Below are 57,671 nucleotides of genomic sequence, written 5' to 3'. Positions count from 1 at the left end.
ACAATTATTTCTTACAGCGCCCCATCCTGAAAAAGATGGCTGGGGTACCTGGATTCGAACCAGGGAATGCCGGTATCAAAAACCGGTGCCTTACCGCTTGGCGATACCCCACCTGCTGTATGCATGACAATGAAGGAAATGGTGCGGGAGGCGAGACTTGAACTCGCACACCTTGCGGCGCTAGAACCTAAATCTAGTGCGTCTACCAATTTCGCCACTCCCGCAAAATTTGGTGGCTACGACGGGATTCGAACCTGTGACCCCATCATTATGAGTGATGTGCTCTAACCAACTGAGCTACGTAGCCATCTTTTTTGCATAACCTTCATCGGCGTTGCGGGGCGCATTATGCGTATATGGCCGTTTTGCGTCAACAAGTTTTTTCCCGAAAAAGCGACTGAACGCTTCATTTGTCTGGGTTGTGAACATTGTGTCGATAAAATCATCAATTCATACGATTATTGGTGGAAAACATCGACAAAAAGGCGGACTTGAAGGCCCGCCGAATGTAAAAACGTTAAGGCTTATTTATAAGCTGGAGGTTGATGAAAAAGTCGCATTCTGACCCGAGATACTCGGGCCTAGCGCACCGAGGGGCGCTCCGACGGCTTACGCCGTTACGACCCCATCGGCACGCTCTCCCTAATAACGGGGTTTGTCAGCAGTCTGAGGCTTATTTATAAGCTGATTGATGCACACCTACGGCGCGGCCAGAAGGGTCGTCCATCTTTTTGAAGGATTCATCCCATTCTATGGCTTTTGCCGAAGAGCAGGCTACCGACGGGCCACCAGGGACACACTCGGCGGCGCTTGGCAATGGGAACAACTCTTCGAAAATCTCACGATACAGGTAGCCTTCTTTTGAGGTAGGCGTGTTGTACGGGAAGCGGAAACCCGCTGTTTCAAGCTGTTGATCGCTAATCTGCTGCGCGGCGACCTCTTTTAGTGTATCGATCCAACTGTAACCCACACCGTCAGAGAACTGTTCTTTCTGGCGCCAGGCCACACTTGCTGGCAGGTAAGATTCAAAACACTGACGGATAATGTGTTTTTCCATCTTGCCGTTACCGCACATTTTGTCTTTCGGGTTGATGCGCATCGCCACATCAAGGAAGTTTTTATCCAGGAAGGGGACGCGTGCTTCTACCCCCCAGGCCGACATGGCTTTGTTGGCGCGGGCACAGTCATACATATGCAGCGCGAGCAACTTACGCACGGTTTCTTCGTGGAACTCTTTGGCGTTTGGCGCTTTATGGAAGTAGAGGTATCCGCCGAATACTTCATCGGCACCCTCACCAGACAGCACCATTTTGATACCCATCGCTTTAATTTTGCGGGACATCAGGTACATCGGCGTTGAGGCACGGATGGTGGTAACGTCATAGGTTTCAATGTGATAGATCACATCGCGGATAGCATCCAGACCTTCTTGCACCGTGAAGTGGATCTCATGATGCACGGTGCCAAGGTGATTAGCCACCTCCTGCGCCGCCCGCAGATCCGGCGAGCCTTCAAGACCAACGGCGAAGGAGTGCAACTGTGGCCACCAGGCTTCGCTACGCTCATTATCTTCCACCCTGCGTGCAGCATATTTTTTGGTAATAGCGGAAATTACCGAGGAGTCCAATCCGCCAGAGAGCAATACGCCGTAGGGAACATCAGACATCAGGTGGCTTTTCACCGACTCTTCCAGCGCATTACGCAGGGCATTGGCATCGGTCACGTTATCCTTGACGTTGTCAAAATCGAACCAATCGCGCTGATAATATTGGCGGATTTCACCGTCCTGGCTCCACAGGTAGCTGCCGGCAGGGAATTCTTTGATGGTACGGCATACCGGAACCAAAGCCTTCATTTCGGAAGCGACAAACCGATTTCCGTGTTCGTCAAAGCCCATGTAGAGCGGGATGATACCGAGATGATCGCGGCCAATCAGGTAGGCATCTTTCTCTGCATCGTATAGCGCAAAGGCGAACATGCCCTGAAGATCGTCTAGGAAGTCCGGTCCCTTTTCCTGATAGAGCGCAAGGATCACTTCACAATCGGAACCTGTCTGAAATTCGTAACGATCTGCCAACTGTTGGCGTAATGCCTGGTGGTTATAAATTTCACCATTAACGGCTAAAACATGGGTGCGCGCGGCGTTGTACAGCGGTTGGGCACCGTTATTCACATCGACGATCGACAAACGCTCATGAACCAGAATGGCTTTATCGCTGGCGTAAACGCCGGACCAATCGGGGCCGCGATGGCGCATCAGGCGAGACAGTTCCAACGCTTTTTTGCGCAATTCAACCGGATCGGACTTAAGATCTAGCACACCGAAAATAGAACACATACAAACTCTCCTAACGACTTTTTGTGGCTGTAATGTTGATGTGCAACATGCCAGTTTTCCCAACGAAAGAGCGGCTTTGCTGCCTTGTGATTATGAAAATGCGGCAAAACATAAGGAGGATGCAAGCGATTTAGCGTTGTGCCGAAAAATAGTCAGTGCGAGAGGAGTGAAAATTAGCGAATGTTCATTTTTTTCGGTATTAAATTGTCAAATATTCATTTTTTGACAGATTGATTAGGGTGGCGAAGAAATTTTTCTGCAATCTATTGAGTATGTCACTCAATTTAAAGCGGCGGCTGATAACGCCGCCTGCGATATTAAAAAATCGTGATATCGGCTACAGAAGGGAAGATATGGCTAGGGCGGAACGGCATATTCTCAACATCGTCGAGCGTGGAAACGCCAGACAGCACCAGAATGGTTTCCAACCCGGCCTGGAAGCCCGCCAGAATATCGGTACGCAGGTTGTCACCGACAATCACGGTTTCCTCTGAGTGTGCCTGCATCTTGTTCAGCGCGGCACGGATAATCCACGGGCTCGGTTTACCGACGTAAAACGGCTGACGGCCAGTGATTTTTTCAATCGGGGCACAGAGCGCGCCACAGGCAGGCGTGAATCCGTGGCCATGGGTATCCGGGTTGGTGGCGATGAAGCGTGCGCCATGATTCACGAAATAGGCTGCTTTATGCATCATATCCCAGTTATAGGAGCGTGTTTCGCCGACGATAACGAAATCCGGGTTGATGTCGGTAATGGTAAAGCCGGCTTTGTACAACTCGTGTATGAGAGCACCCTCACCAACAACATAGGCTTTTTTACCTTCCTGACGACGCAGGAAGTCGGCAGTTGCCATAGCTGAAGTGTAAAATGCACTTTCCGGCACGTTCAACCCGGCAGCCAGAAAGCGGTTAGCCAGATCCTGCGCGGTCTGTGATGGATAGTTAGTCAATACCACCAACGGCATCCCTTGTTCCTGGATGCGTGCCAGGAACAGATCCGCACCGGGAATAGGGGTATTGTCATGCAGCAGGACACCATCGATGTCACATATCACGTTCTTAATAATCATTGTCGCGGTTTCTCATGATGAACGGCAGGGCAGTAAACCAGCAGGGATCCCCTACCAAAAAAGGAGTTTAGCTTTCCAGCAGCCGTTGTAGAAGCACACCGTTGAGCATTGCCCGTTTGACGAGGGCAAAAGCACCAATTGCCGAACGATGATCGAGTTCAGAGGTTACCACCGGCAGATTCTTACGGAAATCCTTCAGAACTTGAGTGTTGATGCAGCTCTGGATAGCGGGTAACAGTATCTTATCTGCTTCGGTGATTTCACCTGCAATAACCACTTTTTGCGGATTGAATAGATTGATGGCGATCGCAACCGCTTTCCCCAGATAGCGCCCAACATGTTCAATGACCTCACTGGCCAGCAGGTCACCCCGGTTGGCGGCTTTGCATATCGCAGCGATGCTACAGTCATCCAGCGTCATTTTACTGGGGTAGCCCTGAGTCAGCAGGTGACGCACGCGTTGCTCAATAGCGGCGTTTGCGGCCACAGTTTCCAGACAGCCAAAATTGCCGCAATGGCAACGCTCACCGAGCGGATCAATCTGGATGTGGCCAATCTCACCCACGTTGCCATTGTTGCCCAGAAAGATTTGGCCGTTAACGATGATCCCTGCACCGGTACCCCGGTGCAAACGAACCAGAATGGAGTCTTCACAGTTACGTGTGGCGCCGAAGTAATGCTCAGCCAATGCCAGGCTGCGGATATCGTGGCCGACAAAACTGGTGACGTGGAAACGTTGTTGCAGGCTATCGACCAGCGCCCAATTGCTGACGCCGATGTGCGGCATGTAGCGCACCACGCCTAAAGCCGGGTCCACCAATCCTGGCAGAATAACGGCAATGGCGATCAGCTCACGCAGTTTGCGCTGGTAGATTTCGATAAACTGCGCAATGGCGAGAAACAGGGCATTTTCGAGCGTCTCCTGGGTGCGTTCCGGTAAGGGATAATGCTCTTCACCCAGTGATTTACCGCTCATGTCATACAGAGTAATAGTGGCGTCGTGTCGACCAAGACGAACGGCGACAGTATGGAACTGACGCGTTTCTGTGACAATGGAGATGGCGCGGCGGCCACCGGTGGAGGCTTGCTGATCGACTTCTTTGATCAGCCCGCGCTCCAACAGCTGGCGAGTAATTTTGGTGACACTGGCGGGGGCAAGCTGACTGAGTTCGGCAATTTGAATGCGCGAGATAGGACCTTGCTGGTCGATCAGGCGATACACTGCTGCGCCATTAAGTTGTTTAACTAAGTCAATATTCCCTATTTGTGCTTGTCCGCAGGTACTCATCAATAATTTTGCTCGCTGTTTGTGATTTAAACCTCGTTGCCGTTAACGAAGGTTTTTGTGACTTGGTAATCGCGGGTAAATGCAGTCAGGTTAGCAACCTTACCGGCTTCAATGGTGCCCAAATGCTTATCGACACCAATAGCACGTGCAGGGTACAACGACGCCATACGTAGCGCTTCATCCAGTGCGATACCGACGTATTCCACGCTATTTTGTACCGCTTCGATCATGGTCAATGCGGAACCACTGAGGGTACCGTGCTCATCAACACATAGCCCATCGCGATAGTATATTGTTTTACCAGCGAAAATAAATTGGTCTATATCGGCACCTGCCGGTGCAGTTGCATCGGTAACCAGCACCAATTTATCACCTTTTAGCCGCTTGGCGTTACGGATACTCGCCCAGGAAACGTGGTGACCATCGGCAATGATACCGGTGTAGACGTCAGACGTATCGAAGATAGCCCCCACCAGGCCTGGTTCGCGGCCGGTAATATAAGGCATGGCGTTGTAAAGGTGAGTCGCGAAGCGGATCCCCGCAGCGAAGCCGACACGGGCCTGATCGTAAGTGGCATTCGAGTGGCCAGCAGAGACCAGAATACCGGCTTCGGTCAACTGTTTGATAAAGTGCGGTTCTACCATCTCCGGTGCCAATGTCACTTTGGTGATCACATCAGCATTGGCACATAGGTGATCGATCATCTCAGCGGTAGGTTTGCGAATAAATGCTGGATTGTGAGTGCCTTTTTTCACCGGGCTCAGATACGGCCCTTCCAGATGGAGACCCAGAGCCTGATTGGGATGCTTTTTCAGGTACGCACGCATCACATCGATGCCGTGCTTCATAAAATCGTCGCTGCAGGTGATCAGTGTAGGCAGATAGCTGGTACAGCCTGATTTCTCGTTGGCACTCTGCATGATTTCCAGCGTTTTTTCCGAGATAGCGTCCAGCGAGTCGTTGAACTGCACACCGCCACAGCCATTTAACTGCACGTCGATGAAACCGGGGGCTAGGATGGCGCCACCCAGTTCGCGCGTTTCGATGCCAGCAGGCAATTCAGCCAATGGGCAGACTCGATCAATCAGACCATCCGCAATCACAACTGCATGATCATCGAGCACGTCGTAGCCGGTGAAAATCCGGCATTGGGTTAAAGCGAACATGTAGCCCCCTGCTAAAAATTAAAGACTATTAACGCTTTCCGCTTCTAATTCGCGGAAATATTTAACGGTTTTGACCTTCAGTTCCATAGTGGATGGTTCATCACAAACAACCACGGATTTCGCGTGCAATTGCAGACAACTGATGGTCCACATGTGATTGATGCAACCTTCCACTGCGGCTTCCAGAGCTAGCGCTTTACCCCGCCCGGTAACCAGGATCATCACTTCTTCGGCATCCAGCAGAGTTCCGACGCCTACGGTCAGTGCGTATTTAGGTACCAGACTGACATCGCCACCGAAGAAACGGGAGTTGGCGATACGGGTTTCTTCCGTCAAAGTCTTGATACGGGTACGTGAAGCCAGCGACGATGCCGGTTCGTTGAAGGCAATGTGCCCATCAAAACCTACACCACCCATGAACAGGTGAACTTTGCCATAGGACTTGATTTTCTCTTCGTACTGGCGGCATTCCTCATGCACATCGGGCGCATTACCGTTGAGTAGATTGATATTTTCACTTGGAATATCAATGTGGTCAAAGAAGTTGCGGTACATGAATGTATGGTAGCTCTCAGGGTGTTCCTGCGGTAGGCCAACATATTCATCCATATTGAAGGTAACCACGTGCTTAAAGCTTACTTCACCCGCTTTATGCATGGCAATCAGATGCTTGTAGGCTTCCAGTGGCGTGCCGCCGGTCGGCAGGCCAAGAACGAACGGACGATCCGCCGTAGGTTTGAACGCGTTTATGCGCTGGACGATATGGCGTGCAGCCCATTTGCCAACTTGTGCAGTGTCTTTCAGTGGAATAAGTCTCATCGTACACCTCTTGGTAGAATAAACTGTGGCTATACTGTACGGGCATTAACGGGAACTTTAAGCGTAACTCAGCTTTGCTAAGCTTGCCTTGGGTTCGCTGCCCCATGATTTTTTTAATGATAAAATAAGTTTTGTGCGATGGCTAGCAATGTGGCAGCTTAAGACCGCCTTTTAGTGATTTAAATCACAAAATATGAGGTTTTAATTTGCGATACGAAATAATTTTTTTACACTCCGCATGAGTAATACGAGCAATGCGTTATTTCTAAAAGGTAGTGAGCTTTACAAATAAACTACTTACAGGGTCCGCGAGCGGACGAATAGGGGGAAAAGGTGAACATTCTTAGTTATTTACAAAAGGTGGGCCGAGCCTTAATGGTTCCGGTAGCCGTACTTCCGGCCGCCGCCATCTTGATGGGTATCGGATACTGGATTGACCCTATCAGTTGGGGGGGCGACAACGCCCTGGCTGCGCTGTTAATTAAATCTGGTGCTGCTATCATCGACAATATGGCTGTGCTGTTCGCCGTAGGTGTGGCTTACGGTATGTCAAAAGACAAAGACGGTGCTGCAGCATTGACCGGTTTTGTCGGTTTCCTGGTATTAACCACCCTGTGTTCACCTGCCGCCGTGGCAATGATCCAGAAAATCCCGGTTGATCAGGTTCCTGCTGCGTTCGGTAAAATCCAGAACCAGTTTGTCGGCATCATGGTTGGTATTATCTCTGCCGAAATATATAACCGTTACAGCGGTGTTGAACTGCCGAAAGCCTTGTCGTTCTTTAGCGGCCGTCGCCTGGTGCCAATCCTGATCTCCTTCCTGATGATCCTGGTGGCCTTCATTATGATGTACATCTGGCCGTTGGTCTTTAGCGGTCTGGTGAGCTTTGGTGAACACATCCAGAAACTGGGCTCCGTTGGTGCTGGTATCTACGCCTTCTTCAACCGTCTGTTAATCCCGGTTGGTCTGCACCACGCGCTGAACTCCGTATTCTGGTTTGACGTGGCAGGTATTAACGATATCCCTAACTTCCTGGGTGGCCAGCAGTCAATCGAATCCGGTAAAGCGGTTGTTGGTGTGACCGGTCGTTACCAGGCTGGTTTCTTCCCGATTATGATGTTTGGTCTGCCGGGTGCGGCATTAGCCATCTATCACTGCTCACGTCCAGAAAACAAAGCCAAAGTGCTAGGTATTATGCTGGCAGGGGCTTTTGCCGCCTTCTTTACTGGTATCACCGAACCGCTGGAGTTCTCCTTCATGTTCGTTGCCCCAGTGCTGTACGTGATCCACGCCTTGCTGACCGGTATCTCTGTGTTCATCGCCGCCAGTATGCAGTGGATTTCTGGTTTCGGCTTCAGTGCCGGGCTGGTGGACATGATGCTGTGGGTACGTAACCCATTAGCCACCCATTGGTACATGCTGATCCCACAAGGTCTGGTGTTCTTCGCTATCTACTACCTCGTGTTCCGTTTCACCATCACAAAGTTCAATCTGATGACTCCGGGCCGTGAACTGGCTGTTGCTGGTGACGAAACCGACGGTTATGACGTGAATACCAGTGCAGTTAAAGACGAGAGCGAAACTACGACGCTTGCACGTCATTATGTTTCAGCTATCGGTGGTTCTGAAAACCTGACCGGGATTGATGCCTGTATCACCCGCCTGCGTTTGAATGTGAAAGATTCCTCGCTGGTCAACGATGCGCTTGCTAAACGCCTGGGTGCATCCGGCGTAATCCGTCTCAACAAAGAAAGTGTACAGGTGATCGTTGGGACACGTGCCGAACTGATCGCCAGCGCTATGCGCAACGTTGTAGCCGCAGGCCCAGTTGCCGCTGCATCGGCTCCAGCAACTGCTGCGGCGGCAGTAAAGCCACAGGCAGTCGCTAATGCGCCTAAAGCCGTTTTCCAGACGCTGGTGGCACCGGTAACCGGTGACGTTATTGCTCTGGAGCAGGTTCCGGACGAAGCATTCGCCAGTAAAGCGGTCGGCGACGGTGTGGCAATTCGCCCAACCGAAAAAACCGTGGTAGCACCGGCCGATGGTACCGTAGTGAAGATCTTCAATACCAACCACGCCTTCTGCCTGGAAACAGACAAAGGTGCGGAAATTGTGGTGCATATGGGGATCGACACCGTTGCGCTGAATGGCCAGGGCTTTAAGCGTCTGGTTGAAGAGGGAGCAGAAGTTAAAGCAGGCCAACCGATCCTGGAAATGGATCTGGAATACCTGAATGCTAATGCGCGCTCAATGATCAGCCCTGTTGTTGTCAGCAATGCAGATGACTATGCCGGCCTGACGGCGTTAGCGACCGGAAAAGTGGTTGCAGGCCAGACCAAACTGTTCGATATCCAGAAGTAAGTCAGTCTTGGGTGTTAAACGATTAATGGCGTGATCCACCCAATGCAGGCGGGAAAAGAGCAATCTTTTCCCGCTTTTTTATTTTTGAATGGTAGTGCTGTGTTTTCGTGAAACTAACGGTTGTTTCCTGACGTGGCTTGTTGGAACATAGGCGGTTATGTGAAGCGCTTTGCATTTGAGGAATAGTGACATGAGTGAGGCCGAAGCCCGCCCAACCAATTTTATCCGTCAGATCATCGATGAAGATCTGGCATCAGGGAAACACACGTCGGTACAGACACGTTTCCCACCGGAGCCTAACGGTTACCTGCATATTGGCCATGCCAAATCCATTTGCCTGAACTTTGGTATTGCCAAAGATTATCAAGGCCAATGCAATCTGCGCTTCGATGATACCAACCCGGTAAAAGAAGATATCGAGTTCGTTGAATCTATCAAACACGACGTAGAGTGGCTGGGCTTTAAATGGAGCGGTGACGTTCGTTACTCTTCGGATTATTTTGATCAATTGCATCAGTACGCGGTTGAGCTGATTGGTAAAGGCCTGGCCTATGTCGATGAACTGACCGCCGATCAGATCCGTGAATATCGCGGCACGCTGACAGCGCCAGGTAAAGACAGCCCTTATCGTAACCGTCCCGTGGAAGAAAACCTGGCGCTGTTTGAAAAGATGCGCAATGGTGAGTTTGCCGAGGGTACGGCCTGCCTGCGTGCGAAAATCGATATGGCATCGCCGTTTATCGTCATGCGCGATCCAGTGATTTACCGCATCAAGTTTGCTGAACACCACCAAACCGGCAATAAGTGGTGCATCTATCCGATGTACGATTTTACCCACTGCATTTCCGATGCGTTGGAAGGGATCACCCACTCGCTGTGTACGCTAGAGTTTCAGGATAACCGCCGTTTGTACGACTGGGTGCTTGATAACATTACTATCGCATGCCACCCGCGTCAGTATGAGTTCTCTCGCCTCAATCTTGAATACGCCATTATGTCCAAGCGTAAGCTGAGCCAACTGGTGACAGAGAAGGTAGTGGAAGGTTGGGATGATCCGCGTATGCCGACCGTTTCAGGCCTGCGTCGCCGTGGTTATACGGCTGCCTCTATCCGTGAGTTCTGCCAGCGCATCGGTGTGACTAAGCAGGACAATAACGTCGAGATGATGGCGCTGGAGTCCTGCATTCGTGACGATCTCAATGAGCACGCTCCACGAGCCATGGCGGTATTGGATCCGGTGAAGGTGATCATCGAGAACATGTCGGATGAAGTGGAAATGGTGACCATGCCTAACCATCCGAACAAGCCGGAGATGGGTAGCCGCCAGGTGCCTTTCAGCCGTGAAGTGTATATTGATCGTGCAGACTTCCGTGAAGAAGCCAACAAGCAGTACAAACGTCTGGTACTAGGCAAAGAAGTTCGCCTGCGCAACGCCTATGTTATTAAGGCCGAGCGTGTAGAGAAAGACGATGCTGGTGAAATCACCACGATTTTCTGTAGCTATGATCCCGAAACGTTGAGCAAGGATCCTGCTGATGGTCGCAAGGTGAAGGGCGTGATCCACTGGGTATCTTCAGCCCATGCGTTACCTGCAGAAATTCGTTTATACGATCGTCTGTTCAGCGTGGCTAACCCTGGAGCGGCTGAGGACTTCCTCTCCACGATTAACCCTGAGTCACTGGTTATCAAGCAGGGTTTTGTGGAACCAAGCCTGGCTACTGCGCAACCGGAACAAGCTTATCAGTTTGAGCGCGAAGGCTATTTCTGTGCTGATAACCGTTATTCTTCGGCTGACCGTCTGGTATTCAACCGTACCGTTGGTTTGCGCGATACTTGGGCGAAGATCGGCGAGTAACGGCAATACAGTCCAGTTTCCCTTCATAGAGCGCAGCTTAGGCTGCGCTGAGGTTGATGACAAAGTCGCCTTCCGATCCGAGATACCCGGGCCTAGCGCATCGTGGGGCGCTCCGACGGCTTGCGCCGTTACGACCCCATCGGTACGCTCTCCCTAATAACGGGGTTTGTCAGCAGTCTGAGCGCAGCTTAGGCTGCGCTTTTTAGTTCCTGAACCTACCTCTGTTTTTCCGTTTCTGGCAGCCCGTCAGAGCAATGCATAACATCCCCGCAGTTTTTTGATAATCGACCCGATGCTTATAATTTCATCATGTTTTTTTATATATTCGCGATGCGAATTAATATCATTAATAGAGCGCTCTAATTTTATTCTCAACAACATGTTTTATTCGAGATGAATTTATTAAATTTTTGCGTAATTGCGCCTTATTCCATACTTAATGCTAATTTTGAATGTTTTTTTTATTAAAAAAAACGAAATTTCGGCCTGTAACAAAATATTATCAATATGTGCTTTCTGTCATACTTTGACAACTTTTTCTCATTTTTCATTTGATAATTCGCGTCGCGAAAAATAGTCTAGCTGCAATACAGCTGAATGATATTTTCTCTATTCAGCAAGAATTTACCCGTTTCGGGTTTCTGTTAGCGGCCGTGCATTGCGGTGGTGAACGCCGGCGGACGCACTTTTAAAATCAGTCAAAGAGGAAGTTTTCATATGGGTAAGCATGGTGTTCAGCACAAAATGCTAGCGATCGCTGTCGCGGGTGCGCTGCTAGGAACAGGATTTGTAATGGTTCCTGAAGTACAGGCAGAAGGTTTTATTGATGATTCCACACTAACTGGCGGCGTGTATTACTGGCAACGCCAGCGCGATCGCAAAGATCTCAATGAGACCAAAGAAGAAACGTTACCCGATGGCACCAAAGTTACGGTAAAAAACCCTAACTATGATTCCTTTACCACCAACCTTTCTCACGCTACCGCAAACCTGAGCCTAGACTTCACTTCTGGCTATGCCATGGATATGTTCGGCCTGGATGTGGGGGCATTTAGCGCCATTGAAATCGCCGAGTCCAAAGAGAGTGGGCACCCGAACGAAATCGCCTTCTCCAGCCGGAACCGTACCTATGACGAAGACTATTCAGGTGATAAGAGCGGTATCAGCCTGTATAAAGCGGCGGGTAAGTTCAAGTATGGTCCTGTGTGGGCGCGTGCGGGTTATATCCAACCTACCGGGCAGACGCTGTTGGCACCACACTGGAGCTTTATGCCAGGCACTTATCAGGGAGCGGAAGCCGGTGCCAATTTTGACTATGGCGATTCTGGTGCGCTGAGCTTTTCCTACATGTGGGCCAACAAATACAAAGCGCCTTGGCATATAGAGATGGATGATTTCCGTCAGAATGACCGTAAAACCAGTGTGTCCTACCTGCACTCACTGGGTGCCAAATATGATTTCAAAAACAATCTGGTACTGGAAGCCGCATTTGGTCAGTCCCAGGGCTATGTGAATCAGTACTTCACCAAAGCTTCTTATAAGTTCGATGTGGCGGGTAACCCGCTTTCAACTAGCTACCAGTTCTACGGTGCTGAAGATCGTATCAGCGATAACACCGATCCTAACAGCATTTATGATGGTCTTGCCTGGCTGCAAGCACTGACCTTTGGTTATACCACCGGGCCGCTCAACTGGCGTCTGGAAGGAACTGTGGTCAAAGCCGAAGGTAACCAAGGCTTCTTCCTGCAACGTATGACCCCGACTTATGCTTCTTCCAATGGTCGTCTGGATATCTGGTGGGATAACCGTTCCGACTTTAACGCCAATGGCGAAAAAGCGATTTTCGGCGGCGTGATGTATGACTTGAGCAACTGGAACCTCCCCGGCATGGCTGTTGGAGCCTCTTATGTCTACGCCTGGGATGCTAAACCGAGCACCAACCCGGCTTATGATCAGAGCCAGCGTTTGAGAGAAAGCGCTTACAGCCTGGATGCGGCATACACCATTCAGGAAGGTCGGGCCAAAGGTGCCATGTTCAAGCTGCACTTCACACAGTATGACAACCATTCTGATTTGCCTAGCTGGAGCGGTGGTTACGGCAACATCTTCCAGGATGAAAGAGACGTTAAATTCATCGTTACCGCCCCATTCACTGTCTTCTGATTTTGAAAAAATCGTGCTGACAACAACTGAATACGCAAAAGGTTAAAGAAGATGAACAAGTTTAAGATGAGTACTCTTGCCGCTCTGACGGCAACCGTTGGGTTCTTGGGAAGTATGGGGCCGGCGATGGCCAACCAGCAGGTGGTCGATCAACTCAGCCAGCTGAAAGTAAACCTCAAGTTGCAGGACAACCGCGCTGGTGAACATGGTGTGGATTGCGCTAAGCTGGGTGCCGACTGGGCGTCCTGCCATAACGTGCTGATTACCTTGAGTAACGATGGCGAGGAAATTAAAGGTAAAGACTGGGCGATCTATTTCCATAGCCCACGTCAGACGCTGAAAGTGGATAACGAACAATTCAAAGTTACCCACCTGACTGGCGATCTATACAAACTGGAACCTACCGATAAATTCACTCATTTCCCGGCGAATCAAGCGGTTGAAATCCCGATTATCGCTGAATACTGGCAACTGTTCCGCAATGACTTTATCCCTCGCTGGTACGCAACCTCGGGCGATGCTAAACCGAAGATCCTGGCGAATACCGACACGGAAGATTTGGATCAGTTTGTATCCCCGTTTACCGGTGACCAGTGGAAACGCACCAAGGATGACAATAATATCCTGATGCAGCCGGAAAGCCGTTTTACCAAAAACCAGGATTTGCAAGTATTGCCAATGACGGCATTGCGTGGCCAGATCATACCGACCCCGATGGAGATCAAGGTCCATCAACATGATGTTGATCTGGGCAAAGGCGTTGCTTTGGAACTAAGTGCGTTAACCAAACCAGCCGCCGATGCAGCCAAGGAGCGCTTTGAACTACTGGGGGTCACCAACAACGCCGCTGGTTATCCGATCAAAACCGACATTAAGCCAGCTGCTTTCAAAGGTGAATTGGCAGTACCGGGAGCTTATCAGCTCAATGTTGGTCAGAAAGGGGCCATGGTTACCGGTTTCGATCAGGCTGGGGTGTTTTATGGCCTGCAGTCCATCCTGTCTTTACTTCCATCTGATGGCAGCAAGAAGATTGCTACGCTAGACGCTAAAGACGCCCCACGCTTCCAGTATCGCGGTATTTTCCTCGACGTTGCGCGTAACTTCCATCACAAAGAGGCAGTATTGCGTTTGTTGGATCAGATGGCTGCTTACAAGCTGAATAAATTCCATTTCCATCTGACGGATGATGAAGGCTGGCGTATTGAGATCCCAGGTCTGCCTGAGTTGACCGAAGTGGGGGGGCAGCGTTGCCATGATTTAAGCGAAACGACCTGCCTGCTGCCACAGTATGGTTCCGGCCCAGAGCCGCACGGTGGTTTCTTCTCCCGCCAAGAGTATATCGATATCGTTAAATATGCTCAGGCGCGCCAGATTGAAGTGATCCCTGAGATTGATATGCCAGCGCATGCCCGTGCAGCGATAGTCTCAATGGAAGCACGCTATAAGAAACTGTATGCCGAGGGCAAAGAGAAAGAAGCGAATGAGTTTCGTCTGGTGGATCCGACCGATACCTCAAACACCACTTCTGTGCAGTATTTTAACCGCCAGAGCTACCTGAACCCATGTCTGGATTCATCGAAGAACTTTGTCAACAAAGTGATCGGTGAAATTGCCCAGATGCACAAGGAAGCTGGGCAACCGCTAAAAACCTGGCACTTTGGCGGTGATGAAGCGAAAAACATCCGTCTGGGCGCTGGCTATACCGATGTTAACAACCCGGAAGCTGGTAAAGGCATTCTGGATCTGAGTAAGGAAGACAAACCTTGGGCTAAATCTCAGGTATGTCAGCAGATGATCAAAAATGGCAAAGTGGCCGACATGGAACACTTGCCGAGTTACTTTGGGCTTGAAGTCAGCCAACTGGTGAAAGCACAGGGTATCGACAGAATGCAGGCGTGGCAGGATGGGCTAAAGGATGCTAAAGATTCGCAGGCATTTGCCACCAAGCACGTTGCGGTGAACTTCTGGGATACCCTGTATTGGGGCGGCTTTGACTCGGCTAATGATTGGGCGAACAAAGGTTATGACGTGGTTATCTCCAACCCTGATTATGTCTATCTGGACTTCCCGTATGAAGTAAACCCGAACGAACGTGGTTATTACTGGGGAACCCGTTTCAGCGATGAGCAGAAAATCTTCAGCTTCGCGCCGAACAACTTACCGCAGAATGCCGAAACCTCGCTTGACCGTGACGGTAATCACTTTGCTGCCAAGAGTGACAAACCATGGCCTGGAGCCTACGGTCTTTCCGCCCAACTGTGGAGCGAAACCCAGCGCACCGATCAGGAAATGGAGTACATGATTTTCCCACGCGCCTTGTCTGTTGCAGAACGAGCCTGGCACCGTGCAAGCTGGGAGCAAGACTATAAAGCAGGCCGTGAATATAAAGGTGGCGAAACCCATCAGGTGGATACCCGGACGCTGGAAAAAGATTGGCTGCACTTTGCCAACCTGATCGGGCAACGTGAACTGGCCAAGCTGGATAAAGGCGGTGTGGGCTATCGCTTGCCAGTACCAGGGGCTCGCATCATCGGTGGCAAACTGGAGGCGAATATTTCTCTGCCAGGCTTGGGTATTGAATACTCAACCGACGGGGGTAAACAGTGGCAGCGGTATGATGATAAGTCGCGTCCGGCTGTGGCGGGGGAGGTGATGATCCGTGCGGTTAGCCCAGATGGCCAACGCTTCAGCCGTGCTGAGCCCGTTAAAGCATAACCTCAACACCTAGCCCATCCGCGCGTCAGCGGTTGGGCTAGGCCACGATCGAAAGCAGTATTCCATGAGTGTGCTATTACCTTGTTAGGCTTTCGTCCTTGATTTTCCCCGGCCTGTCCGGGTTTTTTTGTGACCCGCAGCAACAAAAAAACCGCCGTGTGATGCAGGCGGTTTTCTCAATGCGGTTAGCTGGTTTTATCTTTTATCGTGCAGTGACTCATCTGTACGACATTCGCCTACTTCACAGTGGCCATAAAGATACAGGCTATGATTGGTCAGTTTAATGCCGTGTTGCTTGGCGATATCACGCTGACGCACTTCGATTGACTCATCGCTGAATTCAATCACCTTGCCGCAATCCAGGCAAATGAGGTGATCGTGGTGATGCTGTTGGGTCAGTTCGAATACCGACTTGCCGCCTTCAAAATTGTGACGGGTGACAATACCTGCGTCATCAAATTGGTTCAATACGCGGTAGACGGTTGCCAAGCCGATCTCTTCACCCATGTCTATCAGCTTCTTGTACAGATCTTCCGCACTGACATGATGGCATTTCGGATCCTGCAATACTTCCAGGATTTTGAGTCGCGGAAGCGTGACTTTTAAGCCGGCCTTCTTCAATGCGTTGTTGTTGTCAGTCATGCGGGTTCAGTCCTGTTACTATGCAAATCAAGTTAAGGCGTTATCGCCTGTAGCAATCGGTCGGCACAAAGAGTTAATTGCGTCTCATTATAGAACCGGTTGCTGTAAATAGTAACCGTTAGTCATTAACAAAGCTATCTTTGCACTGAGGCATGCTGTGCTTGATGGGCTTTTAGGCTGTGCCCCTTAACTGACCGATGGCAGTGCAGTGGTGCAATTAAGGGGACACGGTACCATTTCGCTCAAGCCGCGTGTTTACCCGACGATATCGGCCAGGCTCAGTTCTTCACTGATTTGTTTGACCCAAGCCTCGACGCGCTCATTGGTCAATTCTGGTTGACGATCTTCGTCAATGGCAAGACCGACAAAATGATGATCATCAGCCAGCCCCTTGGACGCTTCGAAATGGTAGCCCTTAGTCGGCCAGTGGCCCACAATCGCTGCTCCACGTGGTTCAATGATGTCGCGGATGGTGCCCATGGCATCACAGAAGTATTCTGCATAGTCTTCCTGATCGCCACAGCCGAACAGCGCAACCAGCTTACCGTTGAAGTCGATGTCTTCCAGCGTTGGGAAGAAATCATCCCAGTCACACTGTGCTTCACCGTAGTACCAGGTTGGAATACCAAGCAGCAAAATATCAAATGCTTCCAGATCTTCTTTGCTGCTTTTGGCGATGTCGTGAATTTCAGCAACATCATTGCCGTATTTTTGGTGAAGAGTCTTCTGGATCATCTTGGCAATGTTTTCGGTATTGCCAGTATCGCTGCCAAAGAAAATGCCTACATGAGCCATATTACAGATAACCTTTTAATTCAATGGATTGTATTGCGTAAACGCGGTATGAGAACAGGCTTGGGCCCTGTTTCTCATCCGTAAATGCGTATCATGCCAGAAGTTTGCCCCAAGGTTTTATCATGTTTATGCGATGCCTTGGGTTATCTATAAGTGCTGAGTCGTTCTGGCGTCATCCTTGACACCATGCCGCCAACAGGATCATTGTTCAGGCTGTTCTTCTGCCAACTTAGCTAACAGCATCTGTTCAATTAACTCGCTGCGGCTGATATTGCGCTGATCTGCCAGCTTATTAAGGGCATCTACTGCGTCTGCGTTAATTTTCAGCTCCACACGCCTTAATCCACGCACTTTGTCACGCCGTAGCTGATTGCGCTTATTGATTCTTAGCTGTTCATCACGGGAAAGCGGGTTGGTTTTCGGGCGCCCCGGACGGCGTTCATCTGCGAACAGATCCAGCGTCGTGCGATCCGTTTGTTCTTTTGCCATAGGTAGCGGTACTGCAAGGGAGTCTGCATCCAAAGCAACGTTATGCCCTGGCTCTTCAAGTTGCAGATTGATAACAACTTAAAAGCCGGGGTTTAGCGCGTTTCTCTACAGCTCGGTTAACACAATTCGGGCCACAAAACCCTAACCCAAATTCACCCCCAGCCCGCGCTGATTCACACGTTGGGCATGGTGGCAAAATTATAGCGCGCCATCTTACCCTAGCGGGGGGCGCGCCGACAATGCCAAACTTGGTTGCAGACACGCTAAGCCATTATCTTTAGCGCGTTTTTTCACCACTCAACGTTTACGCACCATCAAGGAAGCGATGGATAACCCGCAACACGGCCTCTGGTTTCTCTGCGTGAACCCAATGGCCAGTACCGGCAACAACATGGGCACGTGCCTGCGGGAACTGGCGAGCAATGTCATCGCGATAGCTATCCTGCACATAAGGAGAAAGCCCACCGCGGATAAACAGCGTTGGATACGGCCAGGAAGGGATCTCCTGCCAGCCGAGAATATTTTCGTATTGCTCAATCAAGGCAGGAAGGTTGAAACGCCAGGCTCCTGCATGGAAGGACTTCAACAGGAATTGGATTACCCCTTCTTCATCGAGATATTCACGCATCATCGTGGCTGCCTGCTGGCGTTGGGTAATACCCGCGTTGGTTACGGCTTGTAGAGCCGCGAAAATTTTGTCATGACGGCGGGTGTTGTAGGCTACGGGAGCAATATCGATCACCACCAGTTTTTCAATGCACTCAGGAGCCAGCGCCGTGAGCGCCATTGCTGCTTTGCCGCCCATGGAGTGACCGATGACAATGGCTTTATCAAACCGCAGTTCATTTAACAGCGCGAGTAGATCCTCAGCCATAGCCCGGTAAGTCATCTCAGTAGAGCGGGGCGAGAGCCCATGATTACGAAGATCGACTTTGCACACCGGGTGGTGTTGACTCAGATCGCGTGCCAGCATCCCCAGGTTATCCAGATTGCCAAACAGGCCATGTAGCAAGATTATTGGCGACGCTGCGCTTGCGGAAGCCTCTTGGGGCATCAATTGATAATGTAATTTCATGGCGAAGCTCATGACGTTGAGACATTTGGCTAAGGTAGCATGATATTACTCTACTCGATGAGTAATCTGGCTTTTCATCGACTGGGCAGAGCGGACCTTTGCGTAATCATTCGGTCGGTAGCTACCGTAACTTTTACTGACATATGTCACATACTTCAACACAATCAATATTTATGATGCCTGTTAACGTCCGAGGTTCGGAGTTATCTGGAAATAGTCAAAATTCCTCTTGTTGTATCCTGCCTTTCCGACGCCTGTTTGTTTCTATTTTTCACTATACCTAATCCATTGTTTTAAAGGATTTCATCGTGGCGACATTAACATCGTCAACAGCGCGTTTTTACGCCTTGCGTCTGTTGCCGCAACAGGAACTGGTCAGTGCTTTACGCGATTTTATCAGGACGCACGATTTGCGTGCCGCATGGATAAGCGGCTGTGTCGGTAGTTTAAGTGAGGTGGTTTTTCGTTATGCCGGGCGTGAAGGTGCCAACTTATTGAGTGGGAAATTTGAAGTGGTATCACTGATAGGCACCTTGGAGGCCGGGGGCGAGCATCTGCACATGGCCGTGGCCGATGAGAATGGCCACATGACGGGGGGGCATGTGATGGAGGGCTGCATTGTGCGTACTACGCTCGAACTGGTGATTGGCGAGCTTAATGACGTGGCGTTTAGCCGGCAACCTTGTGTTCGTTCTGGGTATGACGAATTAAATATCAGGCAACGTTAATTTCTAAACTGGGGGAATTTATGGCGAGTAAAGTGTTATCAAGTCAGACGCTGGTTTTGATTGTTATCTCCATTGCTATCAACATGGTTGGCGGGCAGTTGGTCTCTATGCTGAAGCTTCCGGTTTTTCTCGACTCAATTGGTACCTTGTTGAGTGCGATACTTGCCGGGCCGATTGTGGGCATGTTAACCGGTTTGTTGACTAACCTCATCTGGGGCGTATTCACCGGCCCGATTGCTGCCGCTTTTGCGCCAGTAGCGATGGTGATTGGTCTGGTGGCTGGCGTACTTGCGCGTGTCGGCTGGTTCCGTTCGTTACCAAAAGTGATCATGAGCGGTGTTGTTATTACCCTTGCCGTTACAATAGTTGCCGTGCCGATCCGGACTTACCTGTTCGCGGGTGTCACCGGCAGTGGTGCGGACTTCTTTGTCGCTTATGTGCATTCCATGGGCAGTAATCTGATTGAGTCGGTGGCGATGACGGTTCTAGGTGTCAATCTGATAGATAAAGTGCTGGTTGCGATCATCGTCTGGTTGCTGGTGCGTAATATGTCGCAGCGTACACTGCGTAACTTCCCGTTAATGGCAGCTATTCGTTAATGCATCCGTTTACCTCCCTGACTATTTGGCTATTGCTTGCCACCAGTAGCCTGTTGATGCCGTTTGGTTACCTGCTGTTCGGGTATAGCCTGGCGAGTTTTCTACTGCTTATCCTGATGAAAAGTACCCGGCACCGTTGGCGCTATGTGGTGTGGATTATGTTGCCGATGGCAGGGGGGTTATGGTTGGTGCATAGCGGTTGGTTATCATGGTGGTTACGAGGCGAGATGCCTGATAGTAGTGAACTGCAGAATGCTGCAGCACTTTGGCTGCGTCTGTTGGCACTACTGTGTAGCGGGCAAATCTGGCTGCAGTACGTACCGCCACAGCGCATTATTCGTGCACTGTTTGCCAGCCGTTTACCACCGGGGCTTGCTTATCTGCTGGCCGGGCCGTTGTTGATTGCGGAGCAACTGCGTAGCCAACTAAGTGCAATTTACGAAGCGCAACTGGCGCGCGGTGTCCCCTTGGATGGGGCCTGGTACCAACGGCTGCGTTATGTTCCGGCGTTAGTCATACCGTTAACTCACGGCGCGTTGAACGATCTCACGGCGCGCAGCACTGCGTTAGATATGCGGGCCTTTCGTTTGCATCCGAAACGCACCACATTGTGGGCGCCGATTGATACGGCGTTTCAACGTATTACGCGTTATAGCTTGCTGTTGCTGGCAGTGCTGGAAATAGGAGTCTGGCTGTGGTTGTGGCACTGAATGCGCTGAGCTTTATTCCTCAAGGGAGCATCAACTGGCAATTGGAAAGTATCGATCTGCACTGCGATGCGCCAGGTTTGTACGGTATTACCGGGGGGAATGGCAGTGGGAAAACAACTCTGGCACAGTTGCTGGCAGGCTGTTATCCCGATTTTTTACCCGGGGAGCTTAAAGGTTCCGGGTTGGTACTTGGTATTGAAATGGGATCGCACCCGCTGGTAGAGATGGCACAACGGGTACAGCTAATTCAACAGGCGCCGCAGTTGCAACTCTCGGGGTGTACTTTCACTGTAGAAGAGGAAATCGCTTTCGGGCCAGAGAATCTTTGCCTTGATGAAGCAGAAATTTTGGCACGGATTGAGCAAGCGATGACATTTACCGATTGTCACGCCCTACGTTATCGTCATCCAGCAACGCTTTCCGGTGGAGAAACGCAGCGGGTGGTAATGGCATGTGCGCTGGCGATGCGCCCACAGTTGTTACTGCTTGACGAAGCATTTAGCCGCCTGACGCCAAAGGCGACCACAACGCTGTTGCAACAACTTGTTGCCTATGCGAATGAGCAAAATTGCGTGATTCTGCTTTTTGAACGTTCGCTGCTCAATATTACTGCTTACTGTCGGCAAACCTGGGCACTAACGCAAGGCAGTCTATCACCATGTTAAGTATCAAAAAACTTGATTATCAGTGGGTTGGTGCTGAAAAACCACTCATCAATGGTCTGAACCTTACCATTGAAACGGGAGAGTGGGTTGCCTTGATCGGTGACAACGGTGCTGGAAAATCCACGCTGCTGCGCCTGATTGCCGGCTTATTAAAGCCGACAGGCGGACATATTATGGTGCAGGGGCGGGACATTGCCACGCTCAAGGCCGCACAGCGAGCACCGTTACTTGGGGTGTTATTCCAGGAGGCGGAACGGCAGATTTTTCGCCACCGAGTTCGTGACGAGATCGCTTTTGGGTTACGGCTGCAAGGGGTGCGCGGCGATCTTCTTCAGCAACATATTGCACAAACGCTGACACTTTGCGGTTTATCAGACGTTGCTGATGCACATCCGTTGGATTTACATGCGGGTCAACGGCGTATGGTGGCAGTGGCAAGCCTGGCATGTGTAGCTCCGCCGCTGTTGCTGCTGGACGAGCCAAGCCGTGATTTTGATAGCTATTGGTTGGGGATATTTATCAACTGGTTAGAAATCTGCCGTGCGCAGGGCACCACTGTGCTGGCTATCAGCCACGATTATTCTTTTGTTAAAAAATACTTTCCCCGCGCAATTCGGCTGGCAGATGGAGTCATCACCGAAGATGGAAATTCAAACAGAATGTTATTTATGCCAGCTATACCCAAAAAAATTCGAGTTGCTTGTAAGCGCGGCCAACACCCAAGCAACTTGAAGTATGAAGGGTATAACGTTTGATACAGATAATCCCTTAATAATCTGCGATGGCAGATCGGAACTTTCGGGTGAAATATAAGTTAAAGGTCATTGATATCTGGCAGAAAGGTGAGAGGTTTTTGTGTGCGTTTGGCTCCCAAAGTCACAGAGGGAAAGTTGGCGGGTCTTCTAGAGTCTGTTAATCTAGCCGAAGGCAGTGAAATACAGTAAAACCAGATAGTTGTAAAAATGTAGATGAAAATTAAGTTTTTCTTTAAATACCATAAAAATCAATTGCATTATCGTTTTGGATAAAGATGAAAACTATAGAAGTCGACGAAGAACTTTACCGTTACATTGCCAGCCACACGCAACATATTGGTGAAAGTGCGTCTGATATTTTACGGCGTATGCTGAAGTTTACCGCGGGTCTTCCGGTGCAGACTGCGCCTGCCGTTGTTGATGGTGTGCCGGCTGACGCCTCAGCAGTTGCCGTTCCAGCAAAACCGCCGCGCGATCGTGTGCGTGCTGTGCGTGAACTGCTGCTGTCGGATGAATATGCGGCACAAAATAAAGCTGTAAATCGTTTCATGATGGTGCTGTCCACGTTGTATACCCTTGATGCAGCAGGTTTCGCTGCGGCAACGGATGCATTGCATGGCCGTACCCGTACCTATTTTGCTGGCGATCAGCAAACGTTGTTGGCAAATGGAACACACACCAAACCTAAACATGTTCCAGGTACGCCTTACTGGGTGATAACTAATACCAATACTGGCCGCAAGCGCAGCATGATCGAACACATAATGCTGGCTATGCAGTTCCCGGCGGAACTGACCGAGAAAGTTTGCGGTACTGTTTAATTTAGCAAACAGCCCGTCACAGTGGCCGTAAGCGACATATTGCCGGGCCACAGTACTGGCATATTAGGGAGAGAGTCGATGGCGAATGACCCACGTGCCGGGCAACCCGCTCAGCAAAGTGATTTGATCAACGTAGCCCAACTGACGTCACAGTATTATGTGCTACAACCGGAAGCCGGTAATGCCGCTCATGCGGTGAAATTCGGTACCTCAGGGCATCGTGGCAGCGCTTTACGCCAAAGTTTCAATGAAGCGCATATTTTGGCGATAGCCCAGGCTATTGCTGAGGTTCGCCGCCAGCATGGCACGACGGGCCCTTGCTATGTAGGCAAGGATACACATGCTCTCTCTGAGCCTGCCTTCATTTCGGTGCTGGAAGTTCTGACCGCCAATGGCGTTGATGTTGTTGTACAAGCAGATAATGGTTTCACACCAACACCGGCAGTGTCACACGCTATCCTATCGTATAACCGCAAAGGCGGCGCTCAGGCAGACGGGATTGTCATCACTCCTTCGCACAACCCACCGGAAGATGGTGGCATTAAGTACAATCCGCCAAACGGTGGCCCAGCCGATACCAACCTGACTTCGGTGATTGAAAAGCGTGCCAATGAACTGCTGACGCTGAAGCTACAAGGTGTCCAACGTCAATCGTTGGAAAAAGCCTGGAACAGCGGCCATCTGCACGCGCAGGATCTGGTGCAACCTTATGTCGCCGGGCTGGTGGAAATTGTTGATATGCCAGCCATTCAGCGCGCTGGCTTGAAGCTGGGTGTGGATCCACTCGGTGGTTCCGGCATTGCATACTGGCAGCGGATTGCCGAGCATTATAAGCTGGATCTGACTCTGGTTAATGATTCCATCGATCAGACTTTCCGCTTCATGCATCTGGACCATGACGGCATTATCCGCATGGACTGCTCTTCTGAGTCGGCAATGGCTGGCCTTTTGGCGCTGCGCGATAAGTTCGATCTGGCCTTTGCCAACGATCCCGACTACGACCGCCACGGCATTGTCACGCCAAGAGGCTTGATGAACCCGAATCACTATCTGGCGGTGGCGATCAATTATTTGTTCCAGCATCGTCCGCAGTGGGGAAGCAATGTTGCCGTAGGTAAAACCTTGGTATCCAGTGCGATGATCGACCGCGTAGTGGCCGATCTGGATCGCAAACTGCTAGAAGTTCCGGTGGGTTTCAAATGGTTTGTGGATGGTCTGTTTGATGGCACCCTAGGGTTTGGTGGTGAGGAAAGCGCAGGTGCTTCGTTCCTGCGTTTCGACGGTACGCCTTGGTCTACCGATAAAGACGGCATTATCATGTGCCTGTTGGCGGCAGAAATCACCGCAGTCACTGGCGAAAATCCGCAGCACCATTATGATGGTCTGGCTAAACGCTTCGGTGCGCCGAGCTATAACCGTCTCCAGGCACCAGCAACGTCAGCACAGAAGGCCGCTCTCTCCAAGCTGTCACCCGAAATGGTAAAAGCCAGCACCCTGGCAGGCGATCCGATCACTGCTCGTTTGACCGCGGCTCCGGGCAATGGTGCTTCCATTGGCGGTCTGAAAGTGATGACTGACAATGGCTGGTTTGCCGCCCGTCCTTCAGGTACGGAAGAAGCTTATAAGATTTACTGTGAGAGTTTCCTCGGGGCTGAACACCGCGAGAAGATCGAGCATGAAGCCGTTGAGATCGTCAGTGAAGTATTAGCCTCAGCTAAATAACTCTTGCTTTTGATGATGATAAAACGCTGTTTTTACAGCGTGAGGTTGATGACAAAGTCGCCTTTTAGCCTGAGATACACGGGTCTAGCGCACCGAGGGGCACTCCGACGGCTTACGCCGTTACGACCCCTTCGGCACGCTCCCCCTAATAACGGGCTTTGTCAGCAGTCTGACGCTGTTTTTACAGCGTTTTTTTATGAACGCAATCCCTATCTCTGTTGATTGAGATCCGACGGTGTTAACCTGAGTTATGGCATAAACCGGTAGCCGACGCCGGTTTCGGTAAGCAAGTGCCTGGGACGTGCCGGGTCTGCTTCCAGTTTTTGCCGCAGATGGCCCATGTAGATCCGCAGATAATGGCTGTGTTCAACGTAATTGGGGCCCCAGACATGGCTCAGCAATTGGCGTTGCGTGATCACTTTGCCTGCATTAGCCAGTAATTCGGTCAGCAGGCGAAACTCGATGGGCGTCAGGTGCAGGTCTTCACCGTTACGCAGTACGCTGCGGTTAATCAGATCGACAGTGATATCCGAGAAACTTACCACCGGGTTTTCCTGCTGGTTACACGAGTGGCGGCGTAGTGCAACCCGCACTCTGGCCAACAGTTCGCCAATGCCGAAAGGTTTGCTGAGATAATCATCCGCACCGGCATCCAGTGCGGCAATCTTGTCTTCTTCCTCGACGCGCGCTGAAAGCACGATCACCGGTATGGCACTCCATTGACGCAAATCACGGATGTAGTTTAACCCGTCACCATCAGGCAACCCCAAGTCCAGTATGATCAAGTCCGGTTTACGCGTGCCGGCCTCTATCAGCCCGCGCTGCAGAGTTTCACTTTCAAACACCCGTAAACCCTCGCTCTCCAGTGCGGCTCTTACAAAGCGACGGATCTCTTTTTCGTCCTCAACAATCAAAATATTGGTTGGCGATGTGGTCACAGGGCCTCTATCGTTCGATCACAGGTCAATGTCTTCTCCCTCTAACTCAGGGGCTTTTTCCAACGGCAGCATAAAGCGGAAGCTGGCTCCGCCTGCTTGGCGATTCTCAGCCCAGATACGGCCGCCGTGCACCTCAATAATGGCACGACAAATCGCTAACCCCAAGCCCACGCCAGGAATTGCCGACTCTTTATTGCCGCGCGAAAATTTATCAAAGATAAGCAGGGTCTGTTCAAGCGGAATACCTGGGCCGTCGTCCCAAACCTCTACCTCTAGCCACTCTGGTAGACAACGCGCACGTATACCGATGGTTGCCTCGGCCCCTGCGTATTTATTGGCGTTTTCCAACAGGTTAGTGAAAACGCGCTCCAGCAGGCTGCCATCGCAGTTGATCAGAACCATCTCTTTGGGTAGTTCCACCTTGATTTGGTGTAGTGTCAGCAGCGGTTCCAGCATATGTAGAGACGCCCCGACAATCTCTTCCAGAGATTGCCACTCTTTACGCAGGTTAAAACCGCCGGATTGAATACGCGCCATATCCAGCAGGTTGTTCACCAAGCGGGTGGTGCTCAATACCTGTTGGCGGATTTTGCTGGCTTGCGTTGCGTGTTTGGAGCCTTCTGCCGCCAAATCCAGCGTCAGGATTTCCGCTTGGCCGAATAGCACGGTAAGCGGTGTTCGCAGATCGTGCGAGAGTGCGGCCAGCAGCGAATTACGCAGTTGTTCCCGCTCCGCTTCCAGCTTGGCGACTTCGGCACTGCGGGCCAGATGCAGGCGTTCCAGAGCACTGGCAATCAGCACGGCGAAAGTCTGCAGTAACCGTTGCTGCTCCGGCACCATCAGTTGGCGCAGATTATTGGGCTCAATGGCCAACAGACCAAACGTCTGTTTTGAGGTGCTGAGTGGCAGCAACTGATAAGGGACACCGGGTAAGGTGTCGGTACCCGCGCCAGCAGGCAGGCCTTTGCCGTAACTCCAACGCGCGATGGCTTCATCCACCGACAGCAGGCCACCTTCCTCGCCCACCACTTGTTTCAACGTGCCGTCTTCCTGTGGCAGTAACAGGGCGGTTTTAGCCTGAAAACTGCTGGAGAGAAAATGGCGGCTGGTTTTGGCGATATCTTCATTGCTTAACGCTTTACTGAGCCCACGCGATATTTCATACAAATGCCGCGCTCGCTGTTCGCGGTAACGCGCAACTCGGGCCTGGTAGCGAACCCCTGCGGTCAGATTCCCTATGGTGATCCCCACGGTCAGCATAACGGCAAACGTTAGCAGGTACTGCATATCGCTAATGGCAAACGACCATTCGGGTTGGACAAAGAACAGATCGAAGCTGGCAACGTTAATCACCGCCGCAAGTACAGAAGGCCAGCGGCCATAGAACAAAGCGACAATCGCCACACCCAACAGATAGACCATCACCAGATTGGCCTGATCAAAGCCGGGGAGTAACCATTGGGACATCAGCGTGATGATAGCGCAAAGCGCGACGGCTACGGCACAGCCTTGTAATTGAAAACGCCATTTTTCGGTGAAGGTGCGGCTATCATGCTCTTTGGCCTGCGGCAGCGGCGTGTCGTTTTCTAATGCTACGATCACCAGATCGAGATCGGGTCCAAGGCGACCAAGACGATCGGCAAAGCTGCCACGCAACTTCCAGCGTTGTTCCCCCCGGCGGCCAATAATGATTTTCCCCAGATTATGTTCCCGAGCATAACGTAATACCGCGCGTTCTTCCGAAGGATCGGAAAGGGTGGCGGTTTCTGCCCCCAGCTCTTGCGCTAGCCGTAAAGCCCGCAGTATTGCCCGCCGTTGATTTTCCGGCAGGCGATGCAGTTTAGGGGTTTCAACATACACCGCATGCCAGTGGCAACCAAGGCGAGCCGCCAGCCGCGCAGCGATGCGCACCAGTTTTTCGCTGCCGCTGGTATGACCAACGCACAGCAGGATACTGTCGCGCGTATGCCAGACTTTTTCGCGCCCCTGGCTGTCACGAAAGGCACGCATCTGATCGTCAACACGGTCGGCGGTGCGGCGCAGTGCCAGTTCGCGTAAGGCAATCAGGTTGCCTTTACGGAAGAAATGCTCAATGGCTCGCTCAGCCTGGCCTGGAATATAAACTTTCCCCTCATTCAACCTTTGGCGCAGATCGTCAGGAGGCAGATCCACCAGCACCACTTCTGTCGCTTCATCGAAAACGTGATCGGGTACCGTTTCTCTTACTCTCACTCCGGTGACACCACCAACGATATCGTTAAGGCTTTCCAGATGCTGGACGTTAACCGTAGTCAATACGTCAATACCGGCATCCAGCAGCTCATCCACATCTTGCCAGCGTTTCGGGTGACGTGAACCGTAGGCGTTACTGTGCGCCAGTTCGTCCATCAGGATCAGCGCCGGGTGGCGCGCCAGAGCGGCATCAAGATCGAACTCATGCAACTGGCGGCCACGGTGTTGGATGCGTTTTTGTGGCAGGATCGACAGCCCCTCCAGCAACGCAGCGGTTTCACTCCGGCCATGGGTTTCTACCACGCCAACCAGAACATCAAGCCCCTGAGCCCGCTGTCGTTGCGCTTCTTGCAGCATGGCGTAGGTTTTGCCAACACCGGCACAGGCACCAAAGAACACCTTCAGCTTGCCGCGTGGCTTTTCATTGGCCAATGCCAATAGGCTGTCTGGGTCGGGGCGTTGCTGTTCTTCATCCACCATAAGAGTTCCCTTTATTTCAGCGCATCCAAGGCCATATTCAGTTTAAGCACGTTCACCACCGATTCTCCCATGAAATTTGGTGTCGCCTTATCGGTGTTTTCTTCTATCAGCTTGGCAAGCTGTGCCTCAGGCAGTTGCCGCGCCTGGGCGACGCGCGCCAACTGGTACTGCGCGGCAGCAACGGAAATCTGAGGATCCAACCCACTGCCGGATGCAGTCAGTAGATCAACAGGAATAGGGCCGCTCATTGTCGGGTTCGCTTGGCGGAGTTGTTTAACCCGTTCTGCGATCGCTTTATCCAGAACCGGGTTGGTGGCCGCCAGATTGCTGCCGCCGGATGCCAAGGCATTATAAGCCGAGTCGCCAGTTGCGGAAGGGCGCCCCCAGAAATAGCCCGGTTGGGAAAAGTTCTGGCCAATCAGAGCTGAGCCTACCACTTTATCCCCTTGGTAGAGCAGTGAACCATTGGCCGTACCGCTAAAGAGCAGTTGTGACAGCCCTGTGGTTAATAATGGATAGACGATGCCGGTGATCAGCGTCAACAGGACCAACATAACCAGTGAAGGGCGTAAGTAAGACATGATGATTTCCTCGTTATACCCTTCATACTTCAAGTTGCTTGGGTGTTGGCTGCGTTACTCGGCCCATGCTGGGCCTCACCCCTTCGGGGCCGCTGCAAACAGCGTTCAAATCTGCCTGGCAGATTTGTCGTTCACCCTAGTCACTTAGTTTATCTATGCTCCTAGGCTTTACTCTGTTGCCGCCTACAAGCAACTCGAATTATTTTGGGTAAATATATATCCGCTGCATTTCAAGATACTGAATTACTTGAAAGCGTTAGTTCGCCATATTTAGCGCGGTCAACAGCAGGTCGATCAGTTTGATCCCCACAAAGGGGACTAACAGCCCACCAGCGCCATACAGCCATAGATTGCGGCGCAACAGTGCTGCGGCGCTCATGGCCTTATAACTCACCCCTTTCAACGCCAGGGGGATCAGGAACACGATCACCAGTGCGTTAAAGATTACCGCCGACATAATGGCGGAGGAGGGGGAGTGCAAATGCATAACGTTCAACGCATTTAGCTGCGGATAGGTAGCCGCAAAGGCTGCAGGAATAATGGCGAAGTATTTCGCCACATCGTTGGCAATACTGAACGTGGTGAGCGAACCGCGTGTCATCAGCATTTGTTTACCGATGTGTACTACTTCAATCAGCTTGGTGGGGTTGGAGTCGAGATCAACCATGTTGCCAGCTTCTTTGGCGGCCTGGGTACCTGAGTTCATGGCTACCGCCACGTCGGCTTGTGCCAGGGCAGGGGCATCGTTAGTCCCGTCACCGGTCATTGCCACCAAGCGTCCTTCCGCCTGATACTGGCGGATCAGCGCCAGCTTGGCTTCAGGTGTGGCTTCTGACAGGAAGTCGTCGACTCCCGCTTCGGCTGCGATAGCCGCTGCGGTCAAGCGGTTGTCCCCGGTGATCATCACCGTTTTGATACCCATTTTACGCAACTCGGCAAAGCGCTCTTTAATCCCACCCTTAACGATATCTTTCAGTGCGACCACTCCGAGTACCCGTGGCCCCTCGGCGACTACCAGCGGTGTGCCGCCGGTACGCGCGACGCTTTCCACCAGATCGTCTACGGCGCGTGGGAAATGGCCATGATTGGATTCCACATGGCGACGAATGGCATCGACCGCGCCTTTACGGATCAGGCGATCCTGCACGTTGACACCGCTCATCCGAGTTTGCGCCGAGAAAGGAACAAAGGTAGCGTTCAACGCCTGCAAATCACGTTCGCGTAAATTGAAGCGCTGTTTGGCCAGTACCACAATACTGCGGCCCTCCGGGGTTTCATCCGCCAGCGATGAGAGTTGTGCGGCATCTGCCAGCTCTTGTTCTTTAACGCCGGGTGCAGGCAGGAATTCAGAAGCCTGACGGTTACCGAGGGTAATGGTACCGGTTTTGTCCAACAGCAATACGTCAACGTCACCGGCCGCCTCCACTGCCCGTCCGCTGGTGGCGATCACGTTGGCACCCAGCATACGGCTCATCCCGGCGACACCAATAGCGGACAGCAGCCCGCCGATAGTGGTCGGGATCAGACAAACCAGCAAAGCAACCAGCACGGTGATGGATACCACGGTACCACTGCCTGCCGCCTCTACACTGTATTGTGAGTAAGGGAACAGCGTAGCCGTTGCCAGTACGAACACAATGGTCAGCGCAACCAGTAAAATCGTCAGTGCAACTTCGTTAGGCGTTTTACGCCGTTTGGCACCTTCCACCATGGCAATCATGCGATCCAGGAAGGTTTCACCCGGGTTGACGCTACACTGTACGACCAGCCAGTCAGACAGGACACGGGTGCCGCCGGTAACCGAAGAGAAGTCGCCGCCAGACTCGCGAATAACCGGGGCAGATTCACCAGTAATGGCACTTTCATCGACCGAGGCGCCACCTTCAAGCACTTCGCCATCGCAAGGGATAGTATCGCCAGCCTCTACCAGCACCACATCACCTTTACGCAGGCTTTCCGCCGAGACTTTCTCGGTAGGGCCATCGTGCTTTGACGAGGCGAGTTTCTTCGCCCAACTGGTTTTCTTGGTTCCTTTCAGGCTTTCTGCCTGAGCTTTGCTGCGCCCTTCCGCCAGGGCTTCGGCGAAGTTGGCGAACAGCACGGTAAACCACAGCCACAGCGAGATGCTGCCGGTAAAAGCAGCGTTACCATCGGTTTTACCCATTAGGATCGCCAGCCAAATGGCCGTGGTCAGGATACTGCCGATGTACACAACGAACATCACCGGGTTACGCCACTGGACACGAGGATCCAGCTTTTTCACCGCATCGAGCAGGGCGGTACGCACCAGTGCCGGTTCAAACAGCGCACGTTGTTTGCGAGTCATCGTCTTTTTCTCTCTATTATGACGGTTAGTTAGCCAACCAAAGCTGTAAATGCTCGGCTACCGGGCCCAGCGCCAGTGCTGGAACAAAGGTTAAAGCCCCGACCAGCAAGATGGTGCCGATCAACAGGCCGATAAACAGCGGCCCGTATGTTGGTAACGTTCCGTTACCTGCAGGCTGGCGTTTTTTGACACACAAGGAACCTGCAATGGCTAGTACCGGTAGGATCACCCCGAAACGGCCAACGAACATCGCAAAGGCTAATAGCAGATTGTAGAACGGGGTATTCACGCTCAAGCCAGCAAAGGCGCTGCCGTTGTTGTTGGCGGCAGAAGAGACGGCATACAGCACTTGGCTGAAACCATGCGCCCCCGGATTGAGAATACCTGCACGCCCTGCATCGGTGGCGATGGCTAATGCGGTTCCCAGTAGTACCAGCGTTGGGGTTACCAGGATGGCCAGCGCAGTCATTTTCATGTCATAGACATCGATTTTTTTGCCGAGGTATTCTGGCGTGCGGCCAATCATTAACCCGGCAATAAATACAGTCAGCAGAACGAACAGCAACATGCCGTACAGGCCAGAACCCACGCCACCGAAGACCACCTCACCAATCTGCATCAGCCACATCGGAACCATGCCACCCAGTGGGGTAAAGGAGTCGAGCATGGCGTTAACGGCACCGCAAGAAGCCGCAGTGGTCACTACCGAGAACATGCTGCTGGCAAGAATGCCGAAGCGGGATTCCTTACCTTCCATATTGATGTTGCTGCTACTGCCCAGAGCGCTTAAATGCGGATTGCCGGCCAATTCAGCATTCATAACGACGATCACCGCAATGATAAAGATCAGGGCCATTGCCCAGATCAGGGCGTGACCCTGACGGTTCTCACCGGCAACCTGACCGAAAGAGAAGCAAAGCGCACAAGGGATCAGAAATATCGCCAGCATTTGCACAAAATTGGTCAACACCGTCGGGTTCTCGAACGGATGCGCCGAGTTGGCACCGAAAAATCCCCCGCCGTTGGTCCCCAGCATCTTGATCGCTTCCTGCGAAGCAAGTGGCCCCATCGGTAACGTCTGGTGCGCACCTTCTAGCGTATTCAGGTGCAGGTAGGGCAGAAAGTTTTGCAGTGAGCCTTGGCTGACAAAAAACAGCGCAATGATGAACGAGAGAGGTAACAGCACATATAACGTAATACGCAGAATATCGATCCAGGCATTACCAATGGTGGCGCTTGAACGACGTGCAAAAGCGCGGATCAAAGCAAACGCGACAGCAATACCCGTAGCCGCAGACAAGAAATTCTGTACCGTCAATCCCACCATTTGGCTTAAGTAACTCAAGGTACTTTCACCGCTGTAGGCCTGCCAGTTGGTATTGGTGACAAAGCTGGTGGCGGTATTCAGTGCCAGATCCCAAGACAGGCCAGGCAACCCCTGTGGATTGAGTGGTAATGAGCCTTGTGTCATCAACAGTACAAACAACAGTGCGATGCCAAGTATGTTGAAGCACATAATAGCCAACGCGTACTGCCACCAGTTCATTTCGGTGGTATCACTGCCACAGCAGCGCCAGACTGCTTTTTCCATGTGTCGTAGGACTGGCAATGGTTCTCCCTCAATCAGGCGTGCTAAAAAGCCGCCGAGTGGCCGAGCCAATAACAGAAGCACCAGCATAAAGCTGGCGATCAACAAGAAGGCTGAAGCTGCCATCAGAATTCCTCCGCATTAAACAATGCGTAAATCAGATAGCCCAGCAGTAACAGGACCAACAGCGCACCACCAATAACGCTGAAACTCACGGGACACCTCCAGAGGTGTTGTTTTTGATAGCCTGAGTCTAGGAGCGACACTGGAAAGAAGCTGAAAAAATAGTAGGGATTGGTGTAAAAAAAGTATAAAAATGGCTGATTTAACAACAAAAAATGGCGTTTTTATCAGCTACTGGCAGGCTGTGATGCGTTTTTAGCAGTGGCATGACTCTTGGTATGAAAGAAATTACTCGTTAATGATGCAAAACCTGCAAAATGCCATGTTGTAACCAATTCGGGGTCGTTTATTAACCTCTTTGTAACAAAATTACGTATCTCGGGCTATTTTTGCGATTTTTTTGTGCAATTAGGTGGTCGGATGAGTAGTAAAATTACACCAGATGCGGTAATATTTTGTCCAATTTCCAATTCACCTTATTTAGCCGTTCATATCGCACTGTGTCCTGACAACGCAGTGCAGATATTTTGAAGGAGGTTCGCATGTCTAACTATCACGCCTATCCGTTACATCGGATCCTCCTGCGCCGTAGCGCAGTGATTCTGGTCGGTGTTGTTGCTTTACCCGTGATGCTGTTCCGTGGCGATCGTGCACGTTTCTACAGCTATCTGCATCGCGTCTGGTACAAAACCAGTAATAAACCCGTCTGGTTGCAACAGGCAGAAACGGCGTCCTGCGACTTTTATTGATAATTTCCTACCCCTGTTTTTTGTAACCCCTCGCCCTATGGCGGGGGGTTTTTATTTTGTATCACTACCCCCCCTTGTACTGTATGGTCGTATCAGCATCTAATGTCTTCTATACTCTCGACATTATCTGTGTTGCTGGAGGCGAGATATGAGTGACAAAATTACCATCGGCATCAGTGCATGCCTGTTGGGCAGCTCTGTGCGTTTTGATGGCGGGCATAAGCGGTGCGAGTTTGCCGTTGAACAATTAGCACCCTATGTTCAATTTGAACCCATTTGCCCAGAAATGGCGATTGGGCTACCTACACCTCGCCCTGCTCTGCGATTGAACAAAAGCGAGCAGCAGACATTGCTGTGTTACAGCAGCGATCGCAACGTCGATTTGACCGATAAGATGCAACAATTCTCAGAGCAGCGTGTCAGCAGCTTGCAGCATTTATGCGGTTATATCGTTTGTGCCAAATCGCCCAGTTGTGGGATGGAGCGGGTCAAGGTTTACGATGAAAATGGTGCCGGGTCGCGTAAAAGTGGTGTTGGGTTGTTTACAGCCGAGCTAATGCGCCAGTTCCCTTGGTTGCCGGTAGAGGAAGATGGGCGTCTTAACGATCCCGTATTGCGGGAAAATTTTGTCGAGCGTGTGTTTGCCCTTTATGAACTGAATACCTTGTGGCGTAAAGGATTAACGCGTGGCGGGCTAATCGCTTTCCATAGCCGCTACAAGCTATTGCTGTTGGCCCATTCGCAGCCTGAGTATCGGGAACTGGGGCGCTTTGTTGCGGGTATTGAAAAGTGGGATTCGCTGGACGCGTTTGCGGTGGAATATCGCCAGCGCCTGATGACCTTGCTGGCGCACAAAGCCACCCGCCGTAATCACACCAACGTATTAATGCACGTTCAGGGTTATTTCCGTAACCAACTCACTGCGGCACAGCGCCAGGAATTGGCTCAGTTGATCGAACGATATCGTCAGGGTATGCAGCCGTTGCTGGCACCGATTACGTTGCTGAAACACTATATGGCAGAATATCCCGACAACTATCTTGCGCAGCAGCGCTATTTTGAACCCTATCCAGAAGCGCTGCGTCTGCGTTACGGTCACTAAACAGCAAGGAATGTTATGGCCACTCATTTGGTTTGGTTGCGTAACGATCTGCGCATTACCGACAACAAAGCACTTCATGCCGCCTGCAGCGATCCTGATGCTGTCGTGTTGGCGGTGTTTATCGCCACGCCAGGGCAGTGGCGGCGGCACAATATGGCCAGCCGTCAGGCGGCGTTTATTCACGCCAATCTGTTACAGGTGCAGCAGGCGTTGGCAGAGCGTGGCATTGAGCTGATCGCTCATCAATGCCACGATTTTGCCCAATCGGTCACTTGGCTATCAGCGTTTTGTCTGCAGCGCCAGATCACCACGCTGTTTTACAACCGGCAGTATGAAATTAATGAACTGCAGCGTGACACTCAGCTTGAACAGGCATTGGCAGGGCAGGTCACTTGCTGCAGTTTCGACGATAGCCTGCTGCTGCCACCCGGCACAGTGCAAACCGGCAACGGCGAGATGTACAAGGTTTTTACGCCATTTCGTCGCGCTTTTCTCCAGCGCTTGGTAGAGAACGATATCAAATCCTTGCCGGCCCCTCGTTCAAGGGGGAGTGCCGTTGCGTATAGTGCTGCCGAGGCGTTCGACTATCCATTGGCCGAAGTGAGTGAGGCTTATCCCGCAGGTGAAGAGGCCGCGTTGCGGAGGTTGCGTACTTTTTGCCGTGAGCAGGTTCAAGACTATGCGAAAAAAAGGGATCTGCCCGCTATTGCCGGGACCAGCAACCTGTCGCCGTATCTGGCTATTGGCGTACTTTCTCCTCGCCAGTGTTTTAACCGCCTGCAAGTAGAATGCCCCGATGTGTTAGAAACGCCGGAGAGTGGGGCTTTCTGCTGGTTGAATGAACTGGTCTGGCGCGAGTTTTATCGTCACCTGATGGTGGCGTTTCCTGCGTTATGCAAGCATCGTCCCTTTATCGATTGGACAGATAATGTATGTTGGAACAGTAACGATGAAGCTTTGCAGGCTTGGAAAGACGGGAAAACTGGTTATCCGATAGTTGATGCTGCCATGCGGCAACTTAATGAAACTGGCTGGATGCATAATCGACTAAGGATGATCACTGCCAGTTTCCTGGTAAAAGATCTATTGCTTGATTGGCGCGCTGGTGAACACTATTTCATGTCCCAACTGTTGGATGGCGACCTTGCCGCTAACAACGGTGGCTGGCAGTGGGCAGCCTCAACTGGAACCGATGCTGCGCCTTATTTCCGCATTTTTAACCCGACGACGCAGGGTGAGCGCTTCGATCCGCAAGGGACTTTTATTCGCAAGTGGTTACCTGAACTAGCAGATATACCGGAACAATATATTCATCAACCCCATCTTTGGGCGGAAAAGCAGCGGAGGGCGTTGAATTATCCACTGCCGATTGTCGATCACAAGCAGGCCCGGCAGGATACGCTGGCGGCTTTCGAAGCGGCCAAGCAAAGGGGAACTTAAGACAATAGCAAGGAAATTCCTGATGATGAAAAAAATGCTGGCCCTTTGTCTAGGGGGGTATTCTGCATGGGCAATTGCCGGCTTTGACGTAGTGGCGTTAGGCGTCGAAGGCGGTGTCAGCGATGGTAATCTGACTTCTTACCTGATCCGCAGCGACGGTCAGACGCAATATCTGGCACTGGATGCCGGAACGCTGCTGCCGGGGATAGCCAAAGGTCTTGAAAAGGGCAGTTTCCCGCAGGTGACGTCTGAACTGGCGGCGCCTTATACGCCGCAAGGGTATATATTTCGCAAACTGATCGACAGCTATTTTATCAGCCACGGGCATTTGGACCATGTCGCCGGGTTGATTATCGGTTCACCTGAAGACGATAAAAAAACCGTTTATGCCCAGGCAGATACCGTATTGACTTTGCGTAATCATTACTTTAACTGGAAGGCCTGGCCAAACTTTACCGATGCGGGTAATGGTGCTCGACTCGGCACTTATCGCTTGCAGACGGTGCGTCCACAGCAACGTGTGACTTTGGGCCTGAGCGGTTTAAGTGGAGTGATGTATTTACTCAGCCACGAAAATTACTCTTCTTCCATGCTATTGGTTTCTGACCGCGAGGGATCATTCGCCTACTTTGGTGATACCGGTTCGGATGCGCTGGAAAAATCGCGCAATTTGGACACTGTTTGGCGCGCGCTTGGGCCACTGATTGAACAGAAGAAGCTGAAAGGCATGATTATTGAAACCTCTTACCCTAACGGAGTGGACGAGAAGCACCTGTATGGGCATCTGACCCCCGCATTGTTACTGAAAGAGCTTAAAAATCTGCAGCAATACAGCGGTGGTGAAGGCTCATTGAAAGATCTGCCTGTGGTTATCAGCCATATCAAGCCAAGCCTTAAACAAGGGGAGGATGTGCGGGCTATCATCAAGCAGCAACTGGATCAGGGCAACGATCTGGGGGTGAAATTTATCCTGATGGAACAGGGCGAACGGCAACAATTTTGAATAGAGTGAGATGACTATGCGTAACCTCGATCTGGAAAATCTGATCAACACCGAGCTGAACTGTGCGGCTTTTCAGGACTATGCGCCTAACGGCTTACAGGTAGAAGGGCGCGCAGAAGTTCAGCGCATCGTCACCGGAGTGACGGCGTGTCAGGCATTACTGGATGCTGCGGTGGAACATCAGGCAGATGCTATTGTAGTGCATCATGGTTATTTCTGGAAAAACGAAGCGCCTGCTGTGCGTGGTATGAAGCGGAACCGGCTGAAAACACTGTTGAGTAATGATATCAACCTCTACGGGTATCACTTACCCCTAGATGCGCACCCGGTGCTGGGTAATAACGCACAACTGGCTCAGCTATTGGGTATACGCATGCTCGGCGAAGTCGAACCTTTGGTACCACATGGTGAGTTTGAGCAACCGTTGAGCGGCAGTGAACTGCAAGAACTTATCGAAAGCCGTCTTGGCCGTGCCGTGTTGCACTGCGGCGATAACGCCCCTGAGCTTATTCGCAAGATTGCCTGGTGTACCGGCGGCGGTCAGGGGTTTATCGACAGCGCTGCGCGTTTTGGCGCCGATGCCTTTATCAGCGGTGAGGTATCCGAACAAACCATCCATACTGCCCGGGAGTTAGGGGTACATTTTTTTGCTGCGGGCCATCACGCCACGGAACGCGGCGGTATCAAGGCATTGGGCGAGTGGCTGGCGCTGCATCACGGCTTTGATGTGACCTTTATCGATATTCCTAATCCCGCCTGACCTTCCTCCGATGGGTTCGCTTTGCCGAACCCATCAATAACGCTAATCCCTTATTTCCACAAAGGTTGTTCTATTGACAGCGGGCATGATGTCACGCATAACTGATGCGTTTTGCAAAAAATAACCCTACGGAACAGCACTTGTGGCCAACCACACAGCCGCATGAAAGACGAAGCATATAAGGAGATTAGAGTGCAACGAGCACGATATTACCTATTAGGGGAACGCGCTGTAGTGCTTGAGTTGGCACCTCCGGTGACGCTGCAAAGCCAGCAGCGCATTTGGGCATTGGCGGAAAAATTAAACCATCATAGCGATGTACAGGAAGTGGTGCCCGGCATGAACAACCTGACATTATTGCTGCATACACCAAAAGCGGATGCGGAAGCGATGCTGGCACTTTTGCGGCAGGGTTGGGAAGGGAACGAAAGCCTAGTGCTTGAATCCCGTGATGTGGATATCCCGGTTATCTATGGCGGTGAGTATGGGCCTGATTTGGATGTAGTGGCTCAACATACCGGTATGACGGCGAAGCAGGTTGTTGAATGCCACTCGTCGGCGCGGTATGTCGTTTACTTCCTTGGCTTCCAGCCTGGATTTACCTATCTGGGTGGGATGCCTGAGCGGCTAGCGACACCTCGTCGTGCAGAGCCACGTCTTTCTGTTGCAGCCGGTTCGGTAGGCATCGGTGGGGGGCAGACGGGTATCTATCCGCTGGTCACTCCTGGAGGCTGGCAATTGATTGGCCGCACCTCTCTGGCGCTGTTTAATCCCAATGAAATGCCGCCAACGCTACTGCGTCCGGGCGATAACGTGCGCTTTGTGCCGCAGAAGGAAGGTGTATGTTGAAAATTTTGCGAGCGGGTATTTACACCACGGTTCAGGACTTGGGGCGGAATGGTTTCCGGCGCTTGGGTATCAGCCAGGGGGGCGCTCTTGATGTACCCGCAATGAAAATCGCTAACCTGTTGGTGGGTAATGCGCCTGACGCAGCAGGGTTGGAGATTACCTTAGGGCAGTTTAGTGCCGAATTTACCCACTCCGGTTGGATCGCATTGACCGGTGCGGGCTGTGATGCTCAACTGGATGATAAATCTCTGTGGACGGGGTGGCGTTATCCAGTAAAGAAGGGCCAACGGCTGACGCTGAAATTACCTAAACATGGTATGCGCAGTTACTTGGCAATATCTGGTGGCATCGCGGTACCAGAAATGTTGGGTTCCCGTAGTACCGATCTCAAAGCGGGTTTCGGTGGATTTTCTGGGCGGCAGTTGAAAGAGGGCGATGTTTTGCCGCTGGGCAAACCTCAAGCATTGCCGTTGAGCAGCGTAGGTGTGAGACAACCGCTCTTCAGCAACTGGATCCGTGCGATTCCTGGGCCTGAATATGAAGAGTTTAGCCCTAAAGGGCAGCAGGATTTCTGGCGCACGGCATGGCAGCTCAGCCCACAGAGTAACCGCATGGGGTATCGTCTTAATGGCAGTAGCCCTCTGACACGCACGACTGAACGTGAAATGCTCTCTCACGGCCTGTTACCCGGCGTGATCCAGGTTCCTCATGGCGGTCAACCGATTGTGCTGATGGCCGATGCGCAAACGACGGGGGGATACCCGCGTATTGCCTGCATTATTGAAGCCGACCTCTACCACTTGGCGCAGATCCGTTTGGGCGAGGTTATCCACTTTGTTCCCTGCACTTTGGCGGAGGCACAGCGTGCCAAAGCTGAACAGGACCACTTTATTCAACAGATTGCCTGGGGGGTTAAATGATCGTCGATCTCAATGCCGATCTTGGCGAAGGTTGTGCCAATGATGAAGCGCTGCTGCAACTGGTGAGTTCTGCCAATATCGCCTGTGGTTTCCATGCGGGCGATGCTCAGACCATGCGCCAATCAGTGCGCTGGGCCCTGCAATACGGTGTGGCGATTGGCGCACATCCGAGTTTTCCCGATCGTGAAAACTTTGGTCGTACCCGCATGCAGTTACCTGTAGAGACGGTTTATGCGCAAATCGTCTATCAACTGGGGGCACTGGCGGCGATTACGCGTGCTGAAGGTGGCGTTATGGTTCATGTCAAACCCCATGGCATGCTTTATAACCAGGCTGCAGTGGAACCGGCTTTAGCCGAAGCGATTGCTCGAGCGGTATTGGCAGTCGATCCGACATTGCGCTTGGTTGGGCTTGCTGGCAGTGAGTTGATCCGTGCGGGTGAAAAACTGGGGTTGGCAACCAGGCAGGAAGTTTTTGCCGATCGTGGTTATCAGGCTGACGGTACTTTGGTGCCGCGTGGGCAACCTGGGGCGTTGATTGGCAGCGATAAACAGGCATTGGAGCAAACGTTAGAGATGGTTCGTAACCACCGGGTGGCGACCATTGACGGAAATTGGGCGGCTGTTCAGGCGGAAACCGTTTGCCTGCATGGCGATGGTGAGCACGCGCTGGCTTACGCGCGCAAGCTGCGAGAGAGTTTTGCTCAACATAAGATTACCGTCAGTGCAGAGTAACAAATACTGATAGATAAAAAATATAACCCGATGAATTTTAAGTTATTGCTTGGAAGGCAAAGGGAAAGTAGAGGGATGTTTATATGGAGCAAGCCGTAAATTTATGGCCACTGATTGGTATTGCCGCGATTGTGGTTGGATTTGTTTTACGCTTTAACCCGGTATTGGTGGTGATCGCTGCCGGTATTATCACCGGGTTGGCGGCAATGATGCCTTTGGATGTGATTTTGGAAAAGCTTGGCGAGGGGTTTCTTAACACCCGCAACTTACCGCTGATCTTGCTGTTACCTTTAGCGGTGATCGGCCTGTTGGAACGCCATGGGTTGAAAGAACGGGCGCAAGCCTGGATTGCCAAGATCAAAAGTGCCACCGCTGGGCGTTTACTGATTGTCTACCTGTTTGTGCGCGAGGTCACTGCCGCGATGGGGCTGACCAGTCTGGGTGGTCATCCGCAAATGGTACGTCCCTTACTGGCTCCGATGGCGGAGGGGGCGGCCGAAAGCCGCTATGGTGAACTGCCTGCTGCTGTTCGCCATCGCCTGCGCGCGATGTCTGCCGCTACAGATAACGTCGGGCTGTTTTTTGGTGAAGACATCTTTGTTGCTTTTGGTGCGATCATCTTTATGCATAACTTTATGCTGGAATCAGGCGGTATTCAGACTGAGCCACTGCATATTGCTCTTTGGGGGATCCCAACGGCGATCTTCGCTTTCCTAATCCACTCTTTCCGCTTATATCATATGGATAAACAATTGACTGCCGAACTTACGAAACTCAATCGTGCTGCGCTGCAGGCGAAGGGAGGTGGTCAATGAATTTTCAGCAACAGTATCTTTACTGGTTGGCGGGAGTGGTATTACTGATCGTCGCCGTGATGTCTTTTCGCGATCGCGCCAATCCGCGCCGTATCACTACCGGTTTGTTCTGGGCATTGTATGGGCTGATATTCCTGGTTGGCGATTGGACCTACGGGCTGTTGGGAAGTGGCGCGGAAGCCAAGCGCCAATTGCATATTGCTGTGGGGGTATTAGTGGTAGCAATGGCCTTGATCGCCGGTTTCGGCGGTGTTCGCCTCGGCAGCTATCACCAACGTAGTCCAAAAGAGAAAGAAGCCAGTGCTAAGCGGCTGGGGAACCGTCTGTTTATTCCAGCACTGGCGATCCCGGTGGTGACGGTAATTGGCGTGCTGTTGTTCAATAATATTCCAGCTTTGCAACTTGCCGTTTTTGGTAGCGGTAACCACGCTACCTTGATTACGCTGTTCTCTATGACCGTAGGTTGCATTTTGGGGCTGATTATCGCGGTGAAGATGACCCATGAGCAGGTATTACAGCCGGTTCAGGAAGCTCGCCGTCTGCTGGATTCCATCGGTTGGGCATTCATCCTGCCGCAGATCCTGGCTACTCTGGGCCTGCTGTTTACCGTTGCTGGTGTCGGTACCGCTATTTCCCATCTGACGCAGGAATACCTGGCGGTGGATAATCGTTTTATTGCTGTGACAGTTTATGCCATCGGTATGGCAGTGTTGACGATGGTGATGGGCAATGCGTTTGCGGCCTTTCCGATTGTTACTGCAGGTATTGGTATTCCGATCCTGATACTGCAGCATGGCGGTAACCCGGCAGTGATGGCGGCGATAGGCATGTTTTCTGGCTACTGCGGCACCTTAATGACCCCAATGGCGGCCAACTATAATATTGTACCGGCGGCATTATTGGAGCTGCCGGACAAGAATGCGGTGATCAAAGCGCAGATACCCACCGGGATCACTTTGTTACTGGTTAACGTGTTCCTGCTTTATTTCCTTATGTTCCTATAAAGGAGCTACTTTATGCCGGAAGGACCGGAAATCCGCCGGGCGGCAGATCAACTTGCTGCTGTGATGATTGGCCAGCCACTGACCAAAGTCTGGTTTGCTTTTCCGCAACTCAAGCACTATCAGGATGAGCTGGTCGGCGGAACTATTACTTCTATCGAACCCCGTGGCAAAGCCTTGTTGACCGACTTTTCCAACGGGCTGACGATGTACAGCCATAACCAACTTTATGGCGTATGGAAGGTTGTCAGGGCCGGTGAAACACCGCAAACCAAGCGCGACTTACGCGTCAGGCTGGAAACGGCTGAGTGGGCGATCCTGTTGTACAGTGCTTCAGATATCACTCTCGCACCGCGAGGTGAGATTGAGCAACATCCATTTTTGCGGCGTATTGGCCCGGACGTGCTCGATAGGGCGGTTACGCAGGAACAAGTGGAACAGCGCCTTCTGTCTGCGGCGTTTTGCAAACGGCAACTGGGGGGCATGCTGTTGGATCAATCTTTTTTGGCCGGATTGGGCAACTATCTGCGAGCCGAGATCTTGTGGCAGGCCGAGTTGGCACCTAAGCATAAACCGCAGGATTTATCGCCGGAAGAGAGGCATAAACTGGCACAGGCATTACTTGAGATCCCGCGTATTTCATATCAGACCCGTGGGCAGGTGAATGAAGATCGCCATCATGGCACGGTGTTCAGCTTCAAAGTGTTTCATCGCAGTGGTGAGCCTTGCCTTCGCTGCGGAGGGATGATAGAGAAAATGTCGCTGTCGTCACGGCCATTCTACTGGTGCCCGGTTTGCCAAAAATAACCGATAAAAAACGCCGCCCGTTTGGGCAGCGTTGCGTTTATAGGCATAAGGCGCAAGGCCCGCCCCTGAAATAGATTATTTCTTGACCTGAGATTTGAACTCACGCTCTGCATAGCCGGTATACAGCTGGCGGGGGCGAGCGATCTTGATGCCTTCGTCGTGCATTTCGTTCCAGTGAGCGATCCAACCAATGGTACGGGCAATGGCGAAGATAACGGTGAACATGGAAGAAGGAATACCCATAGCCTTCAGGATAATACCTGAATAGAAGTCAACGTTCGGGTACAGTTTCTTCTCGATAAAGTACGGGTCGTTGAGTGCGATGTGTTCCAGTTCCATCGCCACTTCCAGCAGATTGTCGTCTTTCTTGTTCAGCTCTTTCAGCACTTCATGACAGGTTTCACGCATCACGGTGGCACGTGGATCGTAGTTTTTGTACACGCGGTGGCCGAAGCCCATCAGACGGAACGAGTCGTTCTTGTCTTTGGCTCGTTTGATGAATTCTGGGATGTGTTCAACGGTTTTAATCTCTTCCAGCATTTTCAGTGCAGCTTCGTTGGCACCACCGTGCGCCGGCCCCCAAAGGGAAGCGATACCTGCCGCGATACAGGCAAATGGGTTGGCGCCAGATGAACCGGCAGTACGCACGGTTGAGGTTGACGCGTTTTGCTCATGGTCGGCATGCAGGATCAGAATGCGATCCATAGCGCGTTCCAGTACTGGATTCACCACGTACTCTTCACAAGGTGTAGCAAACATCATGCGCAGGAAGTTACCGGCGTAGGAAAGATCGTTACGTGGGTAGACAAACGGCTGCCCTTGGGAATACTTGTAACACATCGCCGCAACGGTAGGCATTTTGGACAGCAGGCGGAACGCGGTGATTTCGCGATGACGTTCATTATTGACGTCGAGCGCATCGTGGTAGAAGGCTGCTAGCGCACCGGTCACCCCACACAGTACTGCCATTGGATGTGAGTCACGACGGAAACCACGGAACAGGTGGGTGATCTGGTCGTGGATCATGGTATGGCGCGTAACGGTAGTTTTAAAGGTTTCGAATTCTTCTGCAGTTGGTGTCTCGCCGTACAGCAGGATGTAACACACTTCCAGATAGGAGGATTGTTTAGCCAACTGTTCGATGGGGAAGCCGCGATGCAACAAAATGCCTTTGTCGCCGTCGATGAAAGTAATTTTGGATTCGCAGGAAGCGGTAGAAGTAAAACCGGGATCAAACGTGAAGTAACCTTTGGAGCCCAGGGCACGTACGTCAATAACATCAGGACCCAGTGTCGGGGTGAGTACGCCCAATTCGATCATCGCTTCGCTACTATTGATATTTAGCGTCGCTTTCTTATCAGTCATTTACAGTCTCCTTAGCGCCATATTTAAAAACCTCTAACAACTGAATTACCTTAAATCTCTGCAGGTTGCCCACAATAAAGTGGTGCGGACGCTAACTCTGTGAGGAACAGCGCAAATGCGCAAAGTAAGGTACAGAGTGCTAACCATGTAAATGAGACGGGTTACCAGCCGTTAATGATTCTTCGGGATTCATTATTTTCTATTAATCATTGCCTACGATAGATTTGAGTTTTAACCAAACACACTGTTGCATAACTTGCGCTTAGGGGGAAGTGTATCCGTTGACCGGTAGCGCATCATAGGGTTGATTGCCATGCTATTTGTAATGTAAATGTTGATCTCTTGTCAAATCAGATAATTAATTTTGTACCAATTGTGATAATCGTGATCTAAATCACTGTTCGAGGGAAATGTTACCAAAGGGATTGTATGGGAATTGTAATAGGAATGTGAACCTCCTATACTGCCGCCAGGTCTCCGGATTACCCTGAAGTAGGAGCACCCAGCGTAAAAAAACGTACCGTTTGAACACAAAGGATGTTGCAGTTTGAACGTGTGACGTATGAGTATTTTTACTCTTGACGCTGTCTGATCCCCACCCAGGCCCGGAGGAAAGAAAATAATAAGAGCTGTGTGGGCAAAACTGTGAAAAAACAAAGACCTGTCAATCTGGATCTGCAAACGATCCAGTTTCCTGTAACAGCGATAGCGTCCATCTTACACCGAGTCTCTGGCGTAATTACTTTCGTTGCTGTCGGTATTCTCCTCTGGCTGTTGGGTATATCTCTCTCCTCCCAGGAAGGGTTCCTCCAAGCTGCCGCCATCATGGATAGCTTCTTCGTGAAATTTATTCTGTGGGGGATCCTCACCGCGCTGGCCTATCACATTTGCGGTGGCATTCGTCACTTGTTAATGGATTTTGGCTATATCGAAGAGAGTTTAGCTGCTGGTACCCGTTCTGCCCAGGTGGCGTTCGGTCTAACCGCTGTGCTATCAATTCTGGCTGGAGTTCTCGTATGGTAAGCAACGTTTCTGCTTTAGGACGTAACGGCGTACACGACTGGCTGTTAATTCGTGCTTCCGCAATCGTCATCACCCTGTATGTTCTTTATATTCTGGGCTTCGTTGTCATGGCTCCGGATATGACCTATGAAATCTGGCGCGGTTTCTTCGCCTCACCCATCACGAAAGTATTCACCTTGCTGACATTGCTGTCGATTCTGGTTCACGCCTGGATCGGAATGTGGCAGGTGCTGACAGACTATATCAAACCAATGGCATTACGCCTGGTACTGCAACTCGCCATCGTTATCGCGTTGCTGGTCTATTTACTTTACGGAACAATCGTAGTGTGGGGTGCTTAAATGAAACTGCCAGTCAGAGAGTTTGATGCAGTTGTTATCGGTGCGGGTGGCGCAGGTATGCGCGCAGCTCTGCAAATTTCCCAGGCAGGCTCAACCTGTGCCCTGCTTTCCAAAGTATTCCCTACCCGTTCCCATACGGTGTCCGCTCAAGGTGGCATCACGGTGGCTTTGGGCAACAACCACGAAGATAATTGGGAATGGCATATGTACGACACGGTGAAAGGTTCCGATTATATCGGGGACCAGGACGCCATCGAATATATGTGTAAAACCGGCCCGGAAGCAATTCTGGAACTGGAACATATGGGCCTGCCTTTTTCTCGCCTGGACGATGGCCGCATTTATCAGCGCCCATTTGGCGGCCAGTCACTGAACTTTGGTGGCGAACAGGCGGCGCGAACCGCTGCTGCAGCTGACCGTACCGGGCACGCGTTGTTGCACACGCTTTATCAGCAAAACCTGAAAAACCATACCACCATTTTCTCCGAGTGGTATGCGCTGGATCTGGTGAAAAACCAGGATGGTGCAGTGGTCGGCACTACTGCCATCTGTATCGAAACCGGTGAAGTGGTGTACTTCAAGGCCAAAGCAACCGTGCTGGCGACCGGCGGTGCAGGCCGAATTTACCAATCTACAACTAACGCTCACATTAATACCGGTGACGGTGTCGGTATGGCATTGCGTGCCGGTGTGCCAGTGCAGGATATGGAAATGTGGCAGTTCCACCCAACGGGTATCGCGGGTGCCGGTGTATTGGTAACCGAGGGTTGCCGTGGCGAGGGTGGCTATCTGTTGAACAAGCATGGCGAACGTTTCATGGAGCGTTACGCCCCGAACGCCAAAGATCTGGCTGGCCGCGACGTGGTAGCACGTTCGATTATGATCGAAATCCGCGAAGGCCGTGGTTGTGATGGTCCATGGGGCCCACATGCCAAACTGAAGCTGGATCACTTGGGTAAAGACGTTCTTGAATCACGTCTGCCAGGTATTTTGGAGCTTTCTCGCACTTTTGCCCACGTCGACCCAGTGAAAGAACCGATCCCGGTAATTCCAACCTGTCACTATATGATGGGCGGTATTCCGACCAAAGTGACCGGCCAGGCGCTGACCGTGAACGAAAAAGGCGAAGATGTGGTTATTCCAGGCCTGTTTGCGGTTGGCGAAATAGCCTGTGTATCAGTACATGGTGCCAACCGTCTGGGCGGTAACTCGCTGTTGGATCTGGTGGTGTTTGGCCGTGCTGCCGGTATGCACCTGCAAGAGTCTCTGGCAGAGCAGGGGGAAAGCCGTGATGCCAGCGAGTCTGATGTTGAAGCCTCTCTGGATCGTCTGAACCGTTGGAATACTACCCGTTCTGGTGAAGATCCGGTGGAGATCCGCAAAGCATTGCAAGCCTGTATGCAGAATAACTTCTCGGTGTTCCGTGAAGGTGATGCGATGGCGAAGGGGCTGGAAGAGTTAAAAGTGATCCGCGAACGTCTGAAGAATGCACGTTTGGATGATACTTCGAGCGAGTTCAATACCCAGCGTATCGAATGCCTGGAGTTGGATAACCTGATGGAAACCGCTTTCTCTACCGCAGTATCGGCCAACTTCCGCACGGAAAGCCGTGGCGCGCATAGCCGCTTCGACTTCCCTGATCGTGATGACGTCAACTGGCTGTGCCACTCGCTGTATCTGCCACAATCGGAAAGCATGACGCGTCGTGAAGTGAACATGCAACCTAAACTGCGTGCGGCATTCCCGCCGAAAGTGCGTTCTTACTAATTGCGGAGCCCGATTGATGAAACTCGAATTCTCTATCTATCGCTACAATCCGGATGTCGACAGCGCCCCGCATATGCAGGATTTCACTCTGGAAGCGGAAGAAGGTCGTGACATGATGCTGCTGGATGCGTTAATCCAGCTGAAAGAAAAAGATCCGACGTTATCGTTCCGCCGCTCTTGCCGTGAAGGCGTCTGTGGTTCAGATGGCATCAACATGAACGGTAAGAATGGTCTGGCTTGTATCACACCCATCTCGTCATTGCGTAAAGGCAATAACAAGATTGTGATTCGCCCGCTGCCGGGGTTACCAGTGGTGCGCGATCTGGTGGTCGATATGGGGCAGTTTTATACCCAGTACGAAAAGATCAAACCGTTCTTACTGAACGATGGCAAGAACCCGCCAGCGCGTGAGCATCTGCAGTCACCGGAAAGCAGGGCAAAGCTGGATGGTTTGTACGAATGTATCCTTTGCGCCTGCTGTTCAACCTCGTGCCCATCCTTCTGGTGGAACCCTGACAAGTTTGTTGGTCCAGCTGGCCTGTTGGCGGCATACCGTTTCCTGATCGACAGCCGTGATACGGAAACAGAAGCACGATTGGATTCCTTGGACGATGCTTTCAGCGTTTTCCGCTGCCATAGCATTATGAATTGTGTCAATGTATGTCCTAAGGGCTTGAATCCGACGCGTGCTATTGGTCATATCAAGTCTATGCTGCTGCAAAGGGGCGCATAAGTAGAATGAGATACTGCGTCGGGTTTTTTCCCGGCGCATTTCTCCGAGAAGGGAGTCTCTAAAAACTGACATGTGATTGTGGCCACATACAATCAGGTTCTTCCCGCCAGTTTTTAGAGGTTCCTTGTAGGGACCGAAAGGTCCAAAACAGAACGTGCATTTAAGCTTTATAAGGTTATAAGCACGTCGAGTGAACCGTTTTTACGGCAAACCGTACTACCACGGTAATTATGTTAACCACGGCGAAAACTGAAGCTTTAAAGCTTAAGGGATCATAATGCAGAACGGCGCAATGAAGGCCTGGCTGGATTCCTCCTATCTGGCGGGCGCGAACCAGTCCTACATAGAGCAGCTCTATGAAGACTTTTTAACCGATCCGAGTTCCGTTGAAGATAGCTGGCGTTCCATTTTCCAACAGCTACCCACTACGGGTGTTAAACCCGATCAGCTCCACTCCCAAACGCGAGATTACTTCCGCCGCCTGGCGAAAGATTCTGCTCGTTACAGCACCACCATTAACGATCCTGATACCGATGCCAAACAGGTCAAGGTACTGCAACTGATTAACGCCTTTCGTTTCCGTGGGCATCAGCATGCAAACCTCGATCCCCTTGGTCTATGGAAACAGGATAGAGTGCCGGATCTCGATCCTGCCTATCACAATCTGACCGAAGCTGACTTTGAGGAAACTTTCAACGTGGGGTCTTTTGCTATTGGCAAAGAAACCATGAAGTTGCGTGACCTGTATGCAGCGTTGAAGCAGACCTACTGCTGTTCGATCGGTGCAGAATATATGCACATTACCAACACCGAAGAGAAACGCTGGATCCAGCAGCGTATTGAATCGGTGGCGGGGAAAGCAAGTTTTACTGTAGACGAGAAGCGTCGCTTCCTGAGCGAACTGACGGCTGCTGAAGGACTGGAGCGCTATCTGGGTGCCAAATTCCCAGGGGCAAAACGCTTCTCGCTGGAAGGTGGTGATGCACTGGTACCGATGCTTAAAGAAATGGTGCGGCACGCAGGTAAAAATGGCACACGCGAAGTGGTGTTGGGCATGGCCCACCGCGGACGTCTGAACGTATTGATCAACGTGTTGGGTAAAAAACCGGCCGATTTGTTCGACGAATTTGCTGGTAAGCACAAAGAACACCTTGGCACCGGTGACGTGAAATACCATCAAGGGTTCTCTTCCGATGTGGAAACCGAAGGCGGTATGGTTCACCTCGCATTGGCGTTTAACCCATCTCATCTGGAAATCGTCAGCCCGGTGGTTATGGGCTCGGTTCGTGCCCGCCGTGATCGCCTCGATGAAGCGCGTAGTAATATGGTGTTGCCAATCACTATCCATGGTGATGCAGCAATTACTGGTCAGGGTGTGGTGCAGGAAACCTTGAACATGTCGCAGGCCCGTGGTTATGAAGTGGGCGGCACTGTTCGTATCGTCATCAATAACCAGGTGGGTTTCACTACCTCCAACCCGTTGGATGCGCGCTCGACACAATACTGTACCGATATCGCCAAAATGGTACAGGCGCCGATTTTCCACGTGAATGCTGACGATCCAGAAGCGGTAGCCTTTGTTACCCGTCTGGCGTTGGATTTCCGTAACACTTTCAAACGTGACGTAATGATCGATCTGGTCTGCTACCGCCGCCATGGGCATAATGAAGCCGATGAGCCTAGTGCAACCCAACCAGTGATGTATCAGAAGATCAAGAAACATCCAACACCGCGTAAGATTTACGCCGACGTTCTGACCGAACAGAAAATTACCACTCTGGAAGATGCCACTGAAATGGTCAACCTGTACCGCGATGCGCTTGATCGTGGTGATTGTGTGGTTGAAGAGTGGCGTCCAATGAACCTGCATTCCTTTACCTGGTCGCCTTACCTGAACCATGAATGGGACGAAGAATTCCCGAGTAAGGTTGAGATGAAGCGCTTGCAGGAACTGGCTCGCCGCATCAGTACCGTACCAGAGGCAATAGAGATGCAGTCACGCGTCGCTAAAATCTATGGCGACCGTGCCGAGATGGCCGCAGGTAACAAACTGTTTGACTGGGGGGCGGCTGAAACATTGGCCTACGCTACTTTGGCAGATGAAGGCATTCCAATCCGTATATCAGGTGAAGACGCAGGCCGTGGTACCTTCTTCCACCGCCATGCAGTCATACACAACCAGATAAATGGATCTGTCTATGTGCCGCTAGCCAATATTCACAGCGGGCAGGGTGAGTTCCGTGTTTGGGATTCAGTGCTGTCAGAAGAAGCCGTTCTGGCGTTTGAATATGGCTACGCTACTGCAGAACCACGCACACTGACTATATGGGAAGCGCAGTTTGGCGATTTCGCCAACGGTGCACAGGTGGTTATCGACCAGTTTATCAGCTCCGGTGAGCAGAAATGGGGCCGGATGTGTGGCCTGGTGATGCTGTTACCGCATGGCTACGAAGGGCAGGGGCCTGAGCACTCCTCTGCGCGCCTTGAGCGCTATCTGCAACTGTGTGCTGAGCAGAACATGCAAGTGTGTATTCCGTCCACTCCGGCACAGGTTTACCACATGCTTCGCCGTCAGGCGTTGCGCGGTATGCGCCGTCCGTTGGTGGTGATGTCGCCAAAATCTCTGTTGCGTCATCCACTGGCCGTTTCTTCAATGGATGAACTTGCGAACGGTACCTTCCAGCCAGCTATCGGTGAAATTGACGATCTGGATCCGAAAACGGTCAAACGTGTGGTGCTATGTTCCGGCAAGGTTTACTACGATCTGCTGGAACAGCGCCGTAAGAACGACCAGAAAGACGTGGCGATTGTGCGCATTGAGCAGCTGTATCCGTTCCCGCATCAGGCCGTTCAAGCGGTATTGGAGCAGTACTCCCACGTGCATGACTTTGTCTGGTGCCAGGAAGAGCCATTGAACCAGGGGGCCTGGTATTGCAGCCAGCACAATTTCCGTGAAGTGATCCCGTTTGGGGCCTCTTTACGTTACGCCGGACGTCCGGCTTCCGCCTCTCCGGCGGTCGGTTATATGTCCGTACACCAGAAGCAGCAACAGGCACTGGTGAATGACGCGTTAAATATTGAATAAAAATTAAGGGAAAACTGATGAGTAGCGTAGATATTCTGGTTCCTGATCTTCCTGAATCAGTTGCCGATGCAACGGTGGCCACCTGGCATAAAAAACCGGGTGATGCGGTTAATCGCGATGAAGTCCTGGTCGAAATTGAAACTGACAAGGTTGTGTTGGAAGTACCGGCCAGTGAAGCGGGCTTCCTTGATGCCGTGCTGGAAACCGAGGGAGCAACCGTCACCTCACGCCAGATACTTGGCCGTATCCGTCCAGGTGATAGTTCTGGCAAGCCAACCGAGGTGAAGGGCCATAGCGTTGAAGCTACCCCTGCACAGCGTGCGACCGCGAGTCTGGAAGTAGAAAGCAATGAAGCACTCAGCCCGGCAGTTCGCCGCATGATTGCTGAACATGAGCTCGATGCTGCTGCCATCAAGGGCAGCGGTGTAGGTGGACGAATCACGCGTGAAGACGTAGAAGCTCACCTCGCTGCCAACAAGAAAGCCGAGGTAACGCCTGTCGCTGCGGTAGCACCACAGCCCGCCCTGAGCGGCCGTAGTGAAAAACGTGTGCCAATGACCCGGCTGCGTAAACGCGTTGCTGAACGTCTGTTGGAGGCGAAGAACAGCACCGCAATGCTGACCACCTTCAACGAAATCAACATGCAGCCGATCATGGATCTGCGTAAGCACTATGGTGAAGCTTTCGAAAAACGTCACGGTGTGCGTCTGGGCTTTATGTCCTTCTACATCAAAGCCGTAGTCGAAGCGCTGAAACGCTTCCCTGAAGTGAACGCTTCCATCGACGGCAGTGATGTTGTGTACCACAACTACTTCGATATCAGCATTGCAGTATCTACCCCACGTGGTCTGGTAACGCCGGTATTGCGTGACGTAGATGCGATGAGCATGGCGGACATCGAGAAAAAAATCAAAGAGCTGGCAATAAAAGGCCGCGACGGCAAATTGACCGTGGAAGAGTTGACCGGTGGGAATTTCACTATTACCAACGGCGGTGTATTTGGTTCACTGATGTCAACCCCGATCATCAACCCACCTCAGAGCGCCATTCTGGGTATGCACGCTATCAAAGATCGCCCGATGGCGGTTAACGGTCAGGTTGTGATACTGCCAATGATGTATCTGGCTCTGTCTTACGATCATCGCCTGATCGATGGAAAAGAGTCGGTGAGTTACCTGGTGACGGTAAAAGAAATGCTGGAAGATCCGGCTCGTCTGCTGCTTGACGTTTAATTCCTGCACGGGCGCGGTAATGCCGCGCCCACTCTGTGTGCTATGTAGCCGATAAGTCATGCGGGTTCCCGCTAAAGTGACCCGGCTGAAACTTTCTGACCTGAATGGATAGAACATCATGAATTTACACGAATATCAGGCAAAACAGCTGTTTGCTCGGTATGGCATGCCAGCACCAACCGGTTACGCCTGTACTACACCGCGTGAAGCAGAAGAAGCCGCATCTAAAATCGGTTCCGGCCCGTGGGTAGTGAAATGTCAGGTTCATGCTGGCGGCCGTGGCAAGGCAGGCGGCGTTAAAGTCGTTAACAGCAAAGAAGATATCCGGGCCTTTGCTGAGGCCTGGCTGGGGAAACGTCTGGTGACTTACCAGACTGATGCTCTGGGCCAGCCTGTTCACCAGATTCTGGTGGAATCGGCAACTGACATCGATAAAGAACTCTATTTGGGGGCAGTGGTTGACCGCGCAAGCCGTCGCGTGGTGTTTATGGCTTCCACCGAAGGTGGTGTTGAGATTGAGAAAGTTGCGGAAGAAACTCCGGAACTGATTCATAAAATGATTATCGACCCGTTGGTTGGACCTCAGCCTTATCAGGGACGTGAGCTGGCATTCAAATTGGGTCTGACCGGTAAGCAAGTCAGCCAGTTTGCCAAGATTTTCATGGGATTGGGCACGCTGTTCCTCGAGCGCGATCTGGCTATGGTTGAGATTAACCCGCTGGTGATCACCAAGCAGGGAGATTTGGTGTGCCTGGATGGCAAGTTGGGGGCGGATGGTAACGCACTGTTCCGTCAGCCTGAACTGCGTGAAATGCGTGATCCTTCGCAGGAAGATGAGCGTGAATCTCGCGCAGCCCAGTGGGAACTGAACTACGTGGCACTTGACGGTAACATTGGCTGCATGGTCAACGGTGCCGGTCTGGCCATGGGTACTATGGATATTGTGAAGCTACACGGTGGGGAGCCAGCCAACTTCCTTGACGTAGGCGGTGGCGCAACCAAAGAGCGTGTGACCGAAGCCTTTAAAATCATCCTGTCTGATGACAAGGTGAAAGCCGTTCTGGTTAACATTTTCGGCGGTATTGTACGTTGCGATCTGATCGCCGACGGTATTATTGGCGCTGTAGCTGAAGTGGGCGTTAATGTCCCTGTGGTAGTGCGCTTGGAAGGGAACAATGCCGAGCTGGGAGCCAGAAAATTGGCTGACAGCGGTTTGAATATCATTGCTGCGACCAGCCTGACTGATGCGGCTCAGCAAGTTGTTGCGGCAGTGGAGGGTAAATAATGTCCATTTTAATCGATAAGAACACCAAAGTAATTTGTCAGGGTTTTACCGGTAGCCAAGGGACCTTCCACTCTGAGCAGGCTATCGCTTACGGTACCAAAATGGTCGGTGGCGTTACTCCAGGCAAAGGTGGGACTGAGCATCTGGGCTTGCCGGTATTCAATACCGTGCGCGAAGCCGTTGAAGCAACGGGTGCCACTGCATCGGTGATTTATGTGCCTGCGCCGTTCTGTAAAGACTCCATTCTGGAGGCGATCGATGCCGGTATTAAACTGATCATCACGATCACCGAAGGTATTCCAACGCTGGATATGCTGACTGTGAAAGTGAAGCTGGATGAAGCCGGTGTACGTATGATTGGCCCGAACTGTCCAGGCGTAATCACCCCAGGTGAATGCAAGATTGGTATCATGCCTGGGCACATCCACTTACCAGGTAAAGTGGGTATCGTTTCGCGCTCAGGGACTCTGACCTATGAAGCGGTTAAACAAACTACGGATGCGGGATTAGGGCAATCTACCTGTGTAGGTATCGGTGGTGACCCGATCCCTGGTTCCAACTTCATTGATATCCTGAAGATGTTCCAGGAAGATCCTCAGACTGAAGCAATCGTTATGATCGGTGAGATTGGTGGTAGCGCTGAAGAAGAAGCGGCAGCCTACATCAAAGAGCACGTAACCAAACCGGTAGTTGGCTATATTGCCGGTGTTACTGCGCCGAAAGGTAAACGTATGGGCCATGCTGGCGCCATTATTGCTGGTGGTAAAGGGACCGCGGACGAGAAGTTTGCAGCGCTTGAAGCAGCAGGCGTTAAGACTGTACGTAGTCTGGCTGATATTGGTGATGCAGTTAAAGCGATCCTGAATCGCTAATCCGACCTTACGCTAGCTAGACCCGTATCTACACTACAGGCCACCTTTTGGGGTGGCCTTGTTGTCTCTATGTCAGCAACGGGCCGAATGTCTTACAAGGTGATGATGTGAAATTTGCAAACCCGTACTTAAGTATCGGCTGGAACTGAGATCAATTCTGCAACTTCATTTATAATTAATTAACAATAAGGCGAACTGTGAGTTGAATCACTGCAATTTCCAGTTGGAAATAAAAGGTTAATAGTTTTCGACCGAAAAAGCTTAATTAATACAGATTAAGTTATTTTTAATAACATTCTTTTAACACAAGTAAATCAATAAAAAATAATTAAACCATTGCGTAACATGCTCTCTGAGAAATTACGTAGAAACATGTAATGAATCTGGAAATAATATGCGGAAAGGCTTAAATTGTTTTAGATCAAAATAAACCTGAGCATCTACCAAGGCCGTTTATTGACCTGTAGCCAAAAGTCTAACCCACGTCACGCAAAAACCTATTTATTGTGTGGGATTTGGCGAGTATCATGCCATTGTGTAATTAGGGATGGTTTATCTTGTTGCATTTGTTACCTGCTGTCGGTTTTCATTAGTGCGTTTGCGCCCAGTCTCTAAGGCTAGGCTAAGAATGTGTAGTTGAAAGCTGAGAGGCTGGAAATTTGTTGTGTTTAAGGGCATTCACTGCGGGGCGTTACCGGTCACTTTTACCCAGGATAATTTGAGTTGCAGAACGGCGACAGGTCCATGAGCTTCCCAAAGCATAGAAAACTATGTGGAGGGGGTGAGTGAAAGCGGTCATCACATGCAAATTGAAGTATGACGGGCATATACCGATAACCGCAAGTCGGAGTCTTCCTGCGAGGAGCAAGGAGTCAAGATGTTTGATATTGTCGAACTGTCGCGCTTACAGTTTGCTTTAACGGCGATGTACCACTTCCTATTTGTCCCATTAACGCTGGGTATGGCGTTTTTGCTGGCAATAATGGAAACGGTATATGTGTTGTCAGGCAAACAGATTTATAAAGATATGACCAGATTCTGGGGCAAGTTATTTGCAATTAACTTTGCTCTGGGTGTGGCCACCGGGTTGACTATGGAGTTCCAATTCGGGACTAACTGGTCATATTTCTCTCATTACGTCGGTGATATCTTCGGGGCTCCATTAGCCATCGAAGGTTTGATGGCGTTCTTCCTCGAATCAACGCTGGTTGGTCTGTTCTTCTTCGGCTGGGATCGCCTGAGCAAGATTCAGCACATGACAGTGACTTGGCTTGTGGCTCTCGGTTCAAACCTTTCTGCCTTGTGGATCCTGGTTGCCAACGGCTGGATGCAAAACCCGATCGCATCTGACTTCAACGTTGAAACCATGCGCATGGAGATGATGAGCTTCTCTCAACTGGTTCTTAACCCGGTAGCTCAGGTGAAGTTTGTTCACACCGTAGCTTCAGGTTATACCACCGGTGCGATGTTCATCTTAGGTGTCAGTTCTTACTATTTGCTTAAAGGGCGTGACATTGCCTTTGCTAAACGTTCGTTCGCTATTGCTGCCAGTTTCGGTATGGCTGCGATACTTTCCGTTATTGTACTGGGTGATGAATCCGGATACGAAATGGGCGACGTGCAGAGAACCAAGCTTGCTGCTATTGAAGCTGAATGGGAAACTCAGCCAGCTCCAGCTGCCTTCACACTGTTCGGTATCCCGAATCAGGAGAAGATGGAGAACTCCTTTACCATTCAGATCCCATGGGCACTCGGCTTGATTGCAACCCGCTCCCTCGATACTCCTGTTATTGGTCTGCGTGATTTGATGGCGCAACATCAGGTACGTATCCGTAGCGGCATGAAGGCTTATGAGCTTCTTGAAGAGTTGCGCGGTGGTAATACTGACCCGGCAGTTCGCTCGGCGTTCAATGATGTCAAGCAGGACCTTGGCTATGGGATGTTGCTGAAGCGTTACACAGATAATGTCCCAAATGCGACGGAAGAACAAATCCAGCAAGCAACCAAAGATTCGATTCCGCGTGTTGCCCCACTGTATTTTGCTTTCCGTATCATGGTGGCGTGTGGTGTGCTGATGCTGTTCATCATTGGCATGTCGTTCTTGAGCGTAATGCGTAACCGTATCGGTGAGAAGAAATGGTTACTTCGCGCCGCGCTGTATGGTATTCCATTACCTTGGATCGCAGTAGAAGCTGGCTGGTTCGTGGCGGAATATGGCCGTCAGCCGTGGGCGATTGGTGAAGTTCTGCCGACCGCAGTCGCAACCTCGTCACTCACTGTTGGGCACGTTTTGTTCTCGATGGGGCTGATTTGCGGCTTGTACACTCTGTTCCTGGTGGCTGAATTGTACCTGATGTTCAAATTTGGGCGTATGGGGCCAAGCAGTCTGAAAACTGGCCGCTATCACTTTGAACAACCGACTGCCTCTGTGCAGGAAGCGCGCTAACAGGAGTCCACGATATGTTTGAATATGAAGTACTACGATTTATCTGGTGGGTCCTGGTTGGCGTTTTGCTGATCGGTTTTGCTGTGACCGATGGTTTCGATATGGGTGTCGGCATTCTGGTGCGCATTATCGGTAAAACCGATACCGAACGCCGGATTATGATCAACTCTATCGCTCCGCACTGGGACGGTAACCAGGTGTGGCTGATCACTGCGGGCGGTGCACTTTTTGCCGCTTGGCCGATGGTCTATGCTGCTGCGTTTTCTGGTTTCTACGTTGCGATGATCCTGGTACTGGC

48 protein-coding genes and 3 tRNA genes (1 of these 51 running past the window's edge) are annotated in these 57,671 nt (G+C 51.4%); 32 read left to right on the top strand and 19 right to left on the bottom strand.

All coding sequences use genetic code 11. The features are described 5' to 3' along the window. Positions 1–36: 36 nt before the first annotated feature. The 8 genes from SAQUA_RS16960 to nagB all read right to left on the bottom strand — a co-directional run bounded on the left by SAQUA_RS16960 (position 37) and on the right by nagB (position 6,681). A tRNA-Gln gene (locus SAQUA_RS16960) sits at positions 37–111 on the bottom strand. A 28-nt stretch (positions 112–139) separates the two neighbouring features. After that, positions 140–224 (bottom strand) — tRNA-Leu (locus SAQUA_RS16955). Between the two features lie 6 nt (positions 225–230). Then, a tRNA-Met gene (locus tag SAQUA_RS16950) sits at positions 231–307 on the bottom strand. 366 nt (positions 308–673) lie between these two features. After that, the gene (asnB, locus tag SAQUA_RS16945; RefSeq protein WP_380681064.1) at positions 674–2,338 is read right to left on the bottom strand and encodes an asparagine synthase B; all 1,665 of its coding nucleotides are present in this window, start codon (positions 2,336–2,338) and stop codon (positions 674–676) included. Between the two features lie 317 nt (positions 2,339–2,655). Beyond that, positions 2,656–3,408, bottom strand: coding sequence for an HAD-IIA family hydrolase (locus SAQUA_RS16940; RefSeq protein WP_380681061.1), 753 nt, complete (start codon positions 3,406–3,408; stop codon positions 2,656–2,658). A 67-nt stretch (positions 3,409–3,475) separates the two neighbouring features. Continuing rightward, the gene (locus SAQUA_RS16935; protein ID WP_380681058.1) at positions 3,476–4,696 is read right to left on the bottom strand and encodes an N-acetylglucosamine repressor; all 1,221 of its coding nucleotides are present in this window, start codon (positions 4,694–4,696) and stop codon (positions 3,476–3,478) included. A 26-nt stretch (positions 4,697–4,722) separates the two neighbouring features. Next, positions 4,723–5,862, bottom strand: coding sequence for an N-acetylglucosamine-6-phosphate deacetylase (nagA, locus tag SAQUA_RS16930; RefSeq protein WP_380681055.1), 1,140 nt, complete (start codon positions 5,860–5,862; stop codon positions 4,723–4,725). Positions 5,863–5,880: 18 nt separating this feature from the next. Beyond that, a complete protein-coding gene (nagB, locus tag SAQUA_RS16925; RefSeq protein ID WP_380681052.1) occupies positions 5,881–6,681 on the bottom strand; it encodes a glucosamine-6-phosphate deaminase in 801 nt (266 codons plus the stop codon). Between the two features lie 333 nt (positions 6,682–7,014). Here nagB and nagE point away from each other — a divergent pair, with 333 nt between their 5' ends. The 4 genes from nagE (at position 7,015) to SAQUA_RS16905 (ending at position 15,775) form a co-directional block, all read left to right on the top strand. After that, a complete protein-coding gene (gene nagE / locus SAQUA_RS16920; protein WP_380681049.1) occupies positions 7,015–9,042 on the top strand; it encodes an N-acetylglucosamine-specific PTS transporter subunit IIBC in 2,028 nt (675 codons plus the stop codon). Between the two features lie 190 nt (positions 9,043–9,232). Further along, on the top strand, positions 9,233–10,897 hold the full coding sequence (glnS, locus tag SAQUA_RS16915; RefSeq protein ID WP_380681046.1) for a glutamine--tRNA ligase: 1,665 nt from the start codon (positions 9,233–9,235) through the stop codon (positions 10,895–10,897). Between the two features lie 717 nt (positions 10,898–11,614). Continuing rightward, positions 11,615–13,060, top strand: a complete 1,446-nt coding sequence (locus SAQUA_RS16910; protein ID WP_380681043.1) for an OprD family outer membrane porin — start codon at positions 11,615–11,617, stop codon at positions 13,058–13,060. Positions 13,061–13,111: 51 nt separating this feature from the next. Further along, positions 13,112–15,775, top strand: a complete 2,664-nt coding sequence (locus tag SAQUA_RS16905) for a family 20 glycosylhydrolase (RefSeq protein ID WP_380681040.1) — start codon at positions 13,112–13,114, stop codon at positions 15,773–15,775. 195 nt (positions 15,776–15,970) lie between these two features. Here SAQUA_RS16905 and fur read toward each other — a convergent pair whose 3' ends face one another. From fur to ybfF, 4 genes are all read right to left on the bottom strand, one after another. Continuing rightward, positions 15,971–16,417: a ferric iron uptake transcriptional regulator gene (gene fur, locus SAQUA_RS16900; protein WP_380681037.1), complete on the bottom strand. Its 447-nt coding sequence runs from the start codon at positions 16,415–16,417 to the stop codon at positions 15,971–15,973. Positions 16,418–16,672: 255 nt separating this feature from the next. After that, positions 16,673–17,212 (bottom strand): flavodoxin FldA, encoded by a 540-nt coding sequence (gene fldA, locus SAQUA_RS16895; RefSeq protein ID WP_380681034.1) that lies wholly within the window; start codon positions 17,210–17,212, stop codon positions 16,673–16,675. Between the two features lie 201 nt (positions 17,213–17,413). Further along, positions 17,414–17,701, bottom strand: a complete 288-nt coding sequence (gene ybfE, locus SAQUA_RS16890) for a LexA regulated protein (protein ID WP_380681031.1) — start codon at positions 17,699–17,701, stop codon at positions 17,414–17,416. A 304-nt stretch (positions 17,702–18,005) separates the two neighbouring features. Next, positions 18,006–18,776: an esterase gene (gene ybfF / locus SAQUA_RS16885; RefSeq protein WP_380681028.1), complete on the bottom strand. Its 771-nt coding sequence runs from the start codon at positions 18,774–18,776 to the stop codon at positions 18,006–18,008. Positions 18,777–19,084: 308 nt separating this feature from the next. On the opposite strand from ybfF, the gene SAQUA_RS16880 reads away from it, so the two are divergent. The 7 genes from SAQUA_RS16880 to pgm all read left to right on the top strand — a co-directional run bounded on the left by SAQUA_RS16880 (position 19,085) and on the right by pgm (position 24,776). Then, positions 19,085–19,504 carry a PPC domain-containing DNA-binding protein gene (locus SAQUA_RS16880; RefSeq protein WP_380681025.1) on the top strand — a complete coding sequence of 140 codons (420 nt, stop codon included), beginning with the start codon at positions 19,085–19,087 and terminating at the stop codon, positions 19,502–19,504. A gap of 20 nt (positions 19,505–19,524) precedes the next feature. Next, positions 19,525–20,103 (top strand): ECF transporter S component, encoded by a 579-nt coding sequence (locus tag SAQUA_RS16875; RefSeq protein WP_380681022.1) that lies wholly within the window; start codon positions 19,525–19,527, stop codon positions 20,101–20,103. After that, positions 20,103–20,813: an energy-coupling factor transporter transmembrane component T family protein gene (locus tag SAQUA_RS16870; protein WP_380681019.1), complete on the top strand. Its 711-nt coding sequence runs from the start codon at positions 20,103–20,105 to the stop codon at positions 20,811–20,813. Before SAQUA_RS16875 ends, SAQUA_RS16870 begins: the two co-directional genes overlap by 1 nt. Further along, positions 20,810–21,478: an ABC transporter ATP-binding protein gene (locus SAQUA_RS16865; RefSeq protein WP_380681242.1), complete on the top strand. Its 669-nt coding sequence runs from the start codon at positions 20,810–20,812 to the stop codon at positions 21,476–21,478. The genes SAQUA_RS16870 and SAQUA_RS16865 overlap by 4 nt, the downstream gene beginning before the upstream one ends. Then, positions 21,472–22,233 (top strand): ABC transporter ATP-binding protein, encoded by a 762-nt coding sequence (locus SAQUA_RS16860; RefSeq protein ID WP_380681016.1) that lies wholly within the window; start codon positions 21,472–21,474, stop codon positions 22,231–22,233. The genes SAQUA_RS16865 and SAQUA_RS16860 overlap by 7 nt, the downstream gene beginning before the upstream one ends. A 275-nt stretch (positions 22,234–22,508) precedes the next feature. Beyond that, entirely contained in the window at positions 22,509–23,054 is a 546-nt protein-coding gene (seqA, locus tag SAQUA_RS16855) for a replication initiation negative regulator SeqA (RefSeq protein ID WP_380681013.1), read from the top strand. 78 nt (positions 23,055–23,132) lie between these two features. Further along, a complete protein-coding gene (pgm, locus tag SAQUA_RS16850) occupies positions 23,133–24,776 on the top strand; it encodes a phosphoglucomutase (alpha-D-glucose-1,6-bisphosphate-dependent) (protein ID WP_380681010.1) in 1,644 nt (547 codons plus the stop codon). 248 nt (positions 24,777–25,024) lie between these two features. Here pgm and kdpE read toward each other — a convergent pair whose 3' ends face one another. From kdpE to SAQUA_RS16820, 6 genes are all read right to left on the bottom strand, one after another. Further along, a complete protein-coding gene (gene kdpE / locus SAQUA_RS16845) occupies positions 25,025–25,714 on the bottom strand; it encodes a two-component system response regulator KdpE (protein WP_380681007.1) in 690 nt (229 codons plus the stop codon). An 18-nt stretch (positions 25,715–25,732) separates the two neighbouring features. Beyond that, positions 25,733–28,426, bottom strand: coding sequence for a two-component system sensor histidine kinase KdpD (gene kdpD, locus SAQUA_RS16840; protein ID WP_380681004.1), 2,694 nt, complete (start codon positions 28,424–28,426; stop codon positions 25,733–25,735). Between the two features lie 11 nt (positions 28,427–28,437). Next, positions 28,438–29,007: a potassium-transporting ATPase subunit KdpC gene (kdpC, locus tag SAQUA_RS16835; protein WP_380681001.1), complete on the bottom strand. Its 570-nt coding sequence runs from the start codon at positions 29,005–29,007 to the stop codon at positions 28,438–28,440. 256 nt (positions 29,008–29,263) lie between these two features. Then, positions 29,264–31,333, bottom strand: coding sequence for a potassium-transporting ATPase subunit KdpB (gene kdpB / locus SAQUA_RS16830; RefSeq protein ID WP_380680998.1), 2,070 nt, complete (start codon positions 31,331–31,333; stop codon positions 29,264–29,266). A gap of 25 nt (positions 31,334–31,358) precedes the next feature. Further along, the gene (gene kdpA / locus SAQUA_RS16825; RefSeq protein ID WP_380680995.1) at positions 31,359–33,047 is read right to left on the bottom strand and encodes a potassium-transporting ATPase subunit KdpA; all 1,689 of its coding nucleotides are present in this window, start codon (positions 33,045–33,047) and stop codon (positions 31,359–31,361) included. Beyond that, positions 33,047–33,136, bottom strand: a complete 90-nt coding sequence (locus SAQUA_RS16820; protein WP_380680992.1) for a K(+)-transporting ATPase subunit F — start codon at positions 33,134–33,136, stop codon at positions 33,047–33,049. Before SAQUA_RS16820 ends, kdpA begins: the two co-directional genes overlap by 1 nt. 450 nt (positions 33,137–33,586) lie before the next feature. Between SAQUA_RS16820 and SAQUA_RS16815 the strand changes: the two genes are divergently transcribed. The 11 genes from SAQUA_RS16815 to nei all read left to right on the top strand — a co-directional run bounded on the left by SAQUA_RS16815 (position 33,587) and on the right by nei (position 43,224). Further along, the gene (locus SAQUA_RS16815) at positions 33,587–33,793 is read left to right on the top strand and encodes a YbfA family protein (protein ID WP_380680989.1); all 207 of its coding nucleotides are present in this window, start codon (positions 33,587–33,589) and stop codon (positions 33,791–33,793) included. 148 nt (positions 33,794–33,941) lie between these two features. Next, positions 33,942–34,895 carry a YbgA family protein gene (locus SAQUA_RS16810; RefSeq protein WP_380680986.1) on the top strand — a complete coding sequence of 318 codons (954 nt, stop codon included), beginning with the start codon at positions 33,942–33,944 and terminating at the stop codon, positions 34,893–34,895. Between the two features lie 15 nt (positions 34,896–34,910). Beyond that, positions 34,911–36,335 carry a deoxyribodipyrimidine photo-lyase gene (gene phrB, locus SAQUA_RS16805; protein ID WP_380680983.1) on the top strand — a complete coding sequence of 475 codons (1,425 nt, stop codon included), beginning with the start codon at positions 34,911–34,913 and terminating at the stop codon, positions 36,333–36,335. A 22-nt stretch (positions 36,336–36,357) separates the two neighbouring features. Continuing rightward, entirely contained in the window at positions 36,358–37,338 is a 981-nt protein-coding gene (locus SAQUA_RS16800) for an MBL fold metallo-hydrolase (RefSeq protein WP_380680980.1), read from the top strand. Positions 37,339–37,354: 16 nt separating this feature from the next. Further along, positions 37,355–38,098, top strand: coding sequence for a type 2 GTP cyclohydrolase I (locus tag SAQUA_RS16795; protein ID WP_380681239.1), 744 nt, complete (start codon positions 37,355–37,357; stop codon positions 38,096–38,098). 192 nt (positions 38,099–38,290) lie between these two features. Further along, on the top strand, positions 38,291–38,947 hold the full coding sequence (pxpB, locus tag SAQUA_RS16790) for a 5-oxoprolinase subunit PxpB (RefSeq protein WP_380680977.1): 657 nt from the start codon (positions 38,291–38,293) through the stop codon (positions 38,945–38,947). Beyond that, entirely contained in the window at positions 38,941–39,867 is a 927-nt protein-coding gene (pxpC, locus tag SAQUA_RS16785) for a 5-oxoprolinase subunit PxpC (RefSeq protein ID WP_380680974.1), read from the top strand. The genes pxpB and pxpC overlap by 7 nt, the downstream gene beginning before the upstream one ends. After that, complete coding sequence (gene pxpA / locus SAQUA_RS16780; RefSeq protein ID WP_380680971.1) at positions 39,864–40,601, top strand: 5-oxoprolinase subunit PxpA; 738 nt, start codon at positions 39,864–39,866, stop codon at positions 40,599–40,601. The genes pxpC and pxpA overlap by 4 nt, the downstream gene beginning before the upstream one ends. Positions 40,602–40,684: 83 nt before the next feature. Next, positions 40,685–41,416 carry a DUF969 domain-containing protein gene (locus tag SAQUA_RS16775; protein WP_380680968.1) on the top strand — a complete coding sequence of 244 codons (732 nt, stop codon included), beginning with the start codon at positions 40,685–40,687 and terminating at the stop codon, positions 41,414–41,416. After that, entirely contained in the window at positions 41,413–42,420 is a 1,008-nt protein-coding gene (locus SAQUA_RS16770; protein WP_380680965.1) for a DUF979 domain-containing protein, read from the top strand. Before SAQUA_RS16775 ends, SAQUA_RS16770 begins: the two co-directional genes overlap by 4 nt. 12 nt (positions 42,421–42,432) lie before the next feature. Further along, complete coding sequence (gene nei / locus SAQUA_RS16765) at positions 42,433–43,224, top strand: endonuclease VIII (RefSeq protein WP_380680962.1); 792 nt, start codon at positions 42,433–42,435, stop codon at positions 43,222–43,224. A gap of 75 nt (positions 43,225–43,299) precedes the next feature. On the opposite strand, the gene SAQUA_RS16760 is transcribed toward nei, so the two are convergent. Continuing rightward, positions 43,300–44,589 (bottom strand): citrate synthase, encoded by a 1,290-nt coding sequence (locus tag SAQUA_RS16760; protein ID WP_380680959.1) that lies wholly within the window; start codon positions 44,587–44,589, stop codon positions 43,300–43,302. Positions 44,590–45,222: 633 nt separating this feature from the next. On the opposite strand from SAQUA_RS16760, the gene sdhC reads away from it, so the two are divergent. The 10 genes from sdhC to cydB all read left to right on the top strand — a co-directional run. Continuing rightward, positions 45,223–45,612, top strand: coding sequence for a succinate dehydrogenase cytochrome b556 subunit (sdhC, locus tag SAQUA_RS16755; protein ID WP_380680956.1), 390 nt, complete (start codon positions 45,223–45,225; stop codon positions 45,610–45,612). Beyond that, on the top strand, positions 45,606–45,953 hold the full coding sequence (sdhD, locus tag SAQUA_RS16750) for a succinate dehydrogenase membrane anchor subunit (protein ID WP_380680953.1): 348 nt from the start codon (positions 45,606–45,608) through the stop codon (positions 45,951–45,953). Before sdhC ends, sdhD begins: the two co-directional genes overlap by 7 nt. After that, a complete protein-coding gene (gene sdhA, locus SAQUA_RS16745; RefSeq protein WP_380680950.1) occupies positions 45,954–47,720 on the top strand; it encodes a succinate dehydrogenase flavoprotein subunit in 1,767 nt (588 codons plus the stop codon). Positions 47,721–47,736: 16 nt separating this feature from the next. Continuing rightward, positions 47,737–48,453: a succinate dehydrogenase iron-sulfur subunit gene (locus SAQUA_RS16740; protein ID WP_380680947.1), complete on the top strand. Its 717-nt coding sequence runs from the start codon at positions 47,737–47,739 to the stop codon at positions 48,451–48,453. A 277-nt stretch (positions 48,454–48,730) separates the two neighbouring features. Further along, positions 48,731–51,538 carry a 2-oxoglutarate dehydrogenase E1 component gene (gene sucA / locus SAQUA_RS16735; protein WP_380680944.1) on the top strand — a complete coding sequence of 936 codons (2,808 nt, stop codon included), beginning with the start codon at positions 48,731–48,733 and terminating at the stop codon, positions 51,536–51,538. A 17-nt stretch (positions 51,539–51,555) separates the two neighbouring features. Further along, positions 51,556–52,770 carry a 2-oxoglutarate dehydrogenase complex dihydrolipoyllysine-residue succinyltransferase gene (odhB, locus tag SAQUA_RS16730; protein WP_380680941.1) on the top strand — a complete coding sequence of 405 codons (1,215 nt, stop codon included), beginning with the start codon at positions 51,556–51,558 and terminating at the stop codon, positions 52,768–52,770. A 118-nt stretch (positions 52,771–52,888) separates the two neighbouring features. Further along, complete coding sequence (gene sucC, locus SAQUA_RS16725; RefSeq protein WP_380680938.1) at positions 52,889–54,055, top strand: ADP-forming succinate--CoA ligase subunit beta; 1,167 nt, start codon at positions 52,889–52,891, stop codon at positions 54,053–54,055. Further along, on the top strand, positions 54,055–54,927 hold the full coding sequence (sucD, locus tag SAQUA_RS16720; protein ID WP_380680935.1) for a succinate--CoA ligase subunit alpha: 873 nt from the start codon (positions 54,055–54,057) through the stop codon (positions 54,925–54,927). The genes sucC and sucD overlap by 1 nt, the downstream gene beginning before the upstream one ends. An 877-nt stretch (positions 54,928–55,804) precedes the next feature. Beyond that, positions 55,805–57,373 carry a cytochrome ubiquinol oxidase subunit I gene (gene cydA, locus SAQUA_RS16715; protein ID WP_380680932.1) on the top strand — a complete coding sequence of 523 codons (1,569 nt, stop codon included), beginning with the start codon at positions 55,805–55,807 and terminating at the stop codon, positions 57,371–57,373. 14 nt (positions 57,374–57,387) lie between these two features. Further along, positions 57,388–57,671: the 5' portion of a cytochrome d ubiquinol oxidase subunit II gene (cydB, locus tag SAQUA_RS16710; protein WP_380680929.1), read on the top strand. The gene runs 856 nt beyond the window's last position; 284 of the gene's 1,140 nt are visible here — the first part of the coding sequence; its start codon is at positions 57,388–57,390; its stop codon lies off the right edge, out of view.

The organism is Serratia aquatilis (genome assembly GCF_044865145.1).
GTDB classification, from domain to species: domain Bacteria; phylum Pseudomonadota; class Gammaproteobacteria; order Enterobacterales; family Enterobacteriaceae; genus Chania; species Chania aquatilis.
Note: the sequence above shows the minus strand (reverse complement) of the source record. Positions and strands in the feature narration are given on the sequence as shown.

What these genes read in the sequence shown, in the direction of transcription:
- SAQUA_RS16800 (WP_380680980.1), top strand. Translation starts at nt 36,358, where the DNA reads ATGATGAAAAAAATGCTGGCCCTTTGTCTAGGGGGGTATTCTGCATGG.
- sucA (WP_380680944.1), top strand. Translation starts at nt 48,731, where the DNA reads ATGCAGAACGGCGCAATGAAGGCCTGGCTGGATTCCTCCTATCTGGCG.
- SAQUA_RS16905 (WP_380681040.1), top strand. Translation starts at nt 13,112, where the DNA reads ATGAACAAGTTTAAGATGAGTACTCTTGCCGCTCTGACGGCAACCGTT.
- sucD (WP_380680935.1), top strand. Translation starts at nt 54,055, where the DNA reads ATGTCCATTTTAATCGATAAGAACACCAAAGTAATTTGTCAGGGTTTT.
- SAQUA_RS16875 (WP_380681022.1), top strand. Translation starts at nt 19,525, where the DNA reads ATGGCGAGTAAAGTGTTATCAAGTCAGACGCTGGTTTTGATTGTTATC.
- pxpA (WP_380680971.1), top strand. Translation starts at nt 39,864, where the DNA reads ATGATCGTCGATCTCAATGCCGATCTTGGCGAAGGTTGTGCCAATGAT.
- odhB (WP_380680941.1), top strand. Translation starts at nt 51,556, where the DNA reads ATGAGTAGCGTAGATATTCTGGTTCCTGATCTTCCTGAATCAGTTGCC.
- sucC (WP_380680938.1), top strand. Translation starts at nt 52,889, where the DNA reads ATGAATTTACACGAATATCAGGCAAAACAGCTGTTTGCTCGGTATGGC.
- SAQUA_RS16740 (WP_380680947.1), top strand. Translation starts at nt 47,737, where the DNA reads ATGAAACTCGAATTCTCTATCTATCGCTACAATCCGGATGTCGACAGC.
- kdpC (WP_380681001.1), bottom strand. Translation starts at nt 29,007, where the DNA reads ATGTCTTACTTACGCCCTTCACTGGTTATGTTGGTCCTGTTGACGCTG.
- SAQUA_RS16815 (WP_380680989.1), top strand. Translation starts at nt 33,587, where the DNA reads ATGTCTAACTATCACGCCTATCCGTTACATCGGATCCTCCTGCGCCGT.
- nagA (WP_380681055.1), bottom strand. Translation starts at nt 5,862, where the DNA reads ATGTTCGCTTTAACCCAATGCCGGATTTTCACCGGCTACGACGTGCTC.
- fldA (WP_380681034.1), bottom strand. Translation starts at nt 17,212, where the DNA reads ATGGCTCATGTAGGCATTTTCTTTGGCAGCGATACTGGCAATACCGAA.
- SAQUA_RS16810 (WP_380680986.1), top strand. Translation starts at nt 33,942, where the DNA reads ATGAGTGACAAAATTACCATCGGCATCAGTGCATGCCTGTTGGGCAGC.
- kdpA (WP_380680995.1), bottom strand. Translation starts at nt 33,047, where the DNA reads ATGGCAGCTTCAGCCTTCTTGTTGATCGCCAGCTTTATGCTGGTGCTT.
- ybfE (WP_380681031.1), bottom strand. Translation starts at nt 17,701, where the DNA reads ATGGCAAAAGAACAAACGGATCGCACGACGCTGGATCTGTTCGCAGAT.
- SAQUA_RS16760 (WP_380680959.1), bottom strand. Translation starts at nt 44,589, where the DNA reads ATGACTGATAAGAAAGCGACGCTAAATATCAATAGTAGCGAAGCGATG.
- sdhD (WP_380680953.1), top strand. Translation starts at nt 45,606, where the DNA reads ATGGTAAGCAACGTTTCTGCTTTAGGACGTAACGGCGTACACGACTGG.
- cydA (WP_380680932.1), top strand. Translation starts at nt 55,805, where the DNA reads ATGTTTGATATTGTCGAACTGTCGCGCTTACAGTTTGCTTTAACGGCG.
- asnB (WP_380681064.1), bottom strand. Translation starts at nt 2,338, where the DNA reads ATGTGTTCTATTTTCGGTGTGCTAGATCTTAAGTCCGATCCGGTTGAA.
- SAQUA_RS16935 (WP_380681058.1), bottom strand. Translation starts at nt 4,696, where the DNA reads ATGAGTACCTGCGGACAAGCACAAATAGGGAATATTGACTTAGTTAAA.
- SAQUA_RS16870 (WP_380681019.1), top strand. Translation starts at nt 20,103, where the DNA reads ATGCATCCGTTTACCTCCCTGACTATTTGGCTATTGCTTGCCACCAGT.
- nagB (WP_380681052.1), bottom strand. Translation starts at nt 6,681, where the DNA reads ATGAGACTTATTCCACTGAAAGACACTGCACAAGTTGGCAAATGGGCT.
- sdhA (WP_380680950.1), top strand. Translation starts at nt 45,954, where the DNA reads ATGAAACTGCCAGTCAGAGAGTTTGATGCAGTTGTTATCGGTGCGGGT.
- fur (WP_380681037.1), bottom strand. Translation starts at nt 16,417, where the DNA reads ATGACTGACAACAACAACGCATTGAAGAAGGCCGGCTTAAAAGTCACG.
- kdpB (WP_380680998.1), bottom strand. Translation starts at nt 31,333, where the DNA reads ATGACTCGCAAACAACGTGCGCTGTTTGAACCGGCACTGGTGCGTACC.
- SAQUA_RS16770 (WP_380680965.1), top strand. Translation starts at nt 41,413, where the DNA reads ATGAATTTTCAGCAACAGTATCTTTACTGGTTGGCGGGAGTGGTATTA.
- seqA (WP_380681013.1), top strand. Translation starts at nt 22,509, where the DNA reads ATGAAAACTATAGAAGTCGACGAAGAACTTTACCGTTACATTGCCAGC.
- kdpD (WP_380681004.1), bottom strand. Translation starts at nt 28,426, where the DNA reads ATGGTGGATGAAGAACAGCAACGCCCCGACCCAGACAGCCTATTGGCA.
- pgm (WP_380681010.1), top strand. Translation starts at nt 23,133, where the DNA reads ATGGCGAATGACCCACGTGCCGGGCAACCCGCTCAGCAAAGTGATTTG.
- SAQUA_RS16775 (WP_380680968.1), top strand. Translation starts at nt 40,685, where the DNA reads ATGGAGCAAGCCGTAAATTTATGGCCACTGATTGGTATTGCCGCGATT.
- phrB (WP_380680983.1), top strand. Translation starts at nt 34,911, where the DNA reads ATGGCCACTCATTTGGTTTGGTTGCGTAACGATCTGCGCATTACCGAC.
- SAQUA_RS16795 (WP_380681239.1), top strand. Translation starts at nt 37,355, where the DNA reads ATGCGTAACCTCGATCTGGAAAATCTGATCAACACCGAGCTGAACTGT.
- SAQUA_RS16860 (WP_380681016.1), top strand. Translation starts at nt 21,472, where the DNA reads ATGTTAAGTATCAAAAAACTTGATTATCAGTGGGTTGGTGCTGAAAAA.
- ybfF (WP_380681028.1), bottom strand. Translation starts at nt 18,776, where the DNA reads ATGAAATTACATTATCAATTGATGCCCCAAGAGGCTTCCGCAAGCGCA.
- SAQUA_RS16910 (WP_380681043.1), top strand. Translation starts at nt 11,615, where the DNA reads ATGGGTAAGCATGGTGTTCAGCACAAAATGCTAGCGATCGCTGTCGCG.
- SAQUA_RS16940 (WP_380681061.1), bottom strand. Translation starts at nt 3,408, where the DNA reads ATGATTATTAAGAACGTGATATGTGACATCGATGGTGTCCTGCTGCAT.
- nei (WP_380680962.1), top strand. Translation starts at nt 42,433, where the DNA reads ATGCCGGAAGGACCGGAAATCCGCCGGGCGGCAGATCAACTTGCTGCT.
- glnS (WP_380681046.1), top strand. Translation starts at nt 9,233, where the DNA reads ATGAGTGAGGCCGAAGCCCGCCCAACCAATTTTATCCGTCAGATCATC.
- pxpC (WP_380680974.1), top strand. Translation starts at nt 38,941, where the DNA reads ATGTTGAAAATTTTGCGAGCGGGTATTTACACCACGGTTCAGGACTTG.